The organism is Pseudomonas fluorescens (assembly GCF_000802965.1).
Classification (GTDB): Bacteria; Pseudomonadota; Gammaproteobacteria; order Pseudomonadales; family Pseudomonadaceae; genus Aquipseudomonas; species Aquipseudomonas fluorescens_A.
In genome coordinates this window covers 124094-181764 of the sequence record NZ_JSAK01000010.1, presented here as the reverse complement: position 1 = coordinate 181764, position 57671 = coordinate 124094, and the positions used below count along the sequence as shown (strand labels likewise).

Annotated in this window: 52 protein-coding genes, 1 other RNA gene and 1 pseudogene (1 of these 54 cut by a window edge); 40 read left to right on the top strand and 14 right to left on the bottom strand. The window is 58.6% G+C overall.

Annotation, left to right across the window (positions count from 1 at the left end):
• The 19 genes and pseudogenes from sctN to NL64_RS09980 all read left to right on the top strand — a co-directional run.
• On the top strand, positions 1-877 hold the 3' portion of the coding sequence (gene sctN, locus NL64_RS10070; protein WP_034147972.1) for a type III secretion system ATPase SctN. 410 nt of this gene lie to the left of the window's left edge; 877 of the gene's 1287 nt are visible here — the last part of the coding sequence; its start codon lies beyond the left edge, outside the window; it ends in the stop codon at positions 875-877.
• Positions 861-1316, top strand: a complete 456-nt coding sequence (locus NL64_RS10065) for a type III secretion protein (protein ID WP_034147971.1) — start codon at positions 861-863, stop codon at positions 1314-1316. The genes sctN and NL64_RS10065 overlap by 17 nt, the downstream gene beginning before the upstream one ends.
• Positions 1313-2272 (top strand): SpaN/EivJ family type III secretion system needle length determinant, encoded by a 960-nt coding sequence (locus NL64_RS10060; RefSeq protein WP_034147970.1) that lies wholly within the window; start codon positions 1313-1315, stop codon positions 2270-2272. The genes NL64_RS10065 and NL64_RS10060 overlap by 4 nt, the downstream gene beginning before the upstream one ends.
• Positions 2269-3201: a FliM/FliN family flagellar motor switch protein gene (locus NL64_RS10055; RefSeq protein WP_034147969.1), complete on the top strand. Its 933-nt coding sequence runs from the start codon at positions 2269-2271 to the stop codon at positions 3199-3201. The genes NL64_RS10060 and NL64_RS10055 overlap by 4 nt, the downstream gene beginning before the upstream one ends.
• Positions 3198-3857: an EscR/YscR/HrcR family type III secretion system export apparatus protein gene (locus NL64_RS10050; RefSeq protein ID WP_034147968.1), complete on the top strand. Its 660-nt coding sequence runs from the start codon at positions 3198-3200 to the stop codon at positions 3855-3857. The genes NL64_RS10055 and NL64_RS10050 overlap by 4 nt, the downstream gene beginning before the upstream one ends.
• Positions 3858-3866: 9 nt before the next feature.
• Positions 3867-4121: an EscS/YscS/HrcS family type III secretion system export apparatus protein gene (locus tag NL64_RS10045; protein ID WP_007993424.1), complete on the top strand. Its 255-nt coding sequence runs from the start codon at positions 3867-3869 to the stop codon at positions 4119-4121.
• 4 nt (positions 4122-4125) lie between these two features.
• On the top strand, positions 4126-4932 hold the full coding sequence (gene sctT / locus NL64_RS10040) for a type III secretion system export apparatus subunit SctT (RefSeq protein ID WP_034147967.1): 807 nt from the start codon (positions 4126-4128) through the stop codon (positions 4930-4932).
• Positions 4907-5941, top strand: coding sequence for an EscU/YscU/HrcU family type III secretion system export apparatus switch protein (locus NL64_RS10035; RefSeq protein ID WP_034147966.1), 1035 nt, complete (start codon positions 4907-4909; stop codon positions 5939-5941). The genes sctT and NL64_RS10035 overlap by 26 nt, the downstream gene beginning before the upstream one ends.
• 65 nt (positions 5942-6006) lie before the next feature.
• Positions 6007-6204: pseudogene (locus NL64_RS10030) on the top strand (IpaD/SipD/SspD family type III secretion system needle tip protein); the annotation flags it as partial.
• Positions 6205-6313: 109 nt separating this feature from the next.
• Positions 6314-6598 carry an acyl carrier protein gene (locus NL64_RS10025; RefSeq protein WP_034147964.1) on the top strand — a complete coding sequence of 95 codons (285 nt, stop codon included), beginning with the start codon at positions 6314-6316 and terminating at the stop codon, positions 6596-6598.
• Positions 6599-6608: 10 nt separating this feature from the next.
• Positions 6609-8105: a winged helix-turn-helix domain-containing protein gene (locus NL64_RS31045; RefSeq protein ID WP_253277081.1), complete on the top strand. Its 1497-nt coding sequence runs from the start codon at positions 6609-6611 to the stop codon at positions 8103-8105.
• Positions 8102-8554: a transglycosylase SLT domain-containing protein gene (locus NL64_RS10015; protein ID WP_052321234.1), complete on the top strand. Its 453-nt coding sequence runs from the start codon at positions 8102-8104 to the stop codon at positions 8552-8554. The genes NL64_RS31045 and NL64_RS10015 overlap by 4 nt, the downstream gene beginning before the upstream one ends.
• A gap of 129 nt (positions 8555-8683) precedes the next feature.
• A complete protein-coding gene (locus tag NL64_RS10010; protein WP_034147961.1) occupies positions 8684-9856 on the top strand; it encodes a PrgH/EprH family type III secretion apparatus protein in 1173 nt (390 codons plus the stop codon).
• A 10-nt stretch (positions 9857-9866) separates the two neighbouring features.
• Entirely contained in the window at positions 9867-10127 is a 261-nt protein-coding gene (gene sctF / locus NL64_RS10005; RefSeq protein WP_034147960.1) for a type III secretion system needle filament subunit SctF, read from the top strand.
• Positions 10128-10183: 56 nt separating this feature from the next.
• Positions 10184-10492 (top strand): type III secretion system inner rod subunit SctI, encoded by a 309-nt coding sequence (sctI, locus tag NL64_RS10000; RefSeq protein ID WP_034147959.1) that lies wholly within the window; start codon positions 10184-10186, stop codon positions 10490-10492.
• The gene (locus tag NL64_RS09995; RefSeq protein WP_034147958.1) at positions 10489-11211 is read left to right on the top strand and encodes an EscJ/YscJ/HrcJ family type III secretion inner membrane ring protein; all 723 of its coding nucleotides are present in this window, start codon (positions 10489-10491) and stop codon (positions 11209-11211) included. Before sctI ends, NL64_RS09995 begins: the two co-directional genes overlap by 4 nt.
• Positions 11198-11764, top strand: coding sequence for a secretion system protein (locus tag NL64_RS09990; protein ID WP_034147957.1), 567 nt, complete (start codon positions 11198-11200; stop codon positions 11762-11764). Before NL64_RS09995 ends, NL64_RS09990 begins: the two co-directional genes overlap by 14 nt.
• Positions 11736-12434 carry an oxygen-regulated invasion protein OrgB gene (locus tag NL64_RS09985; RefSeq protein ID WP_034147956.1) on the top strand — a complete coding sequence of 233 codons (699 nt, stop codon included), beginning with the start codon at positions 11736-11738 and terminating at the stop codon, positions 12432-12434. The genes NL64_RS09990 and NL64_RS09985 overlap by 29 nt, the downstream gene beginning before the upstream one ends.
• Complete coding sequence (locus NL64_RS09980; RefSeq protein WP_034147955.1) at positions 12424-12855, top strand: hypothetical protein; 432 nt, start codon at positions 12424-12426, stop codon at positions 12853-12855. Before NL64_RS09985 ends, NL64_RS09980 begins: the two co-directional genes overlap by 11 nt.
• A gap of 15 nt (positions 12856-12870) precedes the next feature.
• Here the strand turns inward: NL64_RS09980 and NL64_RS09975 are convergent, their stop codons facing one another.
• Positions 12871-14325: a hypothetical protein gene (locus NL64_RS09975; protein ID WP_253277080.1), complete on the bottom strand. Its 1455-nt coding sequence runs from the start codon at positions 14323-14325 to the stop codon at positions 12871-12873.
• Positions 14326-14644: 319 nt separating this feature from the next.
• Between NL64_RS09975 and NL64_RS09970 the strand changes: the two genes are divergently transcribed.
• Positions 14645-15664, top strand: coding sequence for a quinone-dependent dihydroorotate dehydrogenase (locus NL64_RS09970; protein WP_034147954.1), 1020 nt, complete (start codon positions 14645-14647; stop codon positions 15662-15664).
• 294 nt (positions 15665-15958) lie between these two features.
• Here the strand turns inward: NL64_RS09970 and rmf are convergent, their stop codons facing one another.
• Positions 15959-16174 (bottom strand): ribosome modulation factor, encoded by a 216-nt coding sequence (rmf, locus tag NL64_RS29520; RefSeq protein ID WP_003223300.1) that lies wholly within the window; start codon positions 16172-16174, stop codon positions 15959-15961.
• Positions 16175-16705: 531 nt separating this feature from the next.
• On the opposite strand from rmf, the gene rlmKL reads away from it, so the two are divergent.
• On the top strand, positions 16706-18976 hold the full coding sequence (gene rlmKL, locus NL64_RS09965; RefSeq protein ID WP_034147953.1) for a bifunctional 23S rRNA (guanine(2069)-N(7))-methyltransferase RlmK/23S rRNA (guanine(2445)-N(2))-methyltransferase RlmL: 2271 nt from the start codon (positions 16706-16708) through the stop codon (positions 18974-18976).
• A 142-nt stretch (positions 18977-19118) separates the two neighbouring features.
• Positions 19119-21518 carry a sensor domain-containing diguanylate cyclase gene (locus NL64_RS09960; RefSeq protein WP_034147952.1) on the top strand — a complete coding sequence of 800 codons (2400 nt, stop codon included), beginning with the start codon at positions 19119-19121 and terminating at the stop codon, positions 21516-21518.
• 180 nt (positions 21519-21698) lie between these two features.
• Here NL64_RS09960 and dacB read toward each other — a convergent pair whose 3' ends face one another.
• Positions 21699-23159, bottom strand: a complete 1461-nt coding sequence (dacB, locus tag NL64_RS09955) for a D-alanyl-D-alanine carboxypeptidase/D-alanyl-D-alanine endopeptidase (RefSeq protein ID WP_034147951.1) — start codon at positions 23157-23159, stop codon at positions 21699-21701.
• A gap of 233 nt (positions 23160-23392) precedes the next feature.
• Between dacB and NL64_RS09950 the strand changes: the two genes are divergently transcribed.
• Positions 23393-23737, top strand: coding sequence for a YggL family protein (locus tag NL64_RS09950; protein WP_007896965.1), 345 nt, complete (start codon positions 23393-23395; stop codon positions 23735-23737).
• 136 nt (positions 23738-23873) lie between these two features.
• On the opposite strand, the gene NL64_RS09945 is transcribed toward NL64_RS09950, so the two are convergent.
• Positions 23874-25064, bottom strand: coding sequence for a benzoate/H(+) symporter BenE family transporter (locus NL64_RS09945; RefSeq protein ID WP_034147950.1), 1191 nt, complete (start codon positions 25062-25064; stop codon positions 23874-23876).
• Between the two features lie 343 nt (positions 25065-25407).
• Here NL64_RS09945 and NL64_RS09940 point away from each other — a divergent pair, with 343 nt between their 5' ends.
• Positions 25408-26172 (top strand): GntR family transcriptional regulator, encoded by a 765-nt coding sequence (locus tag NL64_RS09940; protein WP_034147949.1) that lies wholly within the window; start codon positions 25408-25410, stop codon positions 26170-26172.
• A gap of 108 nt (positions 26173-26280) precedes the next feature.
• Here NL64_RS09940 and guaD read toward each other — a convergent pair whose 3' ends face one another.
• From guaD to xdhA, 4 genes are all read right to left on the bottom strand, one after another.
• Positions 26281-27585, bottom strand: coding sequence for a guanine deaminase (gene guaD, locus NL64_RS09935; RefSeq protein WP_034148018.1), 1305 nt, complete (start codon positions 27583-27585; stop codon positions 26281-26283).
• Between the two features lie 8 nt (positions 27586-27593).
• Complete coding sequence (xdhC, locus tag NL64_RS09930; protein ID WP_034147948.1) at positions 27594-28439, bottom strand: xanthine dehydrogenase accessory protein XdhC; 846 nt, start codon at positions 28437-28439, stop codon at positions 27594-27596.
• A gap of 141 nt (positions 28440-28580) precedes the next feature.
• Positions 28581-30980 carry a xanthine dehydrogenase molybdopterin binding subunit gene (gene xdhB / locus NL64_RS09925; RefSeq protein ID WP_034147947.1) on the bottom strand — a complete coding sequence of 800 codons (2400 nt, stop codon included), beginning with the start codon at positions 30978-30980 and terminating at the stop codon, positions 28581-28583.
• Positions 30973-32427 carry a xanthine dehydrogenase small subunit gene (gene xdhA, locus NL64_RS09920; protein ID WP_034147946.1) on the bottom strand — a complete coding sequence of 485 codons (1455 nt, stop codon included), beginning with the start codon at positions 32425-32427 and terminating at the stop codon, positions 30973-30975. The genes xdhB and xdhA overlap by 8 nt, the downstream gene beginning before the upstream one ends.
• A 266-nt stretch (positions 32428-32693) precedes the next feature.
• Between xdhA and NL64_RS09915 the strand changes: the two genes are divergently transcribed.
• From NL64_RS09915 to NL64_RS09880, 9 genes are all read left to right on the top strand, one after another.
• Complete coding sequence (locus NL64_RS09915; protein WP_034147945.1) at positions 32694-33353, top strand: GntR family transcriptional regulator; 660 nt, start codon at positions 32694-32696, stop codon at positions 33351-33353.
• Positions 33354-33355: 2 nt separating this feature from the next.
• Entirely contained in the window at positions 33356-36844 is a 3489-nt protein-coding gene (gene smc, locus NL64_RS09910) for a chromosome segregation protein SMC (protein ID WP_034147944.1), read from the top strand.
• Between the two features lie 258 nt (positions 36845-37102).
• Entirely contained in the window at positions 37103-37957 is an 855-nt protein-coding gene (gene zipA, locus NL64_RS09905) for a cell division protein ZipA (protein ID WP_034147943.1), read from the top strand.
• A gap of 220 nt (positions 37958-38177) precedes the next feature.
• On the top strand, positions 38178-40535 hold the full coding sequence (ligA, locus tag NL64_RS09900; RefSeq protein ID WP_034147942.1) for an NAD-dependent DNA ligase LigA: 2358 nt from the start codon (positions 38178-38180) through the stop codon (positions 40533-40535).
• A 231-nt stretch (positions 40536-40766) separates the two neighbouring features.
• Complete coding sequence (locus tag NL64_RS09895) at positions 40767-41933, top strand: zinc-binding metallopeptidase family protein (protein ID WP_034147941.1); 1167 nt, start codon at positions 40767-40769, stop codon at positions 41931-41933.
• Positions 41934-42080: 147 nt separating this feature from the next.
• Positions 42081-42177, top strand: an RNA gene (ffs, locus tag NL64_RS29510) — signal recognition particle sRNA small type.
• A gap of 278 nt (positions 42178-42455) precedes the next feature.
• Positions 42456-42776 (top strand): hypothetical protein, encoded by a 321-nt coding sequence (locus NL64_RS09890; protein WP_034147940.1) that lies wholly within the window; start codon positions 42456-42458, stop codon positions 42774-42776.
• A gap of 180 nt (positions 42777-42956) precedes the next feature.
• Positions 42957-43265 (top strand): hypothetical protein, encoded by a 309-nt coding sequence (locus NL64_RS09885; RefSeq protein ID WP_034148017.1) that lies wholly within the window; start codon positions 42957-42959, stop codon positions 43263-43265.
• A gap of 335 nt (positions 43266-43600) precedes the next feature.
• Positions 43601-44488 carry a hypothetical protein gene (locus tag NL64_RS09880; protein WP_034147939.1) on the top strand — a complete coding sequence of 296 codons (888 nt, stop codon included), beginning with the start codon at positions 43601-43603 and terminating at the stop codon, positions 44486-44488.
• A gap of 722 nt (positions 44489-45210) precedes the next feature.
• Here NL64_RS09880 and NL64_RS09875 read toward each other — a convergent pair.
• Positions 45211-45615 carry a hypothetical protein gene (locus tag NL64_RS09875; protein WP_034147938.1) on the bottom strand — a complete coding sequence of 135 codons (405 nt, stop codon included), beginning with the start codon at positions 45613-45615 and terminating at the stop codon, positions 45211-45213.
• A 590-nt stretch (positions 45616-46205) separates the two neighbouring features.
• On the opposite strand from NL64_RS09875, the gene NL64_RS09870 reads away from it, so the two are divergent.
• Both NL64_RS09870 and NL64_RS09865 read left to right on the top strand, forming a co-directional pair.
• Positions 46206-46571 (top strand): hypothetical protein, encoded by a 366-nt coding sequence (locus NL64_RS09870; RefSeq protein ID WP_034147937.1) that lies wholly within the window; start codon positions 46206-46208, stop codon positions 46569-46571.
• A gap of 131 nt (positions 46572-46702) precedes the next feature.
• Positions 46703-47314, top strand: coding sequence for a recombinase family protein (locus NL64_RS09865; RefSeq protein ID WP_034147936.1), 612 nt, complete (start codon positions 46703-46705; stop codon positions 47312-47314).
• 298 nt (positions 47315-47612) lie between these two features.
• Here NL64_RS09865 and NL64_RS09860 read toward each other — a convergent pair whose 3' ends face one another.
• The 5 genes from NL64_RS09860 to NL64_RS09840 form a co-directional block, all read right to left on the bottom strand.
• On the bottom strand, positions 47613-48029 hold the full coding sequence (locus tag NL64_RS09860) for a response regulator (RefSeq protein ID WP_034147935.1): 417 nt from the start codon (positions 48027-48029) through the stop codon (positions 47613-47615).
• 85 nt (positions 48030-48114) lie between these two features.
• A complete protein-coding gene (locus NL64_RS09855; protein WP_034147934.1) occupies positions 48115-48423 on the bottom strand; it encodes a hypothetical protein in 309 nt (102 codons plus the stop codon).
• A gap of 81 nt (positions 48424-48504) precedes the next feature.
• Complete coding sequence (locus NL64_RS09850; protein WP_052321233.1) at positions 48505-49071, bottom strand: hypothetical protein; 567 nt, start codon at positions 49069-49071, stop codon at positions 48505-48507.
• 38 nt (positions 49072-49109) lie between these two features.
• Positions 49110-50432, bottom strand: coding sequence for a site-specific integrase (locus tag NL64_RS09845; protein WP_034147933.1), 1323 nt, complete (start codon positions 50430-50432; stop codon positions 49110-49112).
• Positions 50433-50862: 430 nt separating this feature from the next.
• A complete protein-coding gene (locus tag NL64_RS09840; RefSeq protein ID WP_034147932.1) occupies positions 50863-51603 on the bottom strand; it encodes a substrate-binding periplasmic protein in 741 nt (246 codons plus the stop codon).
• A 134-nt stretch (positions 51604-51737) separates the two neighbouring features.
• On the opposite strand from NL64_RS09840, the gene dnaX reads away from it, so the two are divergent.
• The 5 genes from dnaX (at position 51738) to NL64_RS09815 (ending at position 57634) form a co-directional block, all read left to right on the top strand.
• On the top strand, positions 51738-53816 hold the full coding sequence (gene dnaX / locus NL64_RS09835; RefSeq protein WP_034147931.1) for a DNA polymerase III subunit gamma/tau: 2079 nt from the start codon (positions 51738-51740) through the stop codon (positions 53814-53816).
• A 67-nt stretch (positions 53817-53883) separates the two neighbouring features.
• The gene (locus tag NL64_RS09830; protein WP_008028561.1) at positions 53884-54222 is read left to right on the top strand and encodes a YbaB/EbfC family nucleoid-associated protein; all 339 of its coding nucleotides are present in this window, start codon (positions 53884-53886) and stop codon (positions 54220-54222) included.
• A 257-nt stretch (positions 54223-54479) separates the two neighbouring features.
• On the top strand, positions 54480-55514 hold the full coding sequence (locus NL64_RS09825) for an NADP-dependent oxidoreductase (RefSeq protein WP_034147930.1): 1035 nt from the start codon (positions 54480-54482) through the stop codon (positions 55512-55514).
• 79 nt (positions 55515-55593) lie between these two features.
• Positions 55594-56196, top strand: a complete 603-nt coding sequence (gene recR, locus NL64_RS09820) for a recombination mediator RecR (protein ID WP_034147929.1) — start codon at positions 55594-55596, stop codon at positions 56194-56196.
• A 289-nt stretch (positions 56197-56485) separates the two neighbouring features.
• Positions 56486-57634, top strand: a complete 1149-nt coding sequence (locus NL64_RS09815) for an acyl-CoA dehydrogenase family protein (RefSeq protein ID WP_034147928.1) — start codon at positions 56486-56488, stop codon at positions 57632-57634.
• Positions 57635-57671: the final 37 nt, after the last annotated feature.

Below are 57671 nucleotides of genomic sequence, written 5' to 3'. Positions count from 1 at the left end.
AGGTATTCGCGTCATCGACGGTTTACTGACCTGCGGTGTCGGTCAGCGCATCGGCATTTTTGCCGCTGCCGGCTCCGGCAAAACCACCTTGATCAACATGCTGATCAACCACACCGATGCCGATGTTTTTGTCATCGGCCTGATCGGCGAACGTGGGCGCGAGGTCACCGAGTTCATCGAACATCTGCGCCAATCTGAAAAGCGCTCCCGTTGTGTGGTGGTGTATGCCACATCGGATTTTTCCTCGGTCGATCGCTGCAACTCGGCCCTCCAGGCCACGGCCATTGCCGAGTATTTCCGCGACCAGGGCCAGCGCGTGGTGTTGTTGCTGGACTCGTTGACGCGTTATGCCCGGGCTCGTCGCGACCTGGCGCTGGCGGCCGGTGAAGCACCGGCGCGGCGCGGCTATCCGGCCTCGGTGTTCGATGCCTTGCCGCGCTTGCTGGAGCGCCCGGGTGTGACCGCCTCCGGCAGCATCACTGCCTGGTACACGGTTTTGCTGGAAAGCGATGATGAGCCGGACCCGATTGCCGAAGAGATCCGCTCCATTCTTGATGGCCATATTTACCTCAGCCGTGCCATGGCGGCGAAAGGGCACTACCCGGCAATCGATGTCCTGAACAGCGTCAGTCGCGTGGCAACCCAAGTCACCACGCCAGAGTTACAGCAACTGGCGGCGAAGACTCGCGAAACACTGGCGCGTCTTGAGCAGTTGCAGATTTTCCTCGACATGGGCGAGTACACCCACGGCGCAGACGCCGCCAACGACCACGCGATGCAGCGCCGTGAAGCCCTCACTCAATGGTTGCGTCAGCCGACGGGCGAATGTTGCGAGCCCGATGAAACCCAGCGGAGTTTGCATGAACTCATTGGCTGATCGACGGCGCCTGTTGGCGTTCAGTCAGTACCGTCGGCAACGGGGCGAACAAGCGGTGCTGCGCACTCAGCAGCAATTGCAACCACTGCTGCAGGAACGGGCCGGTTTCGAGGGGCAGGAGACTTCGTTGCAAAGTCTGTTGGCCAGCCATCGGGCGAACGACTGCGTGCTGGATCACGGGCAACTGTTGGCGCTGTTGCGCAGGCAAGCCGTGATCCGCCGACAGATCGATCTGTTGCGGATCGAGCGTGATCGCGTGGATCAGCAGTGCCAGCAGGTAGAGCAACTGTTGCAGGAGCAACGCGAGCAATTGCGTTCGTTGCAGGGCAAACACGACAAGTACCAACGGTCTGTCCAGCAACTGTTGCGCGTGCAACGTCTGGAACAGGTGCGCAGAGAAGAAAGGGAGATAGAAGAGATGAGCGGAGTGCGGCGATGAGCGATGTAACAGTAATTTCACCTCGGCCGGTTCAGGTCCTGGATCCCGTCACCGACGGCTCGATGGATGAACTGCGGGACACGCTTGTACCGGTGCAGGAGGAGGACCTGCCACAAGGTGTGCTGGATCTTCTGGCGGCGCTGATTCAGCGTCATCGATCGACAATGCCAACGGTCCGCGCAGCGGTATCGCAGCCGATGACTACCGCCCCGATGGCGGCGGATGTTGGGCACGATAAGGCACTGTCGTCGGTGCCGCTGGTGATGAGCTATCCGCAAACCAACCGACTGATCCAGCATTCGCTAGCGCACCTTATGGCTGCTTCCGTCGAGAGACTGGAAATCCCTGTTCAAGGGACTATCGGGGAATCGGATGTGACCCCGCGCCTATCGACTCAGCCACCACGTCCATCAATCGAACGCGTGTCGATTGAGGCAGGACTGCCAGCGTTCGAACGCGTATCGAGCGCGGCGGTACTGCCGTTGTTCGAACATACGTCGAGTACCAAGGAATCGCCGGCAACCGATCGGGTCACCAATCCGGTTGCCACCGAACCGCATTTGCCGCAAGCACTGCAACCGCCGCCCGCCACCACCCGTCACGCAGTATCGGTTCCACCGCCAACGGCCCCGGCCGCCCCTACACTGCGAGCCATTCCGCCTCCCGCTGTGATGCTCGAAACCTTGCCGGGCACGGACCGTGGCCTGCTGCAGGTGCCGTTCAACAAAGGCGCGGCCAACGGACAAGTAACGATCAGTCGAGTACCGGACGAACCAACCCGTAGCCTGCAACTGAGCCCAAGCAATGCCCTGGTCTTTGATCAGCTCAAGGTGCCTTTCGAGCAGATTCGCGAACCGGTCTGGCGACTGACTGACAGTGGCGGCGAGCAACAGCGGCAGGGCTCACAGCAATCGCCGGAAGACGAGCAACCCGAGCAATCCGAGCTTCCCGCATGAGCACCCTGAAGTTGCGCCGTGTCGATCCAGCGACTCATGCCCGCTGGCGGTCGGTCGAGCGTTGGCGCAGTGCCGGCCATGGCGCCGGTTTCGATTGTCTGCAACGGGTGCCCGGCTACTTACGATTTTGCGCGGGCAGCGAAGGAGGGAGGTGGCACGGTCTGATCATGGCCCGCGACTGGCTGCATCACTCGCTTCCACAGTTGCAGGCGTTGCTCGCGATCGAGCCCCCGTTGACGAGCATCGCCGACCTATTCCGGGCAGTGCCACAACCGTTACTGCTGGAGCTTGACGAGTTGATTTACCAGACGCTGACCGAGGTCGCGCTGGTCGATCCACAGATATTGCCGACCCACAGTTTGCCATGGCTGGAAACGCCTCGTGGGCGCGTGTGGGTGACGCAGTTGCCATTGGCTCGCGCCGTCATTGAACCCTTGAATCCCGGCGCCTGGCTGAGCGATATGCCGCTGCGCCTGACGCTGACGCTGGGTGCCAGTCACCTCGACCCTGCGAGCCGGATTCGACTGAGCGAAGGCGATGTCCTGCGCATCACTCAGCGCGCTCAACACGGCTTTGTGGCGCAGCGCTGCATCGGCGTTTTCACGTTTACTGAAGAAGGATTACTCATGCAATCGACTGATACCGATGCCCATCCACCGACCGCGATAGAACCTGGTGCGGATGCCGGGCTCGGCGCTTTATCGGTGCGTCTGGAGTTTATCCTTTCGACCCATGACATCGACCTGGCCACGCTCTCGCAGATTGCCGATGGGCAACTGATTCCGTTGGGCGACGATGCCGCGCGACACATCGAAGTTCGCGCCAATGGCAAGCGCGTGGCTCGCGGGGAGCTGGTGCAGTTGGACGAGCAGTTGGGGGTCGAGTTGATCGAGGTCTATCGCGGCACTTCATCGGAACCGCCGCGATGAATGACGTTTCGCTGATCGCTCTGTTGGCGTTTGCTTCGTTATTGCCATTCCTGGTGGCGGCCGGCACCTGCTACATCAAGTTTTCCATTGTGTTTGTCATCGTGCGTAACGCCTTGGGCCTGCAGCAGGTGCCCTCGAACATGGCCCTCAACGCAATTGCCCTGATGCTGGCGATTTTCGTGATGACGCCGGTGATGAAACAAGGCTATGGCTATTACAAGGAAGAACAGGTGGCCTTTACCGATATCGAGTCGGTGGTGAATTTCGCCGAGAACGGGCTGGGCGGTTACAAGGAATACCTGCGCAAGTACACCGACCCGGAACTGGCGCTGTTCTTCGAGCGTGCTCAGGCGGTTCAGAGTGAAACCGATGCCGGGCTGCCCGCCGATGAAGAACTCACGCCGTCGCTGTTTTCCCTGTTGCCGGCCTACGCGCTGAGTGAAATCAAAAGCGCCTTCAAGATCGGCTTCTATCTGTACCTGCCGTTCGTCATCGTGGATCTGGTGATCTCCAGCATTCTGCTGGCGCTGGGCATGATGATGATGAGCCCGGTGATCATTTCGGTGCCGATCAAACTGGTGCTGTTTGTGGCGCTGGATGGCTGGGCGTTGCTGTCCACCGGGCTGGTCAAGCAATACCTGACCTTGCTGGCTTAGGAGCATTCCATGAACGATCTGGTCTATGCCGGCAACAAAACCCTGTACCTGATTCTGTTGATGGTGGCCTGGCCGATCATTGTCGCCACGGTGGTCGGCCTGGTGGTCGGCTTGATCCAGACCGTGACCCAGTTGCAGGAGCAGACCCTGCCGTTCGGTTTCAAGCTGTTGGCCGTCGCCGCGTGCCTGTTCCTGCTGTCGGGCTGGTACGGCGAAACCCTGCTCGATTTCAGCCGTGAAGTCATCCGCCTGGCGCTGGCTTAGCGCGATGTCGGTCACGTTGTTTTTCGACCTGTACGCCTGGTTCGCCGCCGCCATTCTGGGGGTGGCGCGGCTGGCGCCGATTTTTTTCATGTTGCCGTTTCTCAACAGCGGCGTGCTCACGGGGGCGCCACGCCAGGCGGTCATCGTGCTGGTGGCGACGGGGTTCTGGGCTTATGTGGGCGTGCCTTTGCCGGCGCTCGACGGCTTGGCATTCTTTGGTCTGGTGTTGCGTGAGGCCGGCATCGGCGTGCTGCTCGGATGCCTGTTGTGCTGGCCGTTCTGGGTGTTGCACGCCATGGGCAACCTGATCGACAACCAGCGCGGGGCCATGCTCAGCAGCACCGTGGACCCGGCCAACGGGGTCGACACGTCGGAGCTGGCAAATTTTCTCCAGTTGTTCGCCGCGGTGGTTTATCTCGAAGGTGGCGGCATGTTGCTGATGCTTGAAACCGTTGGTCACAGCTACCGTATTTGCGCGCCGGCCAACGGTTGCGAGATACACCTGTCAGCCATTTTGAGCCTGTTGGATGCACTGGTCAGCAAGACGCTGGTGATCAGCGCGCCAGTGGTGGCCACGCTATTGGTCAGCGAAGCGCTGTTGGGTTTGTTGTCGCGGTATGCACCGCAAATGAACGCGTTCTCGGTGTCGCTGACGGTCAAGAGCCTGGTGGCACTGGTGGTGTTGATGCTGTATTTCGGCGTGCATCTGCCCGACGAAGTCTTGCGCATGGGCATGAAATCCCAGGGGCTCGAACATTATCTGGGCAGCGAAGGGGAGGCTGCCAATGTCATCCAGCGCCTCGAAGACTGAGAAACCTACCGCCAAGCGTCTGCGCGATGCTTCGCGCAAAGGGCAAACGTTCAAGGCCAAGGATCTGGTGGTCACCTGCCTGACCCTCTGCGGCATCACCTACATGGTGTTCAACAGCTCACTGTTCGAGGTCATGGAAGTCTATCGGCGGATCATCGCCAGTGACTTTGAGATGGACCTGCAAGCGTACTCGGCGATGCTGGTGCTGGTCGGGCTCAAGGCGTTGTTGCCGTTGCTGCTGGTGTGCGTGTTGACCAGCGCACTGCCTGCGCTGTTGCAAAGCGGTTTCGCCTTGGCCAGCGAAGCCTTGAAGCTCAACCTGGGCGCGTTGAACCCGATCAATGGTTTCAAAAAACTGTTCAGCATGCGCACCGTCAAGGACACAGTGAAAGCGCTGTTGTACCTGGGCAGTTTTGCCCTGGCGCTGTGGATTGTCTGGATCACCCAGCGTCAATTGGTGTTTGCCCAGTTGTTTGCCCAGGCGCCGGACCTGTTCGCCATCTGGGGTCACTTGCTGCTGGTGCTGGTGCTGGCGTTCCTCGGATGCGTGCTGCTGATCGTCGTGCTGGATGCGCTGAGCGAATACTGGCTGTTCATGAAAGATCAGATGATGGACAAGGATGCGGTCAAGCGTGAACACAAGGAGCAGGACGGCAACCCGGAAATCAAGGGGCGCCGTCGTGATCTGCACCGGGAGCTGCTGTCGGAGCAGATCAAATCCGATGTGCGCAGCTCGCGGATGATCATCGCCAACCCGACCCACATCGCCATCGGGGTGTACTTCCGTCCGGAAATCACCGTGCTGCCGTTCATCTCACTGATGGAAACCAACCAGCGCGCCCTGGCCGTTCGAGCCTATGCCAAGGAGGTCGGTGTGCCGGTGATCAACGACATCGCCCTGGCCCGCCGGATCTTCAAGACCCACCAGCGCTACAGCTTTCTCCAGGTGCAGGAAGTCGAAGAAGTCCTGCGTCTGTTGATCTGGCTCGAGCAAGTCGAGAACGCCTGATTTCCCACCTTTCCCTTTTTCTTCCGAACGTCGGTACCATGAGACACAGCGTGGCAACCGGCGAAACGGCCGAATGGGACACTGCAAGGTTCCAGGCCTGGCAAACCGGCTTCAACGCCCAGGAAGAACGCATGAAGAACACCTTGCAGTCCTTCACGCAGAAATATTCCAACGCCAACTCTTACCACGACAACTTTAATAAGACGTTGTCTTCACATCTGAATCAGTTCGCAGATATGTTGAAGGCGATGTTGAATTTTTGATGCAGTTCCGAAGTTTGTGAGTGGGTAAATCAATCTTGATTTTTTGGCAGGCGTGACACGGGGTTGTTTGAACTCGAGTCGCGCCTGCTTTTTTGTGTCGGAGGAATGAATGTCTGATTTTTTGACGGATGAGTCAGGGCTTGAGCGCCAAGTGAAAAAGGTTCTGTCAGATTATTTTTCGGTCGGTCGAAAGACCATCGAGATTGATTCACGATTAGTGGAGGACTTGTATGTCGATTCAGTGGGCATGGTTGAAATCGTCATGGCGTTGAATGAGGCGTTCGGCATTGATCTGCCAGAGGAGGGCGTAGAACAGTGGAAGACGGTGAGTGATATTTGTGAGTTGGTCAAAGCTTCAGCCAGGTCTCTGGATCGCACTCATTTAATTCCTTAACACCTGGTGATTGAGTGGTGGATTTTTCCTACAAATTAAGTCGTGTATTCATCTGACTATACGTACGTCTGTCCTACGGAAACCCCCCACACAACTTCCTATAGTCACGCAGCTTGTCATCTCGAGCCTGACCCCCGTCTCAGGCTCGATTGCGTTTCAGTACCTTTCTATAGAGAAGTCTCAAAGTATGGACAGTGCCACTGATCAATCGCCGGTCCCGTCATACGTTTTTGACCACTGGCAACTGCAAAGCGACGGAACGCTGATGCGAGATGGACAAGGAGTTCACGTCCCCCCGAAAGAGTTGAGTGTTTTACGTCTGCTGCTTGGTTCGGCGGGCACGGTGATCAGCAAGGACCACTTGCTGGATAGTGTCTGGCCCGAAATCGATGCAGCTGAAGAGTCGTTGACCCGCTGTATATACGCGCTGCGCAAGCTGCTCAGAGAGAACAAGAATTTCATTGCGACGGTGTACGGGCAGGGTTATCGATTCACCTGTGCGGTGGTCGAAATCGATACGCCGGGTCCCTCGAGGATGGAGGCAACAACGCTGGCTGTTTTGCCTTTTCGCAATCTCGGCGAAGACACTGCACTGGATTTGCAGGATGCGATGATTCGTCAGCTGTCCACGGCGTTCGGCGAGGGGTTGCATGTCATACCCTCGGGGTTGATGGCCACTTACGGGCAGCCGGTCGATGTGCGGGCGCTGGTTGGGCAATTGTCTGCTGACTACTGCTTGAGCGGGCGGTTTACCGGCTCGAGTGAGAGACAACAATGGTCGGTCGAACTGATCCGTGGCCGCGATCATGCATTGCTGTACGGACAGACACTGGACGCCGGTGATCTGGCAGAGGCGCTTGGTGCGTTGACGTGTCTGGTTGCGCAGCGCATTCCCGGTTTGCGTCCTGTCAGTGAATCCTGCGCTTCCTACCCGGCCGCCGTGGCCTATCTGCGTGGTTTGTGCAGCGTGCAGCAGCACACCCCGCAAAGTCTGCGTGATGCCCTTGTGCAGTTTCGACACTGTTTGCAGTTGGCAGCAAATTACGCAGCGGCCTGGTGCGGTTTGGCGGATGCCTGGCTGGGTAAAGCCATGCTCGGCCTGTGTGTGCAGGAGCGCGCTGTTGATGAGGCGCATTCGGCGATTTCCAGAGCGTTATCGGTTGACCCGGCCAGCCCGCAAGCGCTTGTGCGGCTTGCCTTGCTGACCAGCCTTCGTGGATGCGAGGACGCTGCAAACGTGCTTTTTCGGCGTTGTCTCCTGGACGCCGAACAGGCCGATGGTCATTTCTTCCACGCCTGGCATCACTGGTTTTGGCGGCGCAGCGAGCAGGCGGCGCAAAGTCTCGAAAAGTGTTTACGGCATGACCCCGATTGTGTGCGGGCGAAGATATTCAAGGACCGTATTGCACTGGAAGGCAAAGGCGGGGATATCGTGCTGATCGGCCGACAATCCTTGTGCGGCGCGGCGAAGTCGCCTGTGCTTGATCGCTGGCGATGCCTGACATGAGTCGGTGCGCATTCAAACCGATTCTTATGCTGATGTGTCTTGGCTCTGGAACCGCGAACGCCTTTTGCTGGGATTCGGCAGGCGAGAAACATGCCATTGAGCCGGAACTGCTCCAGGCGATCGCCGATGTGGAGTCGGGACAGTCGGCGCAAGCGATGAACTACAACAAGGACGGCAGCCATGACATCGGGTTGATGCAAATCAACAGTCATCATCTTCCTCGTTTGAGTGCTCAGGGCATTACCGAGCAGCGCTTGCTGGATGAGCCCTGCCTGTCGGTCGAAGTCGGTGCATCGGTACTGGCCGATTTTATCGCCCGTTACGGCTACAACTGGACGGCGGTGGGGGCCTACAACGCCGGCAATTCTCCCCACCGACAAGCCGCGCGTCTGCGCTATGCGCGCAAGGTCGGGCAACGCTATGAAGTGTTTACCCAGGCTCGACAGTGACGGGACGAAGTGAAGTCAGGCAGCGGATTCTGATCCTCTGCCGGGCGCAATCGGCAGAATTCGATCAGGAATCCAGCGGTCAGCCTTTTTAACATGACCGCTCAATTTCACTGCTTTGGAGCTTGAACGGTGACAGTCCTGACGGCCCCCGCCCAACAGCCCTGCGTTTTGCGGATACTCAATGGTCCGCTGCAAGGATGTGAGTTTCCCTTAGGCGAAACCACAACCTTGTTCGTGGTAGGGTCGCTGGATCTGTTAGGACAGGGGACTCTGACCGCCAGTGTTCCCGCCGATGCCATCTTCGTGCCCCTGGAGGAAGGTGGTTGCAATTTCGAAGTGCTGGCTGCTGAAATGACGCCCGATGGCTTGCCGTTACGTCTCCTCGACGAGTCATTAGAAACACGCCACTGCCCCTTCCAGGCCAGGGTGCAGATCGGCGGCCTGCAAATCGCTTTGCGCCATGAAGACCAATACTGGACACCTGAGGTGCTCGGCCAACCACCTTGCGCTCCATCAGATGCAAACAGAGTTCAGTGGTGGCGTAGCCCTTTGACTGGATGGATCGCCGGTGGCACGGCCATGGCAGTGCTGGTCGCCGCAGTCAGTCTCTGGTCGATGCCGGTGCCGGTGCCTGAAACCGATGTCCGTGTGCTGATCGCCGGAGCCAGTGCCGAGGCCCAGGTGTTGAGCGGCCGTGACCATGCAATCTATGTGTTCGTTGATTCCGAGCGTGATGCTGGCTGGAGTCGGCAGGTGCTGATGCGCCACAACGCACGGAGCGGCAAAGTGCTGGTGACGGACCAGGAGCGCCGTCGACTGGAGCAATTGCTGGTCGACTTCGATCCGCAACTGGCCTGGCACACCCTTGACCTCAAGGAGCCCTCGGTACCGCGACTGCTGCTCAGCGCCCAGCGAAATCTACTGACGCCCCAGAAGCAAGCGAAGCTGCTTGATGCGCTGCTGGCGGCCGCGCCCTATGCCCGGGACATAACGGTGCAGATGCAGGATGACAACCTGCTGGCCGATCTCGCGCAGGAGGGGCTGCAACGTCTTTCACTGGGATTCAACCGCTCGGAGCATGCAGACAGTGTCACGTTTGCCGTGACCGGCAACCTGCAGGATTCCGAACTCGCCGCCACTCGCCGTTACATCGACAGTTTTTACCGCCAGTGGGGTGATCGCTACGTGAGCTTCACGGTCGAGCTCAAGGACGATTCGCTCAAAGACAAGTCGTTTCAAACCGGCCCGCAGGGCTATATCAAGATGACGTCGTCATCCTGGCATTTTCCAACACAACACTAAAAGGTGATTCATGTCTGGTATTGGTATTCCGATCGACTTTTCCGACGACTTTCTCGGGCGTCAGGCCGCAGATTTCGAACTCGGTGCAGCAAATCTCAAGATAGCGATGGATAAAGCCCTGGAGGATCTCAAGGGCGACGCTTCCGACCCCGCGAAGCTGGCCGCCTACCAGGCAGCCTTTTCGTCCTACACCGTTTTCCGTAACGCCCAGACCAACACGATCAAGGGCTTCAAGGATATCGACATGGCGATCATCCAGGCGGCGCGCTGATTCCTTCTTTTCGGTCGGCCATCGGTGTGTGTCGATGGCCATTTTGAGTGCAACCCATGTCCATTCAGAACATATCGCAGTCTTTTATTGAGCGCACATCGTTTGTTGAGTTGCGGGGGCCGCAGGAAGGTCCGATCGTCTCCCTCGAGTCCCGATTGATCGAAGCGTTTGCCGGTTCTGCCGTCAACAGCGAGCAGGATGTTTCGGCGATCAATCAACTGATGCAGCGCCCGGATATCACCAGCCCTGAATTACTGACTCAGCTGCAGGAGCAGGTCGGGCAGTACAACGTCGATATCAACTTGCTTAACGTGCTGGTTCGCAAAGCGGTAGGTACGGCCGAAACCCTGTTGCGTGCGTCATGAAGGCGGGAGCTTTACTGGTATTCATCTGTGTGGCGTTGCTGGGGTGTCGTCAACCGAGTCTGCTCGAAGGGCTGGACCAGCAACAGGCCAATGAAGTGCTTTCGGTCCTGCAACGCAACAACATCGCGGCGGTGAAAGTCGACGCCGGCAAAACCGGTTATGCGGTGAAAATCGATCAGGTCGATTTTTCCGCGGCCGTCGATTTGCTCAACCTCTATTCGTTACCTTCCCGGCCGCGCTTGCAAGTGGCAGAGATGTTTCCTGCCGATTCGCTGGTAGCTTCCCCCCGCGCTGAAAAAGCCCGACTGTATTCGGCGCTGGAGCAGCGGATAGAACAGTCGCTGGGTGTGCTCGAAGGTGTGGTTTCAGCGCGGGTGCATGTCAGTTACGACCTGGATGCCGGTGAAGGCGGACGCAAGTCACCGCCCATTCACCTCTCGGCGGTGGCCATCCATGAGCGAGATGTCGAGCCGCAGTTACTGATCACCGACATCAAGCGTTTTCTCAAGAACAGTTTTGCGGCGGTCGAATACGAGAATATCTCGGTGGTGCTGTCGAAGCGTTCGCCGACACAGCACGTCCCGCCGTCCGTGATTGCGACGCAGGGAAATTCGCAGTGGGTGTGGTGGTTGGCCGTGGCAAGCGGATTGCTGTTGGCCATTGGTGCAGGCTGGGCCTATCGCCAGCTGAGCACAGGGCAGCGTGATGTCGCACGCTGAATGTTTGCAGCGAATCCTCGCCGAACCTCTGGGTTACCTGCACCCGCAGCGCCTGTCTCGACCGGCGGGTTTCGATGGGGCTCAGGCAATCAGCGCGCTCGACCGGTTGCTGCTCGAAGGGCTCGAGTTGCAAGGTCCCTGGCCTTCGACATCGCTGACAGCGGTGGGGAGTCTATGGATACGCCATTGGCAGGAGCTGCCCTACATCGCAAGGCTGATGGGCGCTAATCGCTTGATGCCGGGTCTGGCGAAAGGCGCTGCGCTGCTGCGCCTGCCATTGTCGTTGCGCCGGTTTGCCGGTTACAGCCTGGGTATTCGCAAAGTCCCGCCGATCAAGTCTTCAGCCGTTCCCATGGAGCAGGTCGAAGCCGTTGGCCTCAATGCGTTGTGGAGCTGGCGCGAGCACGTGCCGCCCATGTTGCTCGAGCGCCTGATCCTGCAATTCTCCGAACCGGTTGTTCACTTGCACAGGCAATGGCCGATCACCGATCCCGATCCAGCTCTTTTCTTCTTGGCGGTGCAACATGCTCGACGCTATCCGAACCCTGACTGAACTCCCCGAGTCGAGCGATGCACATTTGCCTCGCGAGGACATTGCCGCCGCGCGTCGACGTAGCACGTTGCAGCGCCAGGCCCAGCGTTGGGCCGGTGATTGCGTGGACCAGGCTCGGCGTGATGCCGAAGCGGTTCATGCCGAGGCTTTTCGGGAAGGCTACGCCGAGGGTATTTTGCGTGCGATCGAGCATCTGGCTGATGGTCTACTGGAGTCGCAATCGCTGGGCCAAACATTGCGCAAAGACCTCACCCAATCCGCTCGCGGATTGCTGGCAGAGGCCTTGAGTCGCCCCGAATGGCTGGACGAAATGCTTGAGCGCTGGCTGGCGACGCAAACGGGCGATTCAGGCACAGTCCTGCAAGTGCTGCTGCCGGTGCATTGCCGCACCCGGGGCGATGAACTGCGCAAGCGACTGTGCAGAGTGTGGGCTGGGGAGCTGGTCCTCGACTATCACCCACAAGAGCGTTATGTGGTGCGTCTCGCGGACCAACTACTCGAATTCGATGTGGAAACGACCCGCAAGCGGCTGGAGCCCAGGTTGCTGGCGAGCGTCCAAAAACTGCCGGACTCGGTTCGGGCTTTGGACCAGCAGGCAGTGCAGGCGCTGACCACGCTTTGTTCGACATTCGGCGCGCGCGCGGCCGAAGGGTTTAGCCATGAAAATTGATAACCTGATGAATCATGGCGCGCTCGAGCAGGAAAGTGCGGTTCAGACGCTTGAATCACGTGTTCTTGCTGCCGGGCAGGACTTACCTGAGAACAGGCGTCCGGACCCGGAGTTCGAGCACCTCTACCAAACGTTGTTAACCATGGAGGGACGGGGAGAAAAGGCCGTCTACGATTTTATCCGCTCGATGCGCAGCGCCGACGGCACATCTGCTGCCTATCCAACGGCACAAAAACTGATGGCCGTCACCCTCCAGGTACTGGTTCGACTGAAAGAAGAGAAGCTCGAAGACTCGCAGCTCTTCAAGGAAATGCGCGGAGCCAACGGCCTGGCGTTCAGCGTGGATGTCTTCGTCAAGGGGTTCATGCGTGAGGTGTTTGAGCCTATGGGGGATGAGTCGTGGGAAAAGAGTGAATGGTGAGCCAATACGCTGCGCTCAAACCTGTTTGATATTCGCGGCAGGCTTCGTTCCCTGGTTGGCGTATACGAAACCCGGGCGACTCGCGAACACCACTGCGGCGACCAATGCATTGACGATGTGATCGACTTCAGCTTTGGAGATCGGCAGTGTGGAGAAGTAGCGACTGGCTGAAACCACGACGGTGGTGATGGTTTCGCTCATTGAGGTACGGATCGCATTGGTGGTCAGGAATTGATCGGCCACTTGTTCTGCGGTGGGAATGCGTGGCGGCATGAGCTTGACCCGGAAGCCTTCAGGGTTTTTCTCCGGTTGAAGGGCATGCATGATTTCGCCACCGAGGACCTGGCTGGCGATGTCGGCTCCAGCATTGTAGGTGCCGCGTAAAACATCATGCCCAATGACCGGGTTCAAGGATTCGAGAATCTCGGTGGCCCGATTTTCCGCAGACAGGTTGGCACTGACCGCCGTCTCGGTGTTGCGCGCAAGCCAATCCGAAAGTTGGGTTGCGAACACTTCATCGGCGGTTGAAGGCGAACTGCCCGCCGACATCGCATAGCCGGGGCCGGATTTTGGTGCCGTATTGCTCATGGCCGTAAACGCCAGAAACTGCAATGCGCCATTAAGACCTCCAGTGGCTGCCGTTCCGGCCAGATTGGGTTTCGAATTGTCACTGATCGGCAGGAACAGGTTCACCAGGTCGGAGGCGAAGCTGTAAAAAGCCATTTGCGAACCGTATGAGGCAAGCGCCGGCAGCGCTTGGGGCGCCGCTGCTGCCGTTGCCAGTGCGGCCATCGATAACGTGAGGGTGGCGAGGCGGGCCAGACGCGTTTGTGTATTTGCGGTGCCGTTGCATTCATCCCTGACCGCGCCAATGATGTTCAGCGCTGGACCAATCATCAGTGAGATCGCACCGATCACATTGCGTGTCAGCGGCGAGGCGGCGCTGGATTGCAGGATTTTTTCCAGGGCGAACCCGATCAGCTGGCGAATGGTTGTCAGGGTGCCCACGACCAGGCCTGTACGCAGACCGGAAATCGTCAGGTTGCTGGCCAAGCGACCGAAAGCGCCTTCGAATTCGTTACGGCCCAGTTTGCCCAGCAGTTCGCCGAGGGAGTCGGTGATGGTTTGGGCGCGTTGGATTGTTGCTGCGGGTGATTGATCTGTTTGTTCCAAAAAGTCCAAGACGTCGAACTTGTGAGCAATGTATCTGCCGATTGAGCCGTCAAGAGCATTGCTCTTTGCTCCCTCTACTTCACCTGCGAGGAGCTGATCAATGGTTTGCGCAAGGTTGGCTGAATCAACAGCGTGACCGGTGGACTCTGTTGCGATGATCTCAATCAGGTTCTGCTCAATGCTCTTTAGAACAGGCTCTATTTCAACCACTACAGAACTATTGGCCGGTCCGTCCGGATATGGAGCCTGCATCATCAAGGCAGTCCCAATCTGATCAGACGACGCGTAGTCGCCCATATCGATAGTCGTGTGTTCTTTGCTCGTGGTTCGGGTCGATTGGTGTGTGTGGGGCTGAGTCGGGAGTCTTGATACCGGTAAACCTGCAGGCGATAGAGGCATTTTTTTCATCCAGTGAAAGGGAAAGAGGCTGCGTCATTGCAGTCGCATCGATCATTGGGAGCTCTGCGCTGGCGGGACTACCAAAAAACGCTCCCGGGTGATGCCTGCAGCTACCGCCGCAACAACAGGTCTCGAATTAACCGGGTTTCTCGCCCGTTACCTCCCGGGCCGGCTATAATCACCGCCACTTTTTATTAGCCCAGAGTCAAACCCGCCCATGTACACCCTGGCCCGTCAGCTGTTGTTCAAACTTTCCCCGGAAACCTCCCACGATCTGTCCCTGGACTTGATCGGCGCGGGTGGCCGTTTGGGCCTCAACGGCTTGCTGTGCAAGGCGCCGGCGAAGAAACCGGTGACGGTCATGGGCCTGGATTTCCCGAACCCGGTGGGTCTGGCGGCCGGCCTGGACAAGAACGGCGCGGCCATCGATGGTTTCGCGCAACTGGGTTTCGGGTTTGTTGAGATCGGCACCATCACCCCGCGTCCGCAACCGGGCAACCCGAAACCACGCCTGTTCCGTCTGCCGGAAGCCGAGGCGATCATCAATCGCATGGGTTTCAACAACCTTGGCGTCGATCACTTGCTGGCCCGTGTGGCGGCGGCCAAATACAAGGGCGTTCTGGGCATCAACATCGGCAAGAACTTCGATACTCCTGTTGAGCGCGCGGTCGATGATTACCTGATCTGCCTGGACAAGGTTTACGCCCACGCCAGCTATGTCACGGTCAACGTCAGCTCACCGAACACGCCGGGCCTGCGCAGCCTGCAATTCGGTGACTCGCTCAAGCAGTTGCTCGCCGACCTGGCCACGCGCCGGGCGGAGCTGGCGCTGCGTCACGGCAAACATGTGCCGCTGGCAATCAAGATCGCCCCGGACATGACCGACGAAGAAACCGCGCAGGTCGCACAGGCATTGATCGAAACCGGTATGGACGCGGTCATCGCCACCAACACCACCCTGAGTCGCGTGGGCGTCGAAGGCATGGAGCATGGCGACGAGGCGGGCGGTCTGTCCGGCGCACCGGTTCGCGACAAGAGCACTCACACCGTGAAAGTGCTGGCCGCAGAATTGGGCGGTCGTTTGCCGATCATTGCCGCGGGTGGCATCACCGAAGGCAAACACGCCGCCGAAAAAATCACCGCGGGTGCAAGCCTGGTGCAGATCTACTCCGGCTTCATCTACAAAGGCCCAGCGCTTATCCGCGAATCCGTCGACGCCATCGCCGCCCTGAGATAAACCCTATAGGGATTGGGCTTTTGTGGCGAGGGAGCTTGCTCCCGCTCGGCTGCGCAGCAGTTGTATTCCGGCCAATGCGTTTTAACGGGTACACCGCGTGTCCAGTGTTGGGGCCGCTTCGCAGCCCAGCGGGAGCAAGCTCCCTCGCCACGATGGGATTTGCGGTGAATTTACGGGCATAAAAAGGGCCCCTTTAAAGGAGCCCTTGGGCCGTAGCCCGCCGTCCGGATGGGACGTGCGTGGTTAATTCGTTACGTAATCAGATTGTCGTGTGTCGGAGTGTTGTGCCCTGTGTTAGCCGACGGCGTGAAGTTCGTTGAGTCTGTGGATTCCCGCAGTGCCGGTCATACCGTCCCAGTTGTCGCCGCGTCCTTCTCGCCAGCCGTTAATCCAGGCTTGACGTACCGACGGTAGAGTAAATGGGCAAAGCTCACGGGATTTACCACCAACGCCATATTGATATCCGCGCAAAAATGCTCTTTCCAACGGATCACGCTTAAGTCTTCTCATAGGGTGTAGCCCTCACTTGTTGACTGTTTTCATCGCGTCGACCTCAATCGAGGTCAGGCAGAAAAACTCTGCCGTTGGGGGCTCGCTGCCGGCGTGGCGAGCCAAGGGTGTTGGCGTCGTTGCGGCGCCAACCTGTGTTGAGTTCTAACCAATGCGTCACATCGAGGGAATGATCGATTTGTCATAAGAACGTAACCATAAAGATGCTAAGGCCATAAGTAACACGATGTTCGTCGCGTATTTATTGGTCAAAGCCCTGTATGATCGGCGCCCCGCAGGATGACGGGGTTCATCCTTTGCTGAGAATGTCTCGCGTTGCAGTGCGGCATTATTCGACGAAGGGTCGACTTATGACATTTTGTTGCATCAACTTTTTTATCTGTCCTTGCATCTAAGCTCATTTAACCCGAGCAGCAGGGGTGGAACGGCACACCTTCGTGCCACGCGGGCGCTCTTCGAGAAAAGCGCCTGATTGAAAACCGGGCCGGCAATGCGTTGCCGGTCCACTCAGCTAAAGGCTCTGATACTCCCATGTCCGATCGTTTCGAACTCTTCCTCACTTGCCCAAAAGGCCTTGAAGGCCTGCTCATCGAGGAAGCCGTCGGGCTTGGCCTTGAGGACGCACGTGAGCACACCTCTGCCGTGCGCGGCATGGCTACCATGGAAACCGCTTATCGCCTGTGTCTGTGGTCGCGCCTGGCGAACCGCGTGCTGATGGTGCTCAAGCGCTTCCCGATGAAGGACGCCGAAGACCTCTACCACGGCGTGCTCGATATCGAGTGGCAAGACCACATGCTCAACGACGGCACCCTGGCCGTCGAGTTCAGCGGTCACGGCTCGGGTATCGACAACACCCACTTCGGTGCCTTGAAGGTCAAGGACGCCATCGTCGACAAACTGCGCACCCCGCAGGGCGACCGTCCGTCGATCGACAAACTCAACCCGGACCTGCGTATTCACCTGCGCCTGGACCGTGGCGAAGCGATTCTTTCCCTCGATCTGTCCGGCCACAGCCTGCACCAGCGCGGCTATCGCTTGCAGCAAGGCGCAGCGCCGCTGAAGGAAAACCTCGCGGCCGCGATCCTGATCCGTTCCGGCTGGCCACGCATCGCTGCTGAAGGCGGCGCACTGGCTGACCCGATGTGCGGTGTTGGTACCTTCCTCGTGGAAGCAGCGATGATCGCCGCCGATATGGCGCCGAACCTGCGCCGTGAGCAGTGGGGCTTCACCGCCTGGCTCGGCCACGTGCCGGCGTTGTGGAAAAAACTGCATGAAGAAGCTGTCGAGCGGGCCGCTGCCGGTCTGGCCAAGCCGCCGCTGTGGATTCGCGGTTACGAAGCGGACCCGCGCCTGATTCAACCGGGCCGCAACAACGTCGAACGCGCCGGCCTGAGCGAGTGGATCAAGATCTATCAGGGCGAGGTCGCGACCTTCGAGCCGCGTCCGGACCAGAACCAGAAAGGCCTGGTGATCTGCAACCCACCGTACGGCGAGCGTCTGGGCGACGAGGCGAGCTTGCTCTACCTCTATCAGAACCTCGGCGAACGTCTGCGTCAGGCCTGCCTGAACTGGGAAGCGGCGGTGTTCACCGGCGCGCCGGACCTGGGCAAGCGCATGGGCATTCGCAGCCACAAACAGTATTCGTTCTGGAACGGCGCCTTGCCGTGCAAGCTGCTGCTGATCAAAGTGCTGCCGGATCAATTCGTCACCGGCGAGCGTCGCACGCCTGAACAGCGTCAGGCCGAGCGCGAGCAGGCTGACTACGATCAGGCGCCGAACGAGCCGCAAGAGCGCAAGTACAACAAAAACGGCAACCCGATCAAACCAACGCCAGCACCGGCGCCGGTGGTCGAGCAGCCGCGCCTGAGCGAAGGCGGGCAGATGTTTGCCAATCGCCTGCAAAAAAACCTCAAGGCGCTGGGCAAGTGGGTCAAGCGTGAAGGCATCGATTGCTACCGCGTCTACGATGCCGACATGCCGGAATATTCCATGGCCATCGACCTGTATCACGATTGGGTCCACGTCCAGGAATACGCCGCACCGAAATCCATCGACCCGGAAAAAGCCTCGGCGCGCATGTTCGATGCGCTGGCGGCCATTCCGCAGGCGTTGAACATCGACAAGAGCCGCGTGGTGGTCAAGCGCCGCGAACGTCAGAGCGGCACCAAGCAATACGAGCGTCAAGCGGCGCAGGGCAAGTTCGTCGAGGTCAATGAAGGCGGCGTGAAGCTGCTGGTCAACCTCACCGATTACCTCGACACCGGCCTGTTCCTCGACCACCGGCCAATGCGCATGCGCATTCAGAAAGAGGCTGCTGGCAAGCGTTTCCTCAATCTGTATTGCTACACCGCCACCGCCAGTGTGCATGCGGCCAAGGGCGGCGCGCGCAGCACCACCAGCGTCGACTTGTCGAAAACCTACCTGGACTGGGCGCGTCGCAACCTGTCGTTGAACGGTTTCTCAGACAAGAACCGTCTGGAGCAGAGCGATGTCATGGTTTGGCTCGAAGCCAGTCGTGACGAGTACGACCTGATCTTCATCGACCCGCCGACCTTCTCCAACTCCAAGCGCATGGAAGGCATCTTCGACGTGCAGCGTGACCAGGTGCAGTTGATCGACCTGGCCATGGCACGACTGGCCCCGGGCGGGGTGTTGTACTTCTCCAACAACTTCCGCAAGTTCGAACTGGAGGCCAATCTTTCCGAGCGTTATGCGATCGAAGAGATTACCGCCCAGACCATCGATCCGGATTTTGCCCGTAACGCCAAGATCCACCGCGCCTGGAAAATCACGGCTCGTTGACACCTGAAAAGATTGGATCCACAGAGCCTTGATTTTAAAAGGCTCTTGGATTCTTCCGGGACTGGTCAAATTAGTGGCTAATAGCTATAACTCAACTCAGGGCCAAAGGGCTTTCCCGCACCTGGCGTTTTGAGTTGCGTCTATGTCGTTGCACGCCGTGCGCCCAAAAATCCTGGGGTTTATCAGCGAAGATGTCTCGGCCTGGCTGGTCGCGATGTTGGTTTTGCTCATCGGCGGAATTCTCACCGGATTGCTGGCCTGGTCGACGCTGAACCTTTTCCACCATCAATTGCGGCAACGTTTCCAACTGCTGGCCAGTGAACGTTACAGCCGTATCGCAGAACGTTTCGAAGATCAGGAACAGCGCCTTGATGGCCTGCGCCGGTTCTTTGCCAATTCCGATTCGGTTTCACGCGACGAATTCGACGGCTACACCCAACCTCTATTGCACCGGACCCAGGCCTATTCCTTTGCTGAACGGGTAAGTCATGGCGATCGCGCGGCGTTCGAGCAGCGTGCGCGTGAGGAGGGGCTGAACGGTTTCACCCTGCGTGAACTCAATGCCGACGGCCAACTGCAATTGGCCGCTGAACGGGATGAATACGTGGCGGTGCTGTACAGCCAGACCCAAAGCAAACTTGGCGCACCGCTCGGTTACGACTTGCTGGCGCAGCCGCTGCGACGAACGACCCTGGAACGGGCCGATGAGCTGCGCGGCATGGCGGTGTCACAACCGATGCACCTGGTCAGCATCGAGCCGGCGTATGCGCGGGGGGTGCTGCTTGTCGCGCCGGTCATGCTGCGCGATAGCCCGGAGGACCCGAGCCGTAAACCGTTTGGCTATGTCATGGCGGTGATCAGCATGCGCCAGTTGCTGGCGGATGGTTTGCCGGAGGCGGGCCGTGACTACCTCACGGTACGCATCCTCGACTTATCCACAGGCGACCAGCACGAGGTTCTGTTTGAATCGCCGAACACACCGGCCCTCAGTGACTTGTCCGCAACCCGGTTGTTGCGCCTGGCTGACCATGATTATCAAGTCGATATCCAGCCCAGTGAAGCGTTCCTGCGGGCCAATCATTCATCGGTGACCACGCTGGTGGTGCTCGGTGGTTTGCTCAGTCTGTTGCTCAGTGCCTTGCTCTACGTGCTGGTCAGTCAGCGGCAACGAGCGCTGAAGATGGTCGATCAGCGCACCGAGGAATTGCGCGCCCGCGAACAAGAATTGCGTGGCACCCACGGCCAGTTGCGTGGGGTGCTGAATGCCGCGACCCAAGTGGCGATTATCGCCACGGACCTGCGCGGAGTGATCAGCACCTTCAATGCCGGTGCCGAGCAGATGCTCGGCTACAAGGCTGCCGAGGTGGTGGGCCACATGACGCTGGAGAACCTGCACCTGCCCCGTGAGCTCATGGCTCGCTCGGCGGAACTGAGCGCGCGCTACGGCAAACCGGTTCCAGCGTGCCACGCGATGCTGGTCGAAGGCGGCGAGGAGAATGGTCATGAGGCTCGGGAGTGGACGCTGGTGCGGGGTGATGGCAGCCATTTGACGGTCAACATGCTTGCAACCCCGGTCCTTGACGAGCAAGGCCTGTGGGTCGGGCATCTGGCAATTTGCATCGACATCACCGAACGCAAGCGCGTGCACGAGGCGTTGGCCGCGCGGGACTTGTTGTTGAAGAAACTCAGCGCCCACGTGCCCGGCGGCATCTATCAGTTCAAGATGGAATTCGACGGTCGCTTCAGCGTGATTTACGCCAGTGACGGTATCCGTGAGATCTACGAGCTCGAACCGGACGTGCTTTTACTCGATGCCGAAGCGATCTTCACGCGGATTCATCCCCAGGACACCACCCGCGTCCGAGCTTCGATCCGCGCCTCGGCGGACACCATCAGCCCATGGCGCGAGGAATACCGCGTGCAACTGCCCCAGCGTGGTTTGCGTTGGGTGCGCGGCGAAGCGACCCCGGAGGAATTGCCCGGCGGCGGTGTGCTCTGGCATGGCTACATCTCGGACATTTCCGATATGAAGCGGGTGGAAGAGGAACTGCGGGCGCTATCGATTACCGATGCCCTGACGGGCATCCACAACCGCCGTTATTTCCAGGAGCGTCTGACCGTCGAGATGTCTCGGGTGGAGCGCGGCGGTGGCGAGCTGTCGGTGATCATGCTCGACATCGACCATTTCAAGCGCATCAATGACCAGTACGGCCACGCGGTCGGCGACCGGGTGTTGCAGGCGGTCTGTGAACGAATCGGCCAGCGGTTGCGCCGCACGGATGTGTTTTGCCGTTTGGGCGGCGAAGAGTTCATGGTGCTTTGCCCGGACATCGGCGGCGAACAGGCCCATGGGTTGGCCGTGGAATTGTGGCAAAGCCTGCGCAGCGCACCGATTGATGAAGTCGGGGTGGTGACGGCGAGTTTCGGGATTGCCAGTTGGCGCGTCGACGAGGGCGTGGATGCATTGCTGCTGCGGGCAGATTCGGGGGTTTACGCGGCGAAGCAGGGCGGCAGGGATCGGGTTCAGGGTGAAGCGATTTGATCCGGCCCACACACGAAATCCGTAGGAGCCGGCTTGCTGGCGATGGCGGCACATCATTCAACATTGATGGTGCCTGACACACCGTCATCGCCAGCAAGCCGGCTCCTACAGAGGACGCATCGTGTACGCCTGTAGGAGCTGTCGAGTGCAACGAGACTGCGATCTTTTGATTTTCTGGCGTTAAAGAACCGAAGCCGTCTGCGGCAGTTTCGGCTGGCGATACAGATCCAGCAGCACCTGATCCAGCACCGACGACGCGCCAAACGGTGCCTTGTCGTTGAGGATCGCCACCACCGCCCAGGTGTTGCCATTGATATCGCGGCTGAACCCGGCAATCGCGCGCACGGTGTTCAGGGTGCCGGTCTTGACGTGGGCTTCACCGCGCATGGCTGTGGTCTTCAGGCGTTTGCGCATGGTGCCGTCGGTGCCGGCAATCGGCATCGAGCTGATGTACTCGGCGGCGTAAGGGCTGCGCCACGCGGCTTGCAGCATCGAAGCCATCTCCCGGGCGCTGACGCGTTCGGCACGGGACAGGCCGGAGCCGTTCTCCATCACCAGGTGCGGCGCGGTGATGCCTTTCTTCGCCAGCCACTGACGCACTACGCGCTGGGCGGCCTTGGCGTCGTCGCCGTCGGCATCGGTGCGGTATTTCTGGCCCAGGCTCAGGAACAACTGCTGGGCCATGGTGTTGTTACTGTATTTGTTGATGTCGCGGATGATTTCCGCAAGGTCCGGCGAGAATGCCCGCGCCAGCACCTTGGCGTCTTTAGGCGTTGGCGCCAGGACGTCCTTGCCCTGGATGCTGCCACCCAGTTCCTTCCAGATCGCGCGCACGGCGCCAGCGGTGTAGGTCGCGTGGTCGAGCAGCGACAGGTAAGTCTGCGAGCTGCAACCTTCACCCAACTGACCGCCGACCGTGACGGTCACGCTGCCATCGGCCTGCGGCACCGGGTTGTAGCGCACGCCGCCGGTGCATTGCTTGGAATTGAGCGCCTTGACCTGATTGTCGATGCGAATGCTGGCGATCGGCGGCTCTACCGAGACCAGGACTTTGCCCGAGTCATTGCGCGCCACGAAGCGCAGGGCCTTGAGGTTGACCAGCAGGGCATCGGGTTTGACCAGGAACGGTTTGTTCTCGTCGTTGCCGTCGTCGTTGAATTCCGGCAGCTGTGGTTGCACGAAGAAGTTTTTATCCAGCACCAGGTCGCCGGTGACCTGGGTCACGCCGTTGGCGCGCAGGTCGCGCATCAACAGCCAGAGTTTTTCCATGTTCAGCTTCGGATCGCCGCCGCCCTTGAGGTAAAGGTTACCGTTGAGGATGCCGCCGCTGAGGGTGCCGTCGGTGTAGAACTCGGTTTTCCACTGGTGGTTCGGGCCGAGCATTTCCAGGGCCGCGTAGGTGGTGACCAGTTTCATGGTCGACGCCGGGTTGACCGACACGTCGGCGTTGAAAATGGTCGGGGTGCCGGGGCCGTTCAGCGGGATCATCACCAGCGACAGGGCGTTGTCCTGCAACTTGCTGGCCTTGAGGGCTTTTTCAACGTTGGGCGATAAAGCGGTGTTGATCGGTTCAGCGGAAACGGGGAGGGCCAGGGGAAGAAGAAGGCCGGCCAGCAGCAATGGACGCAACGATTTGATCATCTGAAATAAAACCCTACAGCCGAGGGGAAAAAAACGAGGGCATGAAGATAAATTCCCTCAGTGGTCATGAAAGTGTCGGCATTATGCCCCAAGGTGTCGCGGCTTGTGCCTTGCCTTGGCCCACTAATCCGCTATTTTTTTACCGACGGTAGGCGTGGCGCCGTTCAGAGACGGGCAATCGGCGGCTTAAACTGCTAAAGTGCCGCCCGTTATTACTTATGAGGATTGTTCCAATGGCGACTAACCGTTCCCAGCGTCTGCGCAAAAAACTGTGCGTCGATGAATTTCAAGAGCTGGGTTTCGAGCTGAACCTGGATTTCAAAGAAGATTTGGCTGATGAAGCCATTGATGCTTTCCTCGACGCGTTCCTCAAAGAAGCCATGGAAGCCAACGGTCTGGGCTATGTTGGCGGCGACGACTTCGGTCTGGTTTGCCTGCAGAAGCGTGGCTCGGTGTCCGAAGAGCAGCGTGCAGCGGTTGAAGCCTGGCTCAAAGGCCGCAGCGAACTGACCGAAGCGACTGTCAGCCCGCTGATCGACGTCTGGTACCCGGAAAAGCCGATCAATCCGGTAGCTTGATGTCATGAAAAACGGCGACCTACGGGTCGCCGTTTTTTTTGAGGATCAAAAGATCGTCCGAACGCGGCCCGAGCCTTCGGCAGCTCCTACAGGGCCTGCGTGAACCTCGTAGGAGCCGGCTTGCTGGCGATGCTTTTCAGACCTTACGCCAATTTAAAATCACCAGCGTCAAAACCCCCGCCACAATCCCCCAGAACGCCGAACCAATGGAAAACAGCGTCAGCCCCGACGCCGTGACCATGAAGGTGATCAGCGCCGCTTCCCGTTCCTTCGCTTCGCTCATGGCAATGCTCAAGCCATTGATGATCGAGCCGAACAACGCCAGCGCGGCAATCGACAGCACCAACTCTTTAGGCAACGCCGCAAACAATGCCGCCAACGTCGCGCCGAACACCCCGGCGATCCCGTAGAAAATCCCGCACCAGACAGCCGCCGTGTAGCGCTTGTTGCGATCCTCGTGGGCATGCGGCCCGGTGCAGATGGCTGCGCTGATGGCCGCCAGATTGATCCCGTGGGAGCCAAACGGCGCCAGCAGCAGCGAGGCGATTCCGGTGGTGGTGATCAGCGGGGAGGCCGGTACGTTGTAACCGTCGGCGCGCAGCACGGCGATACCGGGCATGTTTTGCGAGGTCATCGCCACCACGAACAGCGGAATGCCGATGCTGATGGTCGCCGCCAGGGAGAAGTGCGGGGTGGTCCAGACGGGCGTTGCCACTTCCAGATGAAAACCGCTGAAGTCCAGCAGGCCCATGAATCCGGACAGCGCCGTGCCAATCAATAACGCGCCTAGCACCGCATAGCGGGGGGAGAGGCGTTTGACTACCAGATAGGTGAAGAACATGCCCAGCACCAGCGCGGTGCGGTGCTGGGCGGCAACGAAGATCTCGCTGCCGATCTTGAACAGAATCCCCGCCAGCAATGCGGCTGCCAACGATGCCGGTATCTTTTTCACCAGGCGTTCGAAGCTGCCGGTCAGCCCGCAAATGGTCACCAGCACCGCGCAAGTAATATATGCACCAATGGCTTCGCCATAACTCACCCCACCGAGGCTGGTGATCAGCAGCGCGGCACCGGGGGTCGACCAGGCAATGGTGATCGGCGTGCGATAGCGCAGCGACAGGCCAATGGAACACACCGCCATGCCGATGGAAATCGCCCAGATCCACGACGAAATCTGCCCGCTGGTCAGCCCCGCTGCTTGCCCGGCCTGGAACATCAGCACCAGGGAACTGGTGTAGCCGGTCATCATCGCGATGAAGCCGGCGACGATGGCCGAGGGCGAAGTGTCGGCCAAGGGGCGCAACTGGGTGTGCGTGGCGTCGTTCATGACGGGGCGTTCCTTATACGGGTGAAGATGTTCGCAACGCCGCAACCCTCTGTAGGAGCCGGCTTGCTGGCGAAAGCGTCCTTAAGTCTGCGCAAGCCTCAAGGCCGAATCGCCAGCAAGCCGGCTCCTACGGGTTTCAAGCGCGGCGGATTCTGCGATCAAGCCTAAACTCAAACGTAATGGATCGTTGCGATACAGCGGAAGTGACAAACAGCCGTACAGTCGTGTTGCCACTAAGCATTGTGTACAATCGCCATGTTTTTTACGCGATACTTGCCAGCGACCCACTGTGCCGTATTACAGTCACGGTCAATTCGCCGCAGTTCTCCCGACTCGAGTGCCCATGAACGAACAGTTGCAGCCCCTCAAGAAACAACCGCGAGCAGGCAAAGCCGGCCGCAGCGGTACTCAGGACGATATTGTCTACGCGCATATCTTCGAGGCGATCCTCGAACAGCGTCTGGCGCCCGGCACCAAGTTGAGCGAAGAAGCGCTGGGGGAAATTTTCGGGGTCAGCCGCACCATCATTCGCCGCGCGCTGTCGCGCCTGGCCCATGAAAGCGTGGTTCTGCTGCGTCCGAACCGTGGTGCAGTCGTGGCCAGCCCGAGCGTCGAAGAGGCGCGCCAGGTGTTCATGGCCCGGCGTCTGGTAGAACGCGCAATCACTGAATTGGCGGTTCAGCACGCCACCGCCGAGCAAATCGCCGAATTGCGGCAGATGGTCAACGACGAACGCGACAGCTTTTCCCGTGGCGATCGCGGTGCGGGTATCCGTCTGTCGGGTGAATTCCACCTGAAACTAGCCGAAGCGGCGAAAAACGCGCCGTTGATCAGCTTCCAGCGCAGCCTGGTGTCGCAGACTTCGCTGATCATCGCCCAGTACGAAAGCGGCAACCGTTCCCATTGCTCGTACGACGAGCATACCCAGTTGATCGACGCCATTGAAAAGCGCGACGCTGAACTGGCGGTGAACCTGATGATGCACCACATGGATCACATCGACAGCAAACTCAACCTCGACGAAGAAAGTGCGTCGGATGATCTGCATGCGGTGTTTTCGCATTTGTTGCAGACCAAGAAGCCAGGGCGGTCGGCCGCGAAACTCTGACAGACCGAGGTGTGTTTATCGCTGGCTTGCCAGCGATGGCGGACTGACAGGCAATAAAAATCCCCCAGGCTGAAAAGCGATGGGGGATTTTTTATGCCCGGAAAAAACTCAGCGCTGATGCACCAGATTTCCCGCCGCATAGGTCTGCTGCACAGTCCGGTCATCCCCCAGCGTCATCAACACAAACAACGTCTCGGCAATGTTATTCGCCTGCTTCAAGCGATAACCCAGCAACGGCGTGGCGTTGTAGTCCAGCACCAGGAAGTCCGCATCGCTGCCCGGTTGCAGGTTGCCGATCTTGTCTTCCAGACGAAGCGCACGAGCGCCGCCGAGGGTTGCCAGGTACAGCGACTTGAACGGGCTCAGGCGCGCACCTTGCAGCTGCATGACCTTGTACGCTTCGTTCAACGTTTGCAGCAGCGAGAAACTGGTGCCGCCACCGACGTCCGTGCCGATACCGACGTTCAGCTTGTGCTTCTCGGCCATCGGCAGGTTGAACAGGCCGCTGCCGAGGAAGAAGTTCGACGTCGGGCAAAAGGCGATCGCCGAGCCGGTTTCCGCTAGGCGCGCGCACTCGTCATCGCACAGGTGCACGCCGTGGGCAAACACCGAGCGCTCGCCGAGCAACTGGTAGTGATCGTAGACGTCCAGGTAGCCCTTGCGCTCCGGGAACAGCTCCTTGACCCACTCGATTTCCTTGAGGTTTTCGCTGATGTGGGTCTGCATGTACAGGTCAGGGAATTCGCTGAGCAACTGGCCGGCGAGGGTCAACTGTTCCGGGGTGCTGGTTGGTGCGAAGCGCGGGGTGACGGCGTAGTGCAGGCGACCCTTGCCGTGCCAGCGTTCGATCAATGCCTTGCTTTCGACGTAGCTTGATTCCGCGGTGTCGGTCAGGTAGTCGGGGGCGTTACGGTCCATCATCACCTTGCCGGCGATCATCCGCAGGTCGAGCTGTTCAGCGGCTTCGAAGAACGAGTTCACCGATTGCGGATGCACGCTGCCGAATACCAGCGCGGTGGTGGTGCCGTTGCGCAGCAGTTCCTTGATGAAAATGTCCGCGACTTCATCGGCGTGGGCCTTGTCGGCGAATTGGCTTTCGCACGGGAAGGTGTAGGTGTTGAGCCAATCCAGCAGTTGTTCGCCGTACGCACCGACCATGCCGGTTTGCGGCAGGTGGATGTGGGTGTCGATGAAACCAGGAGTGATCAGCGCATCCTGGTAATGGGTGATTTCGATGTCGGCCGGCAGGGTTGGCAGCAATTCAGAGGCGTGACCGAGGGCGCTGATCTTGCCGTTATCGATCACCAGCAGGCCGTCCTCGAAATACTCGAAGGAGGCTTCGATCCCGACTTCGGCGGGGTCGGCGATGCTGTGCAGAATGGCGGCGCGGTAGGCTTTGCGAGTCAAAGGCATGGTCATTCTCAATTAGAGGCTTGGCTGCGGCGTGAAGCAGGCAGCAGTTTGGCAATCGATGATCCGGCGCTGACAGTCTGCTGGCCGAAATTCGCGTTATAGGTGGCGATGATCTCGCCGGCGATGGAGATGGCGATTTCCACAGGCAACTTGCCTTTGACTTCGCCGATGCCCATCGGGCAGCGCATGCGCTGCACCACGCTGCTGTCGAAACCGCGATCACGCAGGCGATGTTCGAACTTCACCCGTTTGGTCTTCGAACCGATCAGGCCGAAGTAGGCGAAGTCGTTGCGTTTGAGGAGCGCGGCAGTGAGTTCGAGGTCGAGCTGGTGGTTGTGGGTCATGACGATGCAGTAGCTGCCGGCGGGCAGGTCGTCGATTTCATCGACCGGTTCTCCGCTGACGATCTTGCGCACGCCGTGGGGGATCTGCTCAGGGAATTCGTCATCCCGCGAGTCGATCCAGCGCACCCGGCACGGCAGGCTGGCGAGCAGCGGTACCAGTGCGCGGCCGACGTGACCGGCGCCGAACACGGCGATTTGCGCTTGCACCTGGCCCATCGGTTCGAACAGCAAAACGGTCGCGCCGCCGCAGCACTGGCCCAGGCTGGCGCCGAGGCTGAAGCGTTCCAGATGCGTATCCTGCTTGCCGCTGGCGAGCATGTCGCGGGCGATCTGCATGGCTTTGTATTCCAGGTGCCCGCCACCGATGGTGTCGAAGGCCTGGCGGGCGCTGATGACCATCTTCGAACCGGCATTGCGCGGCGTCGAGCCGAGCTCTTCGATGATGGTCACCAACACGCAGGGTTCACCCCGGTTCTGCAGGTCGGCGAGGGCGTCGATCCAGTTGTACATGTTTCACCTCAACATCTCTGTTGTCAGTTCGGGCCTCATCGCTGGCAAGCCAGCTCCCACAGTGCTTTGTGGTGCCCACAGAATTTGGATTCACACAAATCCTGTGGGAGCTGGCTTGCCAGCGATGGCCGCACCTCGGTCCTAGAGCGGAGCCAACTCGGTTTCAGCCTCGACAGCCTTCGCCACCGTCAACTGGCGCATCTGCTCACAACCCCACAACACCCGCTCCGGGGTCGCCGGTGCGTCGATTTTCGGTTGATGCTTGTAGTCGCCCAAACTCGCCACGGCATCCTTGATCGCACACCACGCAGCAATGCCAAGCATGAACGGCGGCTCGCCCACAGCCTTGGAGTGGAACACCGTGTCTTCCGGATTCTTGCGGTTTTCCACCAGCTTCACCCGCAGGTCCAGGGGCATGTCCGCCACGGCCGGGATCTTGTAGCTGGCCGGGCCATTGGTCATCAACTTGCCTTTGTTGTTCCACACCAGTTCTTCCATGGTCAGCCAACCCATGCCCTGGATGAAACCGCCCTCGACCTGACCGATGTCGATGGCTGGGTTTAGCGAAGCGCCGACGTCATGGAGGATGTCGGTGCGCAGCATTTTGTATTCGCCCGTCAGGGTGTCGACCAGCACTTCGCAGCACGCCGCGCCAAAGGCGAAGTAGTAGAACGGACGGCCGCGAGCCTGACTGCGGTCGTAGTAGATTTTCGGGGTCTTGTAGAACCCGGTGCTCGATAGCGAAACCTGGGCGAAGTACGCCTGCTGGATCAGCGCTTCGAAGGTCAGGATGTGATCGCGAACCCGCACGTGGCCGTTGTGGAATTCCACGTCTTCTTCGCTGACCTTGTATTGCCGCGCGGCGAATTCCACCAGCCGTTGCTTGATGATTTCGGCAGCGTTCTGCGCGGCTTTGCCGTTGAGGTCGGCACCACTGGAAGCAGCGGTTGGCGAGGTGTTCGGCACCTTGTCGGTGTTGGTCGCGGTGATCTGTACGCGGTCCATTTCCACCTGGAACACTTCGGCCACGACCTGCGCGACTTTGGTGTTCAGGCCCTGGCCCATTTCGGTGCCGCCGTGGTTCAGGTGGATGCTGCCGTCGGTGTAGACATGCACCAGCGCACCGGCCTGGTTGAGGAAGCTGGCGGTGAAGGAAATACCGAATTTCACCGGGGTCAGCGCCAGGCCTTTTTTCAGGATCGGGCTGTTGGCGTTGTAGCGGCGGATCGCTTCGCGACGTTCGGCGTACTGGCTGCTTTCTTCCAGTTCGGCGGTCATTTCCTCGAGCATGTTGTGCTCGACGGTCTGGTAGTAATGGGTGACGTTGCGTTCGGTCTTGCCGTAATAGTTGGCCTTGCGCACCGCCAGCGGATCGAGGGCCAGATGGCGGGCGATGGCGTCCATTACTTCTTCGATGGCGACCATGCCTTGCGGGCCGCCGAAACCACGGTAAGCAGTGTTCGACGCGGTGTTGGTCTTGCAGCGGTGACCGTTGATGGTCGCGTCGCCCAGGTAGTACGAGTTGTCCGAGTGGAACATCGCGCGGTCGACAATCGACGCCGACAAGTCCGGCGAGCAACCGCAGTTGCCGGCCAGTTCCAAAGCAATCCCGTGCAGGCGACCGGTGCTGTCGAAGCCGACGTCATACTCGACATAGAACGGGTGACGCTTGCCGGTCATCAACATGTCTTCGACGCGCGGCAGACGCATCTTGGTCGGCTGGCCGGTCAGGTGCGCGATCACCGCGCACAAACATGCCGGGCTCGCGGCTTGAGTTTCCTTGCCGCCGAAACCACCGCCCATGCGACGCATGTCGACGACGATCTTGTTCATCGACACGTCCAGCACTTCCGCCACCAGTTTCTGCACTTCGGTGGGGTTTTGCGTGGAGCAGTAGACGATCATGCCGCCGTCTTCGGTGGGCATCACCGACGAGATCTGGGTTTCCAGATAGAAGTGTTCCTGACCGCCGATGTGCAGCGTGCCCTGGATGCGATGTTCAGCAGTGGCCAGGGCAGTCGCCGAATCGCCGCGCTGATGGGTGTGGCTATCGAGCACGAAATGGCGTTTGCGCAGGGCTTCGACCACGTCCAGCACTGGCTCCAGATCTTCGTATTCGATGATCGCGGCCATCGCTGCTTTGCGCGCGGTTTCCAGGTCTTTCGCGGCGACGGCGATCACCGGTTGGCCGACGAATTCCACGGTGTCGATCGCCAGCAACGGATCGCCCGGCAGCAACGGGCCGATGTCTTTCAGGCCCGGTACGTCTTCGTGGGTAATGGCGATGCGTACGCCTTCGAAGGCATAGCAGGGCTGGGTGTCGATGCTGATGATTTTCGCGTGGGCGCGGTCAGACAGGCGTGCATAGACGTGCAGCTGATTCGGAAATTCCAGGCGATCGTCGATGTACTGCGCTTCACCGGACACATGCTTGGCGGCGCTGTCGTGCTTGACGCTGCGGCCGACACCGGTGGTCAGGTCCTTGGCGAACAGTTCCGCCAATTCGGCCTGGGTGTTCTCTACGGCGTGATGATTAGACATAAGCGGTCACCCGGGTCTCGATGTGCGGTGTTTGCAGTTCGATGAAGTATTTGCGCAGCAGGTTCTGCGCGCTGAGCAGGCGATATTCCTTGCTGGCGCGGAAGTCCGAGAGCGGCGTGAAATCTTCGGCCAGTGCGGCGCAGGCGCGTTCAAGCGTGGCGCTGTTGAACGGTGCATTGCGCAATACGGTTTCGCAGGCGTTGGCACGTTTCGGAATGGCCGCCATACCGCCGAAGGCAACGCGGGCGTCGGCGATCACACCGTTTTCCAGGCGGATGTTGAAGGCGGCGCAGACAGCAGAGATGTCATCGTCCAGACGCTTGGAAACCTTGTAGGCGCGGAACAGCTGTTCGGCGCTGGCGCGGGGCACGATGATCTTCTCGATGAACTCGCTTTCCTGACGTGCGGTGACGCGGTAATCGATGAAGTAATCTTCCAGCGCCATCGTCCGGCGGGTTTCGCCCTTGCACAGGACGATCTGCGCGCCCAAGGCAATCAGCAGCGGTGGCGAGTCACCGATCGGCGAAGCGTTGCCGATGTTGCCGCCCAGGGTGCCCTGGTTGCGGATTTGCAAGGAAGCGAAGCGCTGCAGCAATTCGCCGAAGTCCGGGTACTCGGCCTTCAGCGCTTCGTAGCAATCGGAGAGGGCGGTGGCGGCACCGATTTCCAGGCGGTCGTCGAAGCGTTCGATACGTTTCATTTCGGCGACGTTGCCGACGTAGATCATCACCGGCAGGGTGCGGTGGAACTGCGTGACTTCCAGCGCCAGGTCGGTGCCACCGGCGAGCAGGCGGGCTTGTGGGTAAGCGTCGTAGAGATCGGCCAGGTCGGCCACCGTCAGCGGCACTAGGCAGCGTTTGTCGCCACTGTTGAGTTCGCCGATGTCGGTGGGTGCGATGGCTTTCAGGCGGGCGATGGTCTCGGCTTCTCGGGCGTCGAATTGATCGGGTTGCTTGCCGCAGCAAGATTGCTGGGCCGCTTCCAGGATCGGCCGATAGCCAGTGCAACGGCAGAGGTTACCGGCGAGCGCTTCGTGGGCTTTATGGGAATCGGGCTCGTCACTGTTCTTTTGCAGCGCGAACAGCGACATCACGAAACCGGGGGTGCAAAAGCCGCATTGCGAACCGTGGCACTCGACCATGGCTTTCTGCACGCTGTGCAGCTCACCTTTGTGCTTGAGGTCTTCAACGCTGATGAGCTGTTTGCCGTGCAAGGACGAAACGAACGTCAGGCACGAGTTGAGGCTGCGATAGCGAATGTGTTCGCGGCCATCCTCATCGGTCTGCAATTCGCCGACCACCACGGTGCACGCGCCGCAGTCACCGCTGGCGCAGCCTTCTTTGGTACCGGGTTTGCCCACATGGTCGCGCAAATAGTTGAGCACGGTCAGGTTCGGGTCCAGGGCGTGCTCGCTACGGAGTTCCTGGTTTAGTAAAAACTGGATCACGGAAGGCCTCGCAGACTCATTATTGTTGTTAACCGATATGAACCGAATTTAGCAGGTCTGACTTTTCGGTCAATGATTTTCTGACTTAAAGGTCAGGAAAGCCCATTTTGTCGATTAACCACTGGTTTCTTCAGTATTGACCCTCGTGGGCTAGCCTGCTTTTTGCTTGAATCGTGCCAAAAACCACCCGGCGGGCACTCCGCCATGACGTATCAATTGCGCTACACTGCGCCGCTTGTGCAAATCGAAGAGTTTGAAGGACAACCATGACGTTCAAGGCGCCGGACAGCCTCGCCGAGCAAATCGCTCACCACCTCGCCGAACGCATCATTCGCGGCGAAATGAAGCCCGGGGAGCGCATCCAGGAACAGAAGGTCACGCTGGCCCTCAATGTCAGTCGCGGCTCGGTCCGCGAGGCCTTGCTCATTCTTGAACGTCGCCACTTGATCGCGATCCTGCCGCGACGTGGCGCCCACGTGACCGAGCTCACCGCGCACAAGGTGCAGAGCCTGTGCACGCTGATGAGCGAGATGTACATCCTGCTCGCCAATGCCGTGGCCAATGGCTGGAAAGTCCAGGCCGACCTGGCGCCATTCGTGCAGATTCAGCAGCGCCTGACAGCCAGTTTCGAGCGCCAGGACATTCATACCTTCGTCGACGACAGCTTCAATGTGATGCGCGCCACGTATCCGTTCGCCAACAACCCGTACTTGCAGGAAACCGTCGAAAATCTGCAGCCGGCCATGAGCCGCGCGTATTTCCTTGCCCTGGATCAGCGCAAGGCCTCGATGAGCGAGTATCTGGAACTGTTCGAGCGCTTGCTCGCCGCCGTGATTGCCCGTGACTTTGCACAGATCCGCGAAGTGCTGACCGCTTACGGCCAGCGCAGCTGCGATCTGGTGATCTCCGCCCTGACGGACGCCTGATCTTGCGGCTTAAGTGCATCAAGCTGGCGGGGTTCAAGTCCTTCGTCGATCCGACCACGGTGAACTTCCCCAGTAACATGGCGGCGGTGGTCGGGCCCAATGGTTGCGGCAAGTCGAACATCATCGACGCCGTGCGTTGGGTAATGGGCGAAAGCTCCGCCAAGAACCTGCGTGGCGAGTCGATGACCGACGTCATCTTCAACGGCTCGACCAGCCGCAAACCGGTGAGCCAGGCGAGCATCGAACTGGTGTTCGATAACTCCGACGGCACACTGCTCGGCGAATATGCCGCCTACGCGGAAATCTCCATTCGCCGCAAAGTGACCCGCGACAGCCAGACCACTTACTACCTCAACGGCACCAAATGCCGTCGTCGCGACATCACCGATATCTTCCTCGGCACCGGCCTCGGCCCGCGCAGCTACTCGATCATCGAGCAGGGCATGATCTCCAAGCTGATCGAGTCCAAGCCTGAGGATCTGCGCAATTTCATCGAAGAAGCGGCGGGGATTTCCAAGTACAAGGAGCGCCGGCGCGAGACCGAAAACCGTATTCGCCGCACCCACGAAAACCTCGCCCGCCTGACTGACCTGCGTGAAGAGCTGGAACGCCAGCTCGAACGCTTGCACCGCCAGGCCGAGGCCGCGAAGAAGTATCAGGAATACAAAGGCGAAGAACGTCAGCTCAAGGCGCAACTTTCGGCACTGCGCTGGCAGGATCTGAACGAACAGGTCGGCCAGCGCGAAGCGATCATCGGCACCCAGGAAATCAGTTTCGAAGCGCTGGTCGCCGAGCAGCGTAACGCCGATGCGAGCATCGAACGCTTGCGTGACGGGCACCACGACCTCTCCGAACGCTTCAATCTGGTGCAAGGGCGCTTCTATTCGGTCGGCGGCGACATCGCTCGGGTCGAGCAGAGCATCCAGCACGGCCAGCAGCGTTTGCGTCAGTTGCAGGACGACCTGAAAGAAGCCGAGCGTGCGCGCCTGGAAACCGAATCGCACCTGGGCCATGACCGCACGCTATTGCTGACCCTCGGCGAAGAGCTGGACATGCTCACGCCAGAGCAGGAAGTCACCAGCGCCGCCGCCGAAGAAGCCGCCGCCGCGCTGGAAGGATCCGAAACCACCATGCACGGCTGGCAGGAGCAGTGGGACACCTTCAACCTGACCGCCGCCGAACCGCGGCGTCAGGCTGAAGTCCAGCAATCGCGTATCCAGCAACTGGAAACCAGCCTGGAGCGTCTGGCCGATCGGCAGAAGCGTCTCGGCGAAGAGCGCGCCTTGCTTTCGGCGGACCCGGAAGACGCAGCGATCATGGAGCTCAGCGAGCAACTCGCTGAATCCGAGGCAACCCTCGAGGATTTGCAGACCAGCGAACAAGCTCAGGTCGAAAAACTCGAGCAACTGCGCCAGCAACTGCAACACGCGCTGTCGGCGCAACAGCAGGCTCAGGGTGATTTGCAGCGTCTCAATGGTCGCCTGGCTTCGCTGGAAGCCCTGCAACAAGCTGCGCTCGATCCGGGCACTGGCACCGCCGAATGGCTGCGCGACCAGCATCTGGCGGATCGCCCGCGTCTGGCTGAAGGCCTGAAGGTTGAAGCCGGTTGGGAGCTGGCGGTGGAAACCGTGCTTGGCGCCGACCTGCAAGCGGTGCTGGTGGATGATTTCAACGATTTCGATTTGTCCGGGTTTACCCAAGGCGATCTGCGCTTGCTCAGCCCGGCTACCGATGGCGTACGTGTGCCCGGCAGCTTGCTGGACAAAGTCGAGGCGCAGATCGATCTGTCCCCATGGCTGGGGCAAGTCAAACCGGTCGACAGCCTCGAACAGGCCTTGGCTTTGCGCGGTCAATTGACTGTCGGCCAGAGCCTGATCAGTCGCGACGGCTATTGGGTCGGCCGGCACTTCCTGCGCGTGCGTCGCGCCAGCGAAGCGGAAAGCGGCATGCTCGCCCGTGGTCAGGAAATCCAGAAACTGGGCCTTGAGCGTGAAGAGCGCGAAGCGACTGTCGAAACCCTGGAAACCGAATTGCAAAACCTGCGGGCGCAACAGCGTCAGCAGGAAAACGGCCGCGAACATTTGCGTCGTTTGCTGCAAGACGAAGCGCGCCAACAAGGTGAATTGAAAGCTCAACTTTCGGCCGGCAAAGCCAAAGCCGAGCAGTTGACCTTGCGCCGCACGCGTCTTGATGAAGAGATTGAAGAACTGGGCGAGCAACGCGCGCTGGAGCACGAAAACATCGGCGAGGCGCGCCTGCAATTGCAGGAAGCCCTCGACAGCATGGCGCTGGACACCGAGCAGCGCGAGCTGCTGCTGGCCCAGCGTGACAGCTTGCGCGAGCGCTTGGACCGGGTGCGGCAGGAGGCCCGGCAACACAAGGATCACGCGCATCAATTGGCGGTGCGACTGGGTTCGCTCAAGGCTCAGCACGATTCGACGCGACAGGCGCTGGAACGTCTGGAAATGCAGTCCGAACGCCTGACCGAAAAGCGCGAGCAGTTGAGCCTTAATCTGGAGGAGGGCGAGGCACCGCTGGAAGAGCTGCGCCTGAAACTTGAAGAGTTGCTCGACAAGCGCATGACCGTCGACGAAGAACTCAAGACCGCGCAGATCGCCCTCGAAGACGCCGACCGCGAACTGCGCGAGGCCGAGAAACGTCGCACCCAGGCCGAACAGCAATCCCAGTTGATCCGCAGCCAACTCGAACAGCAACGCATGGAATGGCAAGCCCTGACCGTGCGGCGCAAGGCGTTGCAGGATCAGTTGCTCGAGGACGGTTACGACCTGCACGGCGTGCTCGCCACGCTGACCGCCGAGGCCAGCGAGAAGGCTGCTGAGGAAGAACTTGAACGCATTGCCGCGCGGATTCAGCGCCTCGGTGCGATCAACCTCGCGGCCATCGACGAATACCAGCAACAATCCGAGCGTAAACGTTATCTGGATGCGCAGAACGACGATCTGGTGGAAGCACTCGACACGCTGGAGAACGTGATTCGCAAGATCGACAAGGAAACCCGCAACCGTTTCAAAGATACCTTTGATCAGATCAATGGCGGTTTACAGGCGCTTTTCCCAAAAGTTTTCGGTGGAGGACGCGCGTATTTGGAACTGACGGGCGAAGATCTACTCGATACAGGGGTGACAATCATGGCGCAGCCGCCCGGCAAGAAGAACAGCACCATCCATTTGCTCTCCGGTGGCGAAAAAGCCCTGACTGCGTTGGCTCTGGTTTTTGCGATCTTCAAGCTGAATCCGGCACCGTTCTGCATGCTCGATGAGGTTGACGCACCACTGGATGACGCTAACGTTGGACGCTACGCGAGGCTGGTCAAGGAGATGTCGCAGTCGGTGCAGTTCATCTATATCACCCACAACAAGATCGCCATGGAAATGGCCGATCAACTGATGGGGGTGACGATGCACGAACCGGGATGTTCGCGTCTGGTGGCGGTGGATGTCGAGGAGGCGATGGCGATGGTGGATGCCTGAGTCGGCGCTTGTAAGGCGGGTATTTTTTAGTTGTAAGACTTTTTAACCTGCCCTGACTTGCTGGCAAATCGACATAATCGCTCAAGCCTTTGTGACAGACGGTGTAAAGTTGCCTTTGGTCGTGCTAGTTTAATGTCAATTTTTCGTATACGTGGGCAAAACGCCTGTCAGAACATAGAGTTGGCGCCACGTTTTAAAGCGGTTTACAGGTTGTAAACCCCTTATTTTTCAGCATTTTTTATAGAGGCACGGGATTACATGGAAATCGGTCTGCGCGAGTGGCTGATCGTCATCGGCATTATTGTCATTGCCGGTATTCTTTTCGATGGCTGGCGCCGTATGCGCGGCGGCAAGGGAAAACTGAAGTTCCGTCTTGATAGAAATCTGTCCAACCTGCCGGACGAGGACACCAGCGCCGAGCTGTTGGGCCCGCCCCGCGTGCTGGATAACCACAAGGAACCGCAACTGGACGAGCATGATCTGCCGTCTGTGAGCATGCCGGCCCGTGAAGCCCGTGAGTCGGGTTCCAAGCGCGGCAAGCGTGGTCATGGCGAACCTTCGCAGGGCGACATGAACCTCAGCCTGGACCTGGATGGCGGCCCGAGCTTCAGCAGCCGTGATGAGGATTTCCCGGAAGACACCAAGGCTTCGCCGTCGGTTAGCGACAAAGAGCAGCCACAAGCGGAAGAAGTGCTGGTCATCAGCGTGATCTGTCGTGACGCCGCCGGCTTCAAGGGCCCGGCGCTGTTGCAGAACATTCTGGAAAGCGGTCTGCGTTTTGGCGAAATGGACATCTTCCACCGTCACGAAAGCATGGCGGGTAACGGCGAAGTGCTGTTCTCGATGGCTAACGCGGTCAAGCCTGGCGTTTTCGACCTGGACGACATCGACCACTTCAGTACCCCGGCGGTGAGCTTCTTCCTCGGTCTGCCGGGTCCGCGTCATCCGAAGCAAGCGTTCGACGTGATGGTCGCTGCGGCGCGCAAGCTGTCACAGGAACTGAACGGCGAACTGAAGGACGACCAGCGCAGCGTGCTGACCGCGCAAACGATCGAGCATTACCGTCAGCGCATCGTCGAGTTCGAACGCCGCGCGTTGACCCAGAAGCGCTAAAGTCGCTTTTGTGGCGAGGGAGCTTGCTCCCACTGGGTCGCGAAGCGGCCCCAAGGCCATCCGCCTCGTTGTGCCAGGTACAACGAGGTTGCAGGATTTACGACGGCTACGCCGCCGAGCGGGAGCAAGCTCCCTCGCCACAATGTCCATAGCCTTGAGCTACTGTGATTTAAAAAATTGAGCAGCCTCGGCTGCTCTTTTGCTTTATGAGAGAACACCCATGACTGCCGCCAAAAACCGCATTCTAGAGCTGCGTGCCGAGATCGATCAGCACAACTATCGCTATCACGTGATGGACGAGCCGAGTATTCCCGACGCTGAATACGATCGGTTGTTCAACGAGCTCAAGGCGCTCGAAGCCGCCAATCCCGAGCTGATCACCAGCGACTCGCCAACCCAGCGAGTGGGCAGCGCGGCGCTGTCGGCGTTCACGCAGGTGCGCCACGAAGTGCCGATGCTCAGCCTCGGTAACGCCTTTGAAGAAACCGACATGCGTGAATTCGACCGTCGCGTAACCGAAGGGCTGGATCTGCCCGCCGGCGATCTGTTCGGTGGCGGCGCGGCCGTGGAATACAGCTGCGAACCCAAACTCGACGGCCTGGCCGTGAGCCTGCTGTATCAGGACGGTGTACTGGTGCGCGGCGCCACGCGCGGCGACGGCACCACCGGCGAGGACATCAGCGTCAACGTGCGCACCGTGCGCAACATTCCACTCAAGCTGCACGGCACGGGCTGGCCGGCAACCCTGGAAGTGCGCGGCGAAGTGTTCATGTCCAAGGCCGGTTTCGAGCGGCTCAACGCCTCGCAACTGGAAGTCGGCGGCAAGACGTTCGCCAACCCGCGCAACGCGGCGGCGGGCAGCTTGCGGCAGCTGGATTCGAAGATCACCGCCAATCGGCCGCTGGAGTTCTGCTGCTACGGCATCGGCCAGATTTCTGCGGATATCGCTGATACCCATATCGGCAACCTCAAGCAGCTCCAGGCCTGGGGCATGCCAATCAGCCACGAATTGAAACTGGCTCACGGCATCGACGAGTGCCTGGATTACTACCGCGACATCGGTGAACGCCGTAACGGGCTGGCCTATGAAATCGACGGCGTGGTGTTCAAGGTCAACAGCATTGCCTCCCAGCGTGAACTGGGTTTCCGCGCCCGCGAACCGCGCTGGGCCATCGCCCATAAATTCCCGGCCATGGAAGAACTTACCGAGTTGCTCGACGTGGAGTTCCAGGTCGGCCGCACCGGTGCTGTCACGCCAGTGGCGCGTCTGAAACCGGTCAAGGTGGCGGGTGTCACCGTGGCCAACGCGACGTTGCACAACATGGACGAAGTGGCGCGTCTGGGGCTGATGATTGGCGACACGGTGATCATCCGCCGCGCCGGCGACGTGATTCCGCAAGTGGTGCAAGTGGTGCTTGAACGTCGCCCGGACAATGCACGTCCGGTGCAGATCCCGGAGCAGTGCCCGGTCTGTGGCTCTCACGTCGAGCGCACGCAACTGGTCAAGCGCAGCAAAGGTCGCGAGACAGTCAGCGAAGGTGCGGTGTATCGCTGTGTCGGTCGACTGGCCTGCGGTGCGCAGCTCAAGCAAGCGATTATTCACTTCGTTTCCCGCCGGGCCATGGACATCGAAGGACTCGGCGACAAAAGTGTCGAGCAACTGGTGGATGAAGGGTTGGTCAATTCGCCTGCCGATCTGTATGCCTTGAAGTTCGAGGACATCGTCGATCTCGAAGGCTTTGCCGAGCTGTCGAGCAAGAAATTGCTCAGCGCCATCGAAGACAGCAAGAAGCCGGGGTTGGCGCGCTTCATCTACGCCCTCGGGATTCCGGACGTCGGCGAAGAGACGGCCAAGGTCCTCGCACGCTCCCTGGGTTCGCTGGAGCGGGTGCAGCAGGCTTTGCCGCAAGTGCTGACGTACTTGCCGGATGTCGGGCTGGAAGTGGCGCACGAGATTCACAGCTTCTTTGAAGATGCGCATAACCAACAGGTGATCGCCGATCTGCTCAAGCACGGCTTGCAGATTCAGGATCAGGGTGAGTTGGGTGCCGAGTTCGCCGCCAGTACCACGCTGGGCGGTTTCCTCGACAAGCTGCACATTCCTTCGGTCGGGCCGGGCGGGGCGCAGAAACTCGCGGACAGGTTCGGTACGTTGCAAGGCGTGATTGGCGCCGATTGGCTGGACATGCGCCAGGCGCTGCCGGAGAAACAGGCCAATGCGGTTCGCGAGTTTTTCGCGGTCGAGGAAAACCGGCTGCTTGCCGAAGCGGCGGAAAAGCAACTGGCCGATTTCGGTATGCACTGGCACAGCGAAAAGAAAGTCGTCGAAGGCTTGCCGTTGGCTGGTCAGACTTGGGTGCTGACTGGTTCGCTGGAGCTGATGAGTCGCGAAGTGGCCAAGGACAAACTCGAAAGTCTTGGCGCCAAGGTAGCGGGCTCGGTTTCGGCCAAGACCCATTGCGTGGTGGCAGGCCCGGGTGCGGGTTCGAAGTTGACCAAGGCCAATGAGCTGGGGCTGAAGGTGCTGGATGAAGAGGCGTTTGTGCTGTTCCTGAAAGAGCACGGCATCGAAGCCTGACGCAATTCCCTGTGGCGAAGGAGCTTGCTCCCGCTGGGCTGCGAAGCAGCCCCATCCAATCACCGCATTTACCAGGCACGCCGCATGTTCTGGTTTTGCGACCGCTGCGCCGCCGAGCGGGAGCAAGCTCCCTCGCCACAAAGGGTTCTGCGTCACGAGTGTCATCTACAAAACGGAACGATCACGGCGAAGCGATGATCTAGTCTTGGCAAGCCCCAGGGAGAGATCGCCATGTACCGTTTCTTTGAGCAGCTCAGCTCGCGCATCGCCGCCCCTTTCATGGGCGAAACTTCGCGCAACAGCAAAGTCTGGTCCTGCCGTTGCGGGCAGTCGCTGTTCTTCAGCAACAGTCAGTGCCTGGCCTGTTCGGCAGCGTTGGGTTATCAACCGGAGCAGAGTCGCTTGTCCTCGCTGCAACCGGGCGCGCAACCCGATACCTGGCTGCTCGACGTCGATCCTGAATATGGTGAATTGCGCCGCTGCGCCAACCTCGATTCCCCGGCCGCCTGCAATTGGCTGCTGCCCGCCAACGATCATGATGCGCTGTGCATCGCCTGTAGCCTGAATCGCACCATTCCCGATTTGTCGATTGCGCAAAACCACGATCGCTGGCGCAAGGTGGAAACCGCCAAGCGGCGTCTGGTCGCGCAGTTGGTCAGCCTCGGATTGCAGGTCATCCCGAAAACCGTCGATGAAGACACGGGCCTGGCCTTCGATGTCATCGGCGTCGATCTCGAAGGCAAGGCACCCACCACCGGCCACGCCAACGGCTTGATCACCCTCGACATCAAAGAGGCCGACGACGCCCATCGCGAACAAGTGCGAGTGCAGATGCGCGAACCCTATCGCACGCTGCTTGGGCATTTTCGTCATGAGGTGGGGCATTACTACTGGGACCGGTTGATCGCCAACAGTGATTGGCTGGAACCGTTTCGCGGCTTGTTCGGCGATGAGCGTGAGAGCTACGCCGAGGCTCTTGAGCGGCATTATCAGCAAGGCGCACCGCTTGACTGGCAGCAGCATTACGTCAGCGCCTACGCGACCATGCACCCTTGGGAAGACTGGGCGGAAACCTGGGCTCACTACCTGCACATGATGGACGCGGTGGACACCGCGCTCGGATTTGGCATGAGTGCCCGGGAAATGGATTTCGACTATCAACCGTTCCCTTCGAGCACGCTTTACGATCCGCAGCATCCGGGCGGCGCGGCGTTTCTGTCATTCGTCAACGCGTGGATCGAATTGGCTGGCATGCTCAATGAGCTGTCACGCAGCATGGGGCAGCCGGATTTCTATCCCTTCGTGTTGCCGCCAGCGGTGATCGCCAAGCTGCATTTCATTCACCTGGTGATTCAGCGCGAGGGCGGCAGGGCGGATGAGGTGGTAAAAGACCTGTAGGAGCTGCCGAAGGCTGCGATCTTTTTCGGTATCCCGCATGTCCTTGACGCGCCTCATATTTTTTAATCCGCCCGAACGGTTGTAAGTTCGTCTCAGATAGGTACAATGGCGCGGCTCGCCGTCAGGTGAGCGTCGTTATGGTGACCCCATCGGTCCCCCCGCAACGATTACCCGTGAACCTGGTCAGAGCCGGAAGGCAGCAGCCACAGCGGGAACATTGTGTGCCGGGGTGTGGCTGGTGGGGTTACCACCTATCTCTAAGTCCTTGAATTCTCAAGGATTTATCAGAAAAAAATCTCGAAGTGTGACAGCGTTTAGGTACACCGAAGTGGTGCACTGTGCTGGGCATTTTACCCACCGAAGTCCTCGACTCCAAGTTCCTCCGTCTCGCGGACGATCTTTCTACGCTGGTGTCTGACTCGTGCCGTCTTTGCTAAAGGCTGAGCAAGTGAATTCCCCAACAGCTTTTGTGGCGATAGGCTACTATCAGGCTAATTCATTGGCATGCACTGGGAGTGGCGGATGGGTAAAGTTAAGGCGCTGGTAGGGGCGGCGGTGACTCTATTAAAGAAGCTCGACGACCATCGAGATCGAGTTGCTGATCACGCTGATACTGCGGCTAAAGCTGGCAGGTTGGTGGCCGCCGCGACAATGGCTGGTGCAACGGTTGCCGCTCCTACGGGATTGACTGCACTGGGAGTAACGGTTGGTGTCGTCAGTGCTCCTGCCATCGTTACTGCTGCCCCTGTCATTGTTTCTATCGCGGGAGGGATGATGCTCTTTTCGGCGGCAGCCTCTCTCTATACAAAAGTTCGGAAGAAGCGGCTGAATCACAAAGTCTAGTGGTTTGGCGTCCCTGTCTCCGCCATTAGGTGAAGAGCTGCGAACCTATCGGCTTGTCGACATTCCTAAGCTTCGTCGCAACGGTCACACTATCACTTCGCTATCTCTACCCGTCGTGCTGCAATGATGGTGGCTATGAGCTATCGTAGAGTGACGATTACTAACAGAACGGATGCGATAATGAACGAACAGCTTTTTGTTCTGACTAGTCAGAAGAAGAAAACAAACCACGTGCTTCATTTGTTGCTATGCATACCAACGCTCGGTTTTTGGGCGATTGTTTGGATAATTGTTGCGTCGGTCAATCACGGCAAGAATGCTCGAATCGATCACAAGATCAACAGTTTGATGCACTATAAGTCACAAGGAATGACGGAAAACGAGAGCTATCACCAACTGAAGTCTGACACCAGTTCAAACAACCTTGCGACTATCAGAATTGTATTCGTCCTCGTTGCAGTGGTATTCGCCTACTTCGCACTACGGTGAATAGACGAAGTTCGATAGATAGCAGGCAATCTGAAGGCCAGCAGGAAGGCTTCTTAGCTCACGCAGGGGCTACAATAAGTGCATTGCTAGAACCCTGCAGTCTCCATGAAGAGCGTTGCTCATAACGCATCATAGGCGCTCTTAGAGTGATGCTACTTGACTTCTTTCGTTCGCACTAGTATGATGACCACCTCTTCGCAACAACCAGACCGCATCTGCCACCAACCAAGGTGATCTCAGAGCGCGGTTTTGTCGTGCCTGCGATTTGATAACCCAACCCGGCACTACCCGAGAGGAACTGCCTATTGAACAGAACTGAACAAGGAGAACTATCCATGCAGCACGCTACCACCTCGCCGCCCCATACAGACATCAATCCGCTTACTCTCGCTCAACTTCGCCAAGCCCGTGACGAGAACCGCACTCTCCGTGTCGACAACCTGATTGTCGAAAAGCAAACTGGCGAAATCATCGGTTGCTACGTGCACAGTCAACTTACACCAGAGCCATACAGCTACCTGCCTCAAGTGAAGGCGACCGCTTACCGACCAAACTTCACTATGTTTGATGACGGCACTCCACTTGAGATCACTGCGGGGCCAGAAGCTTCACAGCAAAGCTCGGCAGATATCATCCAGTTTCCACAACAAGCCCTCTTGGCATCGAATGCCGGTCGACCAGTCGTTGTACTGACCAATCCATTAGCCGGATTCTTGCAGTACTTCAATTTCGACGGATACTCCGCCGATTGGATAGATGGCTATATCATCGGAGCGTGCGGTATACAGGTAGAGCATGAAAATGGTCTAACTGCGACGACTGGACGCTTCAACGTATCGCCAAGTGACGTTCGGAGGGTGTTATACCAATCCGAAATCTGTACGGAGAGCGCAGCCACAGCTCTCTGCAACCACAACCTTGAACCTATGGGCGTTCGCCAAGTTGAGCGTGTTGTACAAGCGGCGCGAATTGCACTTGGAGGCTTGATGCGTCATCTTGAGGGCCATCCGGAACTGATGGAACAATTTGAGTATACGTTGGACTTTGAGGCGTTCTGGAAAGAGCGTAGTGCATACCTTCGGGGGGAGTCACCCGACAAGGCAGAAGCGATGAAGCTGTTCCGGCAAGACCAAACTGTAACAGTTACTGCCGTAGCCAAACGGTTTGGAGTCCACAGGAACACAGCAGGCAACTGGAAGCGGGAAGCGCTGATGCACAATTAACGACAGATATTATAAGAGAACGAAGCGAACGACGCTTTTGACGTTGCCTTGCACGGTAAGCGACAGCTTACATGTGTACTTCAGTGAAGGGACTTCGCGACTGTATACTCTGTGAGAGAGGCGATAGCCCGAAGGTGTAGCTGGGATTATTGATAATTATCAATCCCAGAATCTCAATGTAGTCTCTAGCTTGAAGTTTACTGTCTTCAGCTATCGCTGATAGGTGAACACCTGAATACTCACGTATTCCCTTCTTGCACTACAAACAAGATCAAGTGCAACAGCGAAGCTGGATTGTGGTCATGTCTTATTGTGTATGTGCAAGACCGGAAGGTCTACGGTGTTTCCTGCAATGAACGGCAGTTCAAGGGTTTGGGCGGAATGATATATATCAATTCATCCGCCAATCTCTTTGGGTTGTAACTTCAAGGCTGTCGCCTGCGATGTAGTACCGTTTGAATAGGTATCCTGTGTAGAACTCCGTTCTGTGCAATTGCTCGATGTTGTATCTGTGGAGCAAGTCGCGGTGACTTACCACACAGCGTGAGCTGTGAATAGTATTGTCCGTAAACGGAAGTTCATAATAGTATTCCCGTGAGCCGGGCTCACCTCTGTACTCTCTGTAGGTTGTTCTTGATTAAATAATTAATGATGAATCTCTTCAGGAGGGATACGCCTTTACATGGAACAGTATAAGGGCGAGGGAACGGAGTTCCAAGAGGTCATGCCTTCTTAGGGCGGAAGCCCCGGTACACCCACTTAATGGATATTGCGATGATGTACATGATCAGGCTTAACCCAGCCCACCATGCGGCGTAATACGCCACAAACTTCACTTGCCTCTCAGTCAGCGTATTGAGCCGGTCTTTGTACTGATCCACTTCCACCATTAAGTTGCCGTCTGCTTGCTGTTTCGCATATGCGGAACAATCTCCTACAGCCTTTTCCTGCCCATCAATGTTTCCGAAATATGCCTCACAGGACACCAAAAGTTTAGCCCTGTCGCTAAGCACCCAGAACGCCTGCTTCTCTGTCGGGAAAGAGTCGTACTTCCAGCTGATTGTCAGCAAGGCGATAATTACGCTCAACACCACCCCTAACCGTTGCCACCCGCTCATTTTGTTCATGTCGTCCTTGCTGTTGTCTGGTTATTCAGCAGCTTGCATTGTGGCATGGACACCCGACAGTTGCGGTATGGGCTCTCGGGTAAACCACGCTGAAACACCACACACCAGCACCACCCAGACGATGCCTAGGGCTAGAACGAACACAACGAATGTTTTGGTGCTCATAGGGTGTCTGCTTACCGGGAAGGCCGGAATGAGGGAGGTGGAGATAAGAAGTCCACGTTTCGGGGTAGTTCGGTCCAAACCAGCGTGCTCGGTGGAAACCCTGAAACAACCTCGATTAACTCAGCATATCCCCTAGGGCTTTCACACGATTGACCTGGGACAAGTAAGTTGCCCATGGCTGGAGCCCTGATTCCACGGCCCTCGACAGGTGCAGCGGGTTAAGCTTTTCCTCGTGAGAGCGTTCAAGCGAGTTAAATTGCACAGATTTCAAGATTCACGCACCAAAACGCCAATTTATTACAAGGGATCGCAAGTAAAAGCTTGCTGTATGCTGCATACAGCAATAGTCAAGCATTTTCTTCTTGCTGCCTGTCATTTTGTGTGCAAGCCTTGCTTCCGGGGATTTGCCCATGAGGAGACGTGTCATGCCATCGATTTCAGATTTGAAGAAACCAGTGAGCCCGCAGAAGCAAACGGGCAACCCAATCGTTGATGCAGAGATGTTGCGGAAGGAGTCTGAAGAACTGGCTCGGATCAGTGCCGTACTGTCACAGGACTTCCCAACGAAGCTGGGATCGCCTCGGGCTCCTGTGCATGAAATAACAGTCGAGACGCCTCACATCGTGAGAGTGATGCAGGCACAAGCCGCTAAGGCTCAGAAGGAAGAGAAGGAAGCGAATCGTCCAGTTTGGAAGCGCTGGGTGTTCTGGTCGTCTCTGGTTGGAGGTATCGGCGTGTTTATTACCTTTGTCCTGACTGTCCTGACCTACTTTAAGACGTTCGGCGTGTAGTACCGCTATGGGTATACCCAAGCGAGTACCGTCTATCGAAGATTTTCCCATGTACCGAAATATCGCTTTTCTAATTCATATCGGTACACGCACAATCGGTACATCCAAAACGGTACAAAGGGAAAATCATCATGTTCATCCGGGCCTATCTCCGCGCTTCGACCAATTCCCAAGACGCTACCCGTGCCAAACAATCGCTAATCGATTTCGCCACCGAGCATGGTCACAAGATCGCCGCCTTCTACGTAGAGAACGAATCTGGCGCCAAGCTCAACCGCCCTGAGTTGTTCCGTCTGCTGGAAGACAGCCATGAGGGTGACGTGCTGTTGATTGAAGGTGTTGACCGACTGTCCCGACTCACTGCCCAAGACTGGGACATGTTGAAGACTCAGATCGCAGCCAAGAAGGTGACGGTGGTATCGCTCGACCTGTCCACCAGTCATGCAGTGTTGCAGCCTGCCAAGGGCATAGACGATTTCACTAAGGGAATGATCGCAGCCGTGAATGGCATGTTGCTCGACATGCTGGCTGTAGTAGCGCGGAAAGATTATGAAGATCGCCGTCGTCGTCAGAAGCAGGGCATCGCTAACGCCAAGGACAACGGTGCATACAAGGGCAGGCAGGTTGATCAGGATCTACACGCCCGCATCAAGGATGCTCTAGGGTCTGGCATGAGCTTGCGTAAAGCCGCTTCAACCGTTGGATGCGCATTGTCTACAGTGCAGCGTGTCGCCAAGATGTAACGCTTCTACAGCGCCTACAGGCTCGCCATGGCGGGCTTTGTCACATCTATGACCTGGATAACTGCGCGTGGAGACAGCCCTAGTTCGCCTCGCAGACTGATCCAGAAGGGCGGAAGGTTTATTTTATAATTAAGAAATATTCTCATATCGGTAGTAGTAGCCTTGCTTCTCCGTGCCGGTAGAACCGAGTGATTCTGACGGACAAGTGCCCATCATTATTTTCGCCGCTGGAATCTGGATCAAACCGAGAGTTGCACTTGTCCCAGCGGAGCGGGCATGAGTTCTGTGGAAAGGCGGCTCAACGCTTTGAGATGTCCGTAGGCGGAACACCCGGTTGAAGTAGATTGGCAACCGCCATCACCAGATCTTCCAGCGACCACGGTTTTGCAAGGAAGTTAGTAGCCGGGGGTAGCCCAATGAAAGTGTCGGTCCAACCGCTTGTAATGATTACCGGTGTATCGGGCCATCTGTCTCGGGCAAGCTCCGCCAGTTCAGCACCTTGAACCTGTCCCGGCAGGCCATGGTCAGCGATGATGAGTGCACATCGGGTGTCCGAGGCCAGCAAGTGGATCAGTGCGTCATCAGCGGTCGAGAATGCAACACAGGCGGCACCAACCTCGCTCAAGATTTCTTCCATGAGGTCACGTAGCAGGGGTTCATCCTCGACGATTACGATATCGCCGTTTGTGGGGAGCAGCCGGAAATTGACATCCATGCTGTTGGTCCTGAGTCGTCACTAGGTTTTTCAGTCTTTCACCTTAAGGGAGCTGGGTCCACCATGTCACACCGTTGACCTGGGCCTAGGTCTTGTCATTGGTGTGGTCCCCATACTGGTAGCCCATCCGTGCCGTTTCACGTTCACTCTCTTGGCGGTACAGGTCACTCAGCTTCCATCGTAGGCGCTCGTGTTCAACCTTCAAGGTGGTTAGTTCGGTGGAGCTGTCACGGTGCATGATGATCAGCTTGGCAATGTTTAGGTGAGCCCTCCGCAAGTCCTTTTGTGTCGTCTCAAGCTCAGCACACAGCAAGGTGCACTGATGCTTCAGCATCTCTTCACGAGAAGGCATCCCCAGTTCAAAGCCCGAGTCATCAATCAAATCTTCATCCATCACATACGCACCAGAAGCTGTATTTTTGTACAGTATAATGGCGATCGGTAATGTTCAATCTGCTGGTGATGGGTGGTGATCTCACGCTTTCGGAGTGTCCTTACACTGGCGTTGGCTGTACTGGTCATTGATGTCACTGAGTAGGCCGTCAAAGGCACGCACCAACCATACGAAGCAATTCTTGTGGGCCTCCCACTCGGAGTCTTCTATCCGCAGTTCTTCTGCCGACTTCGGATGGACCAGACGATCCCTAATTTTGAGTGTCGGTTTTACATTGCACCAGTCAGTTCCACCGCCTAAGTCGCGCTCGGGTACCTTGAATACTTTAGCTACGAGCTTGATTGTCTCCTTGACGTTCTTGAGTGTGTCCGTTCGCTCGTCCTCAAGGAACTCAGCTTGCTTAGTTTCGAGCTCGTATGCACCAGCATCCACGATAATCGAGGTCATGTGTTTGAGTGCATACGTAATGGCTTCAACGTAGGCCCACGAAGCACGAACAAGATTACGCCGAAGCACCTGATTGCTGTGATCATCTTTAAACACGTCGAGAAGTGCATCCAAGTCCTCCCGCAAGATGGAGTTCATGCTCAGTAGGTTTTCCAGCGCCTTGTCGAAGTCATCACAAGCGGTGTGCAAATCGGTGGTCATGCGGCACCTTCTGGCGACAGTACGACGCTGGCTGATGTCTAGAGTGGAGTATCCAATGTAGTGTTGAAGGGTTTTATATGTATGAGTGCTTCCACCATCGCTCTCAACGGTATCCTGCTCCCATAAATACCGAACGTCACAGCACTGTCTTCGTGTCCCGCGATTCGCTTGATCAGTGAGTCCTGTACCCCGGCGTCCCGCAGTTCATCGATCAAAGTATGCCGGAAACTGTGGAATGTCTTCCTCGGGTCGGTGATGCCCAGTTTGGTTTTGTACCGACCGAACCACTTCGATGGGGCGTGGCCCAGTTTCCCCCTCACGGCTTCCAGTTCAGGGAACAGACGATCTGTTCCGGTGCTCCTGACTGACTCAGCATGCTGCAACAGCCCCAGGTCGATCAGGGCAGGGTGCAAGGGGAGCATGCGTCGGCTGCTGGAGTTCTTCAGGTTCTGACCTTCGCGGCTGTCATCGATACGGATGCACGGGATGCCCTGTTCTTCGATGAAGTCATCCACACGTAGTTGGCAGAGTTCTTCCAGCCGAGCCCCTGTGGCACGCCCCAGCAGCGGCAACCAGTAACGCCATGGATGCTTACGGGCTTCTGCTTTGAGTGCAGCCAAATCCAGCAGGGTCGTCAGATCGTGTCGATCAAAGGACAACCGTGCCTCCTTGGCCGATCCCGTCATCACTTTCATGCCCACCAGTGGGTTGTCCGCGATGTACCCGTTCGCCTTGCACCAGTTGAGGAAAGCAGAGAGTTTACGTAACCGGTTGTTCACCGTGACTGCCGTGATGGTCTTGTAAGTGCTACCCGAATCGACAACTTGTCTCAACGTCTTACCTTCATATTGAGGACGTAGGCCGAAGTATTGCGGGCAACGGCTCAACCGTTCTTTCAGCAGTCTGGCTTGTTGTGTGTCGAACGCCTCGACGGGCATGTCGCCCATGAGCTCGAACAGATCACGCAGAGCACGTTCCACCTCGAAGGTGCTGACCTCCCGCCACGTACCACCGCGTTTTCCTTCTTCTATATAGAGCTTGGACAAGGTGGTTAGGGTAGGGCCATCGCTGTTCCGCATCACAGCATTGGTTGGCGCCTTCCGTGCAGCAGGTTGGATTGTTGTTAAGGGAGCAGAGTCTCGCCACTCCGAACACAACCTACGCAGCGTCTGGAGGTCTGTCATCGGGTGTTCAAATAGATGGTTGAGCACTTGCTGAGCCAGTGAGCTGGCGAGGAATAATGCAGCCTGACGCTCTCGCAAGTTCAAGCACATACGCAGGGTGTGACGATTCGGAAACAGATGCTTGGGCAATCGAATGTTCAGGTAGTAGTCGGACTGGCGGCGGACGATATAGGCCATGAGTGGAACACCAAAGTGGAACAGCAGAGTGGAACAATGCTGACCACACCTCAAAGCGTTGACTGCCCGTGCGGTGAGTCCGCACGGTAGATATCCTGCAACCTCCAAAGCCTGAAACCCTTACCCCATAAGGTTTGCAACGATACCCGAGCATGCTGGCATGCCACCTGGTCAGAGCCGGAAGGCAGCAGCCACAGCGGGAACATTGTGTGCCGGGGTGTGGCTGGTGGGGTTGCCTCCATAACGCACCGCGATTCCTCTGTCGCGTTATCTGATTAAAAATACTTTTTATTGCACTGCCATGGATTAATCGTCCTGGGCGGTTTTTTGTCGTCTCCAAAAAAGCGGAGGAGGCCACCCCGTGGCGAGGGAGCTTGCTCCCGCAGGGTCGCGAAGCGGCCCCCAAACCAGTCTTATGCCCGGCGCTGGGCTAAGACTTGCCGCCAATATAGAGCCGAATGATGTCGTCGATCTCCCCGGACATCTTCATCCGCAGCAAGGTCCGCAGAATCCGTTGCACCGGCACCTTGGGGTCGTTGCGCACATAGCAACCGACGCGCTGCTCCTGCAACACTGCCACACGTTGCAATTGCTGCTCCGGCAACAGGCGCTGATTGAACCAGTCCAGGGTCCATTGATTGCTGACGGCATAGCGATTGCGCCCGGCGTGGAGTTTTTCCAGGACCTGTTCCTGATTGCGGGCGTCGTCGCGATGGAGCTCGTTGGCATCGAACAGCGGTTGCAGGGTCGGGTAGCTATAGCCGAGCACGGTGCCGATGGACTGGTGTGACAGTTTCGCCGGTATCACCGTGGCGGGCGCGGCAGGGCGGCTGATCAGCAAATCGGGTTGCGTCAAGAGCGGGATGCTCCAGATGTAGTCGCCAGACTGGTTCGGCATCCATGACTGCGCGGCATAACAGCGCACATCGACCTCGCCGTGCTCCATGGCGTTTTGCACGCGTCCGCGAGGCAATACGTGAAATTCAGCGGGCACGCCGACCTGGGTCGCGAGGCTGAGCATTACGTCGTAGAGGATGCCTTGAGTCGGTCGGCCACGCTCAAGTTGCACCATCGGCATCGCCCAACTGTCGGGCACCACGAAGCGCAACGGCGCATCAGCGGCCACGCCATCCAGGCTGATCAACAGCAATGCCCCCAAGGCCAGCCGCATAAACGCTCCGTTATCGATGAAACAAAAAGCCCCCAAAACGCAGCTTAGCCAGATTAGACGAGTCCACCGGATGCAATTTTGGCCTTGCTCCGCTAGCATTAGCCGCTTCTGCTTTCCAGTGGTGATGGTTTTCGATGAGTTATCAGGTTCTTGCACGTAAATGGCGTCCGCGCTCGTTCCGCGAAATGGTCGGCCAGACCCATGTGCTCAAGGCTCTGATCAATGCCTTGGACAGCCAGCGGCTGCACCACGCGTACCTGTTCACCGGTACCCGCGGGGTCGGCAAGACCACCATCGCGCGGATCATTGCCAAATGCCTGAACTGTGAAACAGGTATCACTTCGACGCCCTGTGGCGAGTGCTCGGTGTGCCGTGAGATTGATGAGGGCCGCTTCGTCGACCTGATCGAGATCGACGCCGCCAGTCGCACCAAGGTTGAAGACACCCGCGAGCTGCTCGATAACGTGCAATACGCGCCAAGCCGTGGCCGCTTCAAGGTCTACCTGATCGACGAAGTGCACATGCTCTCCAGCCATTCCTTCAATGCGCTGTTGAAAACCCTTGAAGAGCCGCCGCCCTACGTCAAGTTCATCCTGGCCACCACCGACCCGCAGAAACTTCCTGCAACGATTCTCTCGCGGTGCCTGCAGTTCTCCCTGAAGAACATGACCCCGGAGCGGGTGGTCGAGCATTTGACCCACGTGCTGGGCGTCGAGAACGTGCCGTTCGAAGACGATGCACTGTGGTTGCTGGGCCGCGCCGCCGACGGATCGATGCGCGACGCTATGAGCCTGACCGACCAGGCAATTGCCTTCGGTGAAGGCAAAGTCATGGCCGCCGACGTGCGGGCGATGCTTGGCACCCTCGATCACGGACAGGTCTATGACGTTCTGCATGCGCTGATCGAAGGCGATGCCAAGGGGTTGCTCGAAGCCGTTCGTCATCTGGCCGAACAAGGCCCGGACTGGAACGGCGTGCTCTCGGAAATTCTCAACGTGCTGCACCGTGTCGCCATCGCCCAGGCCTTGCCTGAAGGCGTCGACAACGGCCACGGCGATCGTGACCGGGTGCTGGCACTGGCCCAGGCCTTGCCGGCTGAAGACGTGCAGTTCTATTACCAGATGGGCCTGATCGGTCGCCGCGATTTGCCACTGGCACCGGACCCGCGCGGTGGCTTCGAAATGGTCCTGCTGCGGATGCTCGCCTTCCGGCCCGCCGATACTGCGGATGCCCCGAGGCAACCGCTAAAGCCAGTGGGGATCAGCCAGGCCACAGTTGATTCCGCAAATTCAGTGGCTGCCGCGCGAGTTGTTGCGCCGGTAGTCGCTGCGGCAGTTACACCCGTGGTTCCTGCGCCGGTTGCGGAGGCAGTGGTTGCCGAGCCTGAGCCTGTTGCGCCGGTCGTCGTACCTGAGCCTGAGCCTGTGATCGAGGCGGTCGTGGTCGAGGAGGTTGTCGACCTGCCGTGGAATGACCCGGTCGAGCCTGCGCCTGTTCAGCAGCCGGCGGTCGAGCCGGTACTGGAAACCACCAGCGAACAACCCGAATTACCGCCGATGCCGTTGCCGACGCCGGACAGCGTGGTGCCGGACGCGCCGGAATGGGCCGCTGCACCAATCCCGGAACCGTCCGTGGCCGAGGTCGATGCCGCCACGCCAGGCATGGACCTGGACGACGAGCCGCCGCTGGACGAAGACTACATCGAGCCGGACATCGATTCGGCCTACAGTTACCTCGACGAACTGGCCAGCGAGCACGCCGCTGAGCCGGCGCCAGAACCCGAGCCTGAGCCCGCAGCAGCGCCGGCAACCGGTCTGGCCCTGCAATGGCTGGAGCTGTTCCCGAAACTGCCGATTTCCGGCATGACCGGCAGCATCGCCGCCAACTGCACGCTGATCGCCGTGGATGGCGACAACTGGCTGTTGCACCTGGACCCGGCCCACAGCGCCTTGTTCAACGCGACCCAGCAACGTCGTCTCAACGATGCGTTGAACCAGTTTCACGGGCGCACGCTGACCCTGAGCATGGAGCTGATCAAGCCCGAGCAGGAAACCCCGGCGCAGGCGGCGTCCCGTCGTCGTGCCGACCGTCAGCGCGAGGCTGAGGAATCGATCCACGGTGATCCGTTCATCCAGCAAATGATGCAGCAGTTCGGTGCGGTGATCCGTAACGATACTATTGAACCTGTCGAAGCCCTGGCCAGTCAGGGCTAATAACTGAAGGCGTTCGGTCGTAAGGGCCGTGCGCTGTTTTTATCCAAGTACTTTTGAGGTGATTCCCATGATGAAAGGTGGCATGGCCGGCCTGATGAAGCAGGCACAGCAGATGCAGGAAAAAATGGCCAAGATGCAGGAAGAGCTGGCCAACGCCGAAGTCACCGGTAAGGCCGGTGGCGACATGGTCACCGTGGTGATGACCGGTCGTCATGACGTCAAGCGCGTGACCATCGACCCAAGCCTGGTCGAAGGCCTGAGCGAAGACGACAAGGAAATGCTCGAAGCGGTGTTCGCGGCAGCGGTGAACGATGCCGTTCGCAAGATCGAAGCCAACAGCCAGGACAAAATGTCCGGCATGACCGCTGGCATGCAACTGCCACCGGGTATGAAACTGCCATTCTGATTCGCCTTCAGACGGCAGATGAGCTACAAAAAAATGCCAGGCATCGCGCCTGGCATTTTTGTTTCTGGCTATCGGTAATGTGATGACTGTCAGGCCGCTTTCGCGAGCAGGCTCGCACAGTTGAACGCATTCCAGTGCGGAGCGAGCCTGCTCGCGATGAAGTCCACTCGGTCGTATGGTAGAAACATCGAACGCGAAATCGCCACAAAGGTCTGCTCCCTATATCCCCGAATTCACCCATTCAAGGAGACGCTGACATGTCCGACCCCATGACCCTCAACCAACGCATCGTCCTGGCCTCCCGTCCGGTAGGCGCACCGACGCCGGAGAATTTCCGCCTGGAACGCGTGGCGCTGCCCGAACTGGCCGACGGTCAGGTGTTGCTCAAGACCCTTTTTCTGTCGCTGGACCCCTACATGCGCGGGCGCATGAGTGACGCGCCGTCCTACGCGGCCCCAGTGGAAATCGGCGGGGTGATGACCGGTGGCGCTGTCAGCCGGGTCGAACGCTCGTTGCATCCCAAGTTTCAGGAAGGTGACCTGGTGGTCGGCTCGACTGGCTGGCAGAGCCACAGCATCAATGACGGTCGCAGCATCATCCCGGTGCCGTCGGGCCTGCCGAGCCCGTCAATGGCCTTGGGCGTGCTCGGCATGCCGGGCATGACCGCGTACATGGGCTTGATGGACATCGGTCAGCCGAAGTCCGGCGAGACCCTGGTGGTCGCCGCAGCATCCGGCGCAGTGGGTTCGGTGGTCGGGCAAGTGGCGAAGATCAAGGGCCTGCGCGTAGTGGGCGTGGCCGGTGGTGCGGACAAGTGCCGTTATGTGATCGAAGAGCTGGGCTTCGATGCCTGCGTCGACCACAAGAGCCCGGACTTCGCCGATGAATTGGCCAAGACGTGCCCCAAGGGCATCGACATCTATTTCGAAAACGTCGGCGGCAAGGTATTCGATGGCGTGCTGCCGTTGCTCAATCCCAAGGCACGTATTCCGCTGTGTGGCCTGATTGCGTCCTACAACGCAACCGAAGCGCCGAGTGGGACGGATCGCCTGCCGCAATTGCAACGCACGCTGCTGACCAAGCGTGTGCGGATTCAAGGCTTCATCGTATTTGACGACTACGGTGACCGTCAGCCGGAATTCGTCAGCGCCATGGCGCCGTGGGTGCGTGATGGCAAGGTTAAGTTCCGCGAAGACGTGGTCGATGGCCTGGAGAACGCGCCCGAAGCATTCATTGGTCTGCTGGAAGGACGCAACTTCGGCAAACTGGTGATTCGGGTCGCCCGGGACTGACTAATCGACGCTGCTATTTGACGCTAATCAGAGGCGCGGGTATAAACCGCGTCTCGTTGTTTTGTCGGACTTTTTCCCCATGAGCTTCAGCCCTTTGATTCGCCAACTGATCGATGCCCTGCGCGTTTTGCCAGGCGTGGGTCAGAAAACCGCCCAGCGCATGGCGTTGCAGTTGCTCGAGCGTGATCGCAGCGGCGGCTCGCGACTGGCGCAGGCCCTAAGCCAGGCCATGGATGGGGTCGGTCACTGCCGTTTGTGCCGCACGCTGACCGAAGATGACCTCTGCCCGCAATGCGCCGATACCCGGCGCGACGACACGTTGCTGTGTGTGGTGGAAGGGCCGATGGATGTCTACGCCGTGGAGCAGACCGGGTTCCGCGGGCGGTACTTCGTGCTCAAAGGCCACTTGTCGCCGCTCGACGGGCTGGGGCCGGAAGCGATCGGCATCCCGCAATTGATGGCGCGGATCGAAGAGGCGGGCACCTTTGCTGAAGTCATTCTCGCCACCAACCCGACCGTGGAAGGCGAAGCCACCGCGCACTACATTGCCCAATTGCTCAGCAGCAAAGGCCTGATCGCCTCACGCATCGCCCATGGCGTGCCGTTGGGCGGCGAGCTGGAATTGGTGGATGGCGGGACGTTGGCGCATTCGTTTGCGGGGCGTAAGCCGATTTCGCTGTAACAGCAAAAGAGCGCAGCCTTCGGCAGCTCCTACAGGGATAGGTGTTTTTTCTGTAGGAGCTGCCGAAGGCTGCGATCTTTTGATCTTCAATCTCTCTCTTGTAAAACCAGGTAATCGTGGCGTCTGCACAGACGCCATCGCCACCAAGCCGGCTCCTACATTTCAAACGGTCTGTAGGGGCCGGCTTGCTGGCGATGCAGACACCTCGATCCCCCTGATTCAAACAATCCTGTTGAAAACCAAGCAAGCGCTCGGTTAACGTCGCTGAACCCTTCAGTGGAGTTCGCCGATGCCTGCCTTTCAGGAATACTTCGATCCCAGCCACCAATTGGTCCGCGACAGCGTCAGACGTTTCGTCGAGCGCGAGATTCTTCCGGACATTGATCAGTGGGAAGAAGCTGAAAGCTTTCCCCGCGAGCTCTACCTCAAGGCCGGTGCGGCGGGAATCCTCGGCATCGGCTACCCGGAGCAATACGGTGGCAGCCACGAAGGCGATTTGTTCGCCAAGGTTGCCGCCAGCGAAGAGTTGATGCGCTGTGGTTCTGGAGGCCTGGTGGCGGGGCTGGGGTCGCTGGATATCGGCTTGCCGCCGATTCTCAAATGGGCCAGGCCGGACGTCCGAGATCGGGTTGTGCCACAGGTGTTGTCCGGTGAGAAAATCAGTGCCTTGGCCGTTACCGAACCCGGCGGTGGTTCCGACGTCGCCAACCTGCAAACCCGCGCCGTGCGTGACGGTGATGTTTACCGGGTCAGCGGCAGTAAAACCTTTATCACCAGTGGCGTACGCGCGGATTTCTACACCGTCGCGGTGCGTACCGGCGAGCCGGGTTTCGCCGGCATCAGCCTGTTAATGATCGAGAAGGGCACGCCCGGTTTCACCGTGGGACGGCAACTGAAGAAAATGGGTTGGTGGGCGTCGGACACCGCCGAATTGTTCTTCGATAATTGCCGTGTGCCTGTAGGCAATCTGATTGGCAGCGAAAACATGGGGTTCGCCTGCATCATGGGTAACTTCCAGAGCGAACGCCTGGCTTTGGCGCTGATGGCCAACATGACCGCACAGCTGGCGCTGGAGGAAAGCCTGAAATGGGCGCGGGAGCGTGAAGCCTTCGGCAAACCCATCGGCAAGTTCCAGGTGATCAAGCATCGCCTCGCCGAGATGGCTACCGAACTGGAAGTCTCAAGGGAATTTACCTATCGGCAAGCGGCGAAAATGGCGGTGGGGCAGAGTGTGATCAAGGAGATTTCCATGGCCAAGAATTTTGCCACTGACACGGCTGACCGGATTACGAACGATGCGGTGCAGATATTGGGTGGGATGGGTTACATGCGCGAAAGTCTGGTGGAGCGGTTGTATCGGGATAACCGGATTCTTTCGATCGGCGGGGGGACTCGGGAAGTGATGAACGAGATCATCAGTAAGCAGATGGGGCTGTAGTTGGTGGTGCGGCGGATGACGCCATCGCTGGCAATCC

Coding starts and splice junctions, on each gene's coding strand:
- NL64_RS10065 (WP_034147971.1), top strand. CDS start 861: ATGAACTCATTGGCTGATCGACGGCGCCTGTTGGCGTTCAGTCAGTAC.
- NL64_RS10060 (WP_034147970.1), top strand. CDS start 1,313: ATGAGCGATGTAACAGTAATTTCACCTCGGCCGGTTCAGGTCCTGGAT.
- NL64_RS10055 (WP_034147969.1), top strand. CDS start 2,269: ATGAGCACCCTGAAGTTGCGCCGTGTCGATCCAGCGACTCATGCCCGC.
- NL64_RS10050 (WP_034147968.1), top strand. CDS start 3,198: ATGAATGACGTTTCGCTGATCGCTCTGTTGGCGTTTGCTTCGTTATTG.
- NL64_RS10045 (WP_007993424.1), top strand. CDS start 3,867: ATGAACGATCTGGTCTATGCCGGCAACAAAACCCTGTACCTGATTCTG.
- sctT (WP_034147967.1), top strand. CDS start 4,126: ATGTCGGTCACGTTGTTTTTCGACCTGTACGCCTGGTTCGCCGCCGCC.
- NL64_RS10035 (WP_034147966.1), top strand. CDS start 4,907: ATGTCATCCAGCGCCTCGAAGACTGAGAAACCTACCGCCAAGCGTCTG.
- NL64_RS10025 (WP_034147964.1), top strand. CDS start 6,314: ATGTCTGATTTTTTGACGGATGAGTCAGGGCTTGAGCGCCAAGTGAAA.
- NL64_RS10015 (WP_052321234.1), top strand. CDS start 8,102: ATGAGTCGGTGCGCATTCAAACCGATTCTTATGCTGATGTGTCTTGGC.
- sctF (WP_034147960.1), top strand. CDS start 9,867: ATGTCTGGTATTGGTATTCCGATCGACTTTTCCGACGACTTTCTCGGG.
- sctI (WP_034147959.1), top strand. CDS start 10,184: ATGTCCATTCAGAACATATCGCAGTCTTTTATTGAGCGCACATCGTTT.
- NL64_RS09995 (WP_034147958.1), top strand. CDS start 10,489: ATGAAGGCGGGAGCTTTACTGGTATTCATCTGTGTGGCGTTGCTGGGG.
- NL64_RS09990 (WP_034147957.1), top strand. CDS start 11,198: ATGTCGCACGCTGAATGTTTGCAGCGAATCCTCGCCGAACCTCTGGGT.
- NL64_RS09985 (WP_034147956.1), top strand. CDS start 11,736: ATGCTCGACGCTATCCGAACCCTGACTGAACTCCCCGAGTCGAGCGAT.
- NL64_RS09980 (WP_034147955.1), top strand. CDS start 12,424: ATGAAAATTGATAACCTGATGAATCATGGCGCGCTCGAGCAGGAAAGT.
- NL64_RS09975 (WP_253277080.1), bottom strand. CDS start 14,325: ATGGGCGACTACGCGTCGTCTGATCAGATTGGGACTGCCTTGATGATG.
- NL64_RS09970 (WP_034147954.1), top strand. CDS start 14,645: ATGTACACCCTGGCCCGTCAGCTGTTGTTCAAACTTTCCCCGGAAACC.
- rmf (WP_003223300.1), bottom strand. CDS start 16,174: ATGAGAAGACTTAAGCGTGATCCGTTGGAAAGAGCATTTTTGCGCGGA.
- rlmKL (WP_034147953.1), top strand. CDS start 16,706: ATGTCCGATCGTTTCGAACTCTTCCTCACTTGCCCAAAAGGCCTTGAA.
- NL64_RS09960 (WP_034147952.1), top strand. CDS start 19,119: ATGTCGTTGCACGCCGTGCGCCCAAAAATCCTGGGGTTTATCAGCGAA.
- dacB (WP_034147951.1), bottom strand. CDS start 23,159: ATGATCAAATCGTTGCGTCCATTGCTGCTGGCCGGCCTTCTTCTTCCC.
- NL64_RS09950 (WP_007896965.1), top strand. CDS start 23,393: ATGGCGACTAACCGTTCCCAGCGTCTGCGCAAAAAACTGTGCGTCGAT.
- NL64_RS09945 (WP_034147950.1), bottom strand. CDS start 25,064: ATGAACGACGCCACGCACACCCAGTTGCGCCCCTTGGCCGACACTTCG.
- NL64_RS09940 (WP_034147949.1), top strand. CDS start 25,408: ATGAACGAACAGTTGCAGCCCCTCAAGAAACAACCGCGAGCAGGCAAA.
- guaD (WP_034148018.1), bottom strand. CDS start 27,585: ATGCCTTTGACTCGCAAAGCCTACCGCGCCGCCATTCTGCACAGCATC.
- xdhC (WP_034147948.1), bottom strand. CDS start 28,439: ATGTACAACTGGATCGACGCCCTCGCCGACCTGCAGAACCGGGGTGAA.
- xdhB (WP_034147947.1), bottom strand. CDS start 30,980: ATGTCTAATCATCACGCCGTAGAGAACACCCAGGCCGAATTGGCGGAA.
- NL64_RS09915 (WP_034147945.1), top strand. CDS start 32,694: ATGACGTTCAAGGCGCCGGACAGCCTCGCCGAGCAAATCGCTCACCAC.
- zipA (WP_034147943.1), top strand. CDS start 37,103: ATGGAAATCGGTCTGCGCGAGTGGCTGATCGTCATCGGCATTATTGTC.
- ligA (WP_034147942.1), top strand. CDS start 38,178: ATGACTGCCGCCAAAAACCGCATTCTAGAGCTGCGTGCCGAGATCGAT.
- NL64_RS09895 (WP_034147941.1), top strand. CDS start 40,767: ATGTACCGTTTCTTTGAGCAGCTCAGCTCGCGCATCGCCGCCCCTTTC.
- NL64_RS09890 (WP_034147940.1), top strand. CDS start 42,456: ATGGGTAAAGTTAAGGCGCTGGTAGGGGCGGCGGTGACTCTATTAAAG.
- NL64_RS09885 (WP_034148017.1), top strand. CDS start 42,957: ATGAACGAACAGCTTTTTGTTCTGACTAGTCAGAAGAAGAAAACAAAC.
- NL64_RS09880 (WP_034147939.1), top strand. CDS start 43,601: ATGCAGCACGCTACCACCTCGCCGCCCCATACAGACATCAATCCGCTT.
- NL64_RS09875 (WP_034147938.1), bottom strand. CDS start 45,615: ATGAACAAAATGAGCGGGTGGCAACGGTTAGGGGTGGTGTTGAGCGTA.
- NL64_RS09870 (WP_034147937.1), top strand. CDS start 46,206: ATGCCATCGATTTCAGATTTGAAGAAACCAGTGAGCCCGCAGAAGCAA.
- NL64_RS09865 (WP_034147936.1), top strand. CDS start 46,703: ATGTTCATCCGGGCCTATCTCCGCGCTTCGACCAATTCCCAAGACGCT.
- NL64_RS09860 (WP_034147935.1), bottom strand. CDS start 48,029: ATGGATGTCAATTTCCGGCTGCTCCCCACAAACGGCGATATCGTAATC.
- NL64_RS09855 (WP_034147934.1), bottom strand. CDS start 48,423: ATGGATGAAGATTTGATTGATGACTCGGGCTTTGAACTGGGGATGCCT.
- NL64_RS09850 (WP_052321233.1), bottom strand. CDS start 49,071: ATGACCACCGATTTGCACACCGCTTGTGATGACTTCGACAAGGCGCTG.
- NL64_RS09845 (WP_034147933.1), bottom strand. CDS start 50,432: ATGGCCTATATCGTCCGCCGCCAGTCCGACTACTACCTGAACATTCGA.
- NL64_RS09840 (WP_034147932.1), bottom strand. CDS start 51,603: ATGCGGCTGGCCTTGGGGGCATTGCTGTTGATCAGCCTGGATGGCGTG.
- dnaX (WP_034147931.1), top strand. CDS start 51,738: ATGAGTTATCAGGTTCTTGCACGTAAATGGCGTCCGCGCTCGTTCCGC.
- NL64_RS09830 (WP_008028561.1), top strand. CDS start 53,884: ATGATGAAAGGTGGCATGGCCGGCCTGATGAAGCAGGCACAGCAGATG.
- NL64_RS09825 (WP_034147930.1), top strand. CDS start 54,480: ATGTCCGACCCCATGACCCTCAACCAACGCATCGTCCTGGCCTCCCGT.
- recR (WP_034147929.1), top strand. CDS start 55,594: ATGAGCTTCAGCCCTTTGATTCGCCAACTGATCGATGCCCTGCGCGTT.
- NL64_RS09815 (WP_034147928.1), top strand. CDS start 56,486: ATGCCTGCCTTTCAGGAATACTTCGATCCCAGCCACCAATTGGTCCGC.